At 67.3% G+C, this 57,170-nt stretch carries 48 protein-coding genes (1 of these 48 running past the window's edge); 15 read left to right on the top strand and 33 right to left on the bottom strand.

Annotated elements, in window-relative coordinates:
• Positions 1–647, bottom strand: partial view of a TetR/AcrR family transcriptional regulator gene (locus tag HNV26_RS07560; protein ID WP_140861358.1) — the 5' portion only. 7 nt of this gene lie to the left of the window's left edge; the window shows 647 of its 654 coding nt (coding positions 1–647); the start codon lies at positions 645–647; its stop codon lies beyond the left edge, outside the window.
• A gap of 99 nt (positions 648–746) precedes the next feature.
• Here HNV26_RS07560 and HNV26_RS07555 point away from each other — a divergent pair, with 99 nt between their 5' ends.
• The gene (locus HNV26_RS07555) at positions 747–2,120 is read left to right on the top strand and encodes a carotenoid oxygenase family protein (RefSeq protein ID WP_171439784.1); all 1,374 of its coding nucleotides are present in this window, start codon (positions 747–749) and stop codon (positions 2,118–2,120) included.
• Positions 2,121–2,308: 188 nt separating this feature from the next.
• On the opposite strand, the gene HNV26_RS07550 is transcribed toward HNV26_RS07555, so the two are convergent.
• The 5 genes from HNV26_RS07550 to HNV26_RS07530 form a co-directional block, all read right to left on the bottom strand.
• Positions 2,309–3,070, bottom strand: coding sequence for a hypothetical protein (locus tag HNV26_RS07550; RefSeq protein WP_216611886.1), 762 nt, complete (start codon positions 3,068–3,070; stop codon positions 2,309–2,311).
• A gap of 220 nt (positions 3,071–3,290) precedes the next feature.
• Positions 3,291–4,832 (bottom strand): gliding motility protein, encoded by a 1,542-nt coding sequence (locus HNV26_RS07545; protein WP_171439782.1) that lies wholly within the window; start codon positions 4,830–4,832, stop codon positions 3,291–3,293.
• 113 nt (positions 4,833–4,945) lie between these two features.
• Positions 4,946–5,911, bottom strand: coding sequence for an NAD-dependent epimerase/dehydratase family protein (locus tag HNV26_RS07540; protein WP_366816805.1), 966 nt, complete (start codon positions 5,909–5,911; stop codon positions 4,946–4,948).
• Positions 5,908–8,514 carry an SDR family oxidoreductase gene (locus HNV26_RS07535; protein WP_171439781.1) on the bottom strand — a complete coding sequence of 869 codons (2,607 nt, stop codon included), beginning with the start codon at positions 8,512–8,514 and terminating at the stop codon, positions 5,908–5,910. The genes HNV26_RS07540 and HNV26_RS07535 overlap by 4 nt, the downstream gene beginning before the upstream one ends.
• Positions 8,514–10,409, bottom strand: coding sequence for an FAD-binding oxidoreductase (locus tag HNV26_RS07530; protein WP_171439780.1), 1,896 nt, complete (start codon positions 10,407–10,409; stop codon positions 8,514–8,516). The genes HNV26_RS07535 and HNV26_RS07530 overlap by 1 nt, the downstream gene beginning before the upstream one ends.
• A gap of 142 nt (positions 10,410–10,551) precedes the next feature.
• On the opposite strand from HNV26_RS07530, the gene HNV26_RS07525 reads away from it, so the two are divergent.
• On the top strand, positions 10,552–11,076 hold the full coding sequence (locus HNV26_RS07525; RefSeq protein ID WP_171439779.1) for a TetR/AcrR family transcriptional regulator: 525 nt from the start codon (positions 10,552–10,554) through the stop codon (positions 11,074–11,076).
• A 200-nt stretch (positions 11,077–11,276) separates the two neighbouring features.
• Complete coding sequence (locus HNV26_RS07520; RefSeq protein ID WP_171439778.1) at positions 11,277–12,299, top strand: deoxyhypusine synthase family protein; 1,023 nt, start codon at positions 11,277–11,279, stop codon at positions 12,297–12,299.
• Between the two features lie 54 nt (positions 12,300–12,353).
• Here HNV26_RS07520 and HNV26_RS07515 read toward each other — a convergent pair whose 3' ends face one another.
• Together HNV26_RS07515 and HNV26_RS07510 are read right to left on the bottom strand one after the other, a co-directional pair.
• Complete coding sequence (locus HNV26_RS07515; RefSeq protein ID WP_171439777.1) at positions 12,354–13,520, bottom strand: sensor histidine kinase; 1,167 nt, start codon at positions 13,518–13,520, stop codon at positions 12,354–12,356.
• 28 nt (positions 13,521–13,548) lie between these two features.
• On the bottom strand, positions 13,549–14,223 hold the full coding sequence (locus tag HNV26_RS07510; protein ID WP_171439776.1) for a response regulator transcription factor: 675 nt from the start codon (positions 14,221–14,223) through the stop codon (positions 13,549–13,551).
• A 112-nt stretch (positions 14,224–14,335) separates the two neighbouring features.
• On the opposite strand from HNV26_RS07510, the gene HNV26_RS07505 reads away from it, so the two are divergent.
• Both HNV26_RS07505 and HNV26_RS07500 read left to right on the top strand, forming a co-directional pair.
• A complete protein-coding gene (locus tag HNV26_RS07505) occupies positions 14,336–15,133 on the top strand; it encodes an alpha/beta hydrolase (protein ID WP_171439775.1) in 798 nt (265 codons plus the stop codon).
• Between the two features lie 103 nt (positions 15,134–15,236).
• Complete coding sequence (locus HNV26_RS07500) at positions 15,237–15,506, top strand: type 2 periplasmic-binding domain-containing protein (protein ID WP_253816327.1); 270 nt, start codon at positions 15,237–15,239, stop codon at positions 15,504–15,506.
• 59 nt (positions 15,507–15,565) lie between these two features.
• Here the strand turns inward: HNV26_RS07500 and HNV26_RS07495 are convergent, their stop codons facing one another.
• The 3 genes from HNV26_RS07495 to HNV26_RS07485 all read right to left on the bottom strand — a co-directional run bounded on the left by HNV26_RS07495 (position 15,566) and on the right by HNV26_RS07485 (position 17,151).
• Complete coding sequence (locus HNV26_RS07495; RefSeq protein WP_171439774.1) at positions 15,566–16,153, bottom strand: DUF1801 domain-containing protein; 588 nt, start codon at positions 16,151–16,153, stop codon at positions 15,566–15,568.
• Positions 16,154–16,255: 102 nt separating this feature from the next.
• Complete coding sequence (locus HNV26_RS07490; protein WP_171439773.1) at positions 16,256–16,672, bottom strand: DUF1801 domain-containing protein; 417 nt, start codon at positions 16,670–16,672, stop codon at positions 16,256–16,258.
• Entirely contained in the window at positions 16,669–17,151 is a 483-nt protein-coding gene (locus HNV26_RS07485; protein ID WP_253816326.1) for a hypothetical protein, read from the bottom strand. The genes HNV26_RS07490 and HNV26_RS07485 overlap by 4 nt, the downstream gene beginning before the upstream one ends.
• A 319-nt stretch (positions 17,152–17,470) precedes the next feature.
• On the opposite strand from HNV26_RS07485, the gene mxcH reads away from it, so the two are divergent.
• The 4 genes from mxcH (at position 17,471) to HNV26_RS38225 (ending at position 21,958) form a co-directional block, all read left to right on the top strand.
• On the top strand, positions 17,471–20,080 hold the full coding sequence (mxcH, locus tag HNV26_RS07480) for a TonB-dependent siderophore myxochelin receptor MxcH (RefSeq protein WP_171439772.1): 2,610 nt from the start codon (positions 17,471–17,473) through the stop codon (positions 20,078–20,080).
• Positions 20,081–20,138: 58 nt separating this feature from the next.
• Positions 20,139–21,407, top strand: coding sequence for a hypothetical protein (locus HNV26_RS07475; protein ID WP_171439771.1), 1,269 nt, complete (start codon positions 20,139–20,141; stop codon positions 21,405–21,407).
• A 78-nt stretch (positions 21,408–21,485) separates the two neighbouring features.
• Positions 21,486–21,710 (top strand): hypothetical protein, encoded by a 225-nt coding sequence (locus HNV26_RS38230; protein WP_253816325.1) that lies wholly within the window; start codon positions 21,486–21,488, stop codon positions 21,708–21,710.
• Positions 21,711–21,799: 89 nt separating this feature from the next.
• Positions 21,800–21,958 (top strand): hypothetical protein, encoded by a 159-nt coding sequence (locus tag HNV26_RS38225; protein ID WP_253816324.1) that lies wholly within the window; start codon positions 21,800–21,802, stop codon positions 21,956–21,958.
• A 322-nt stretch (positions 21,959–22,280) separates the two neighbouring features.
• Here the strand turns inward: HNV26_RS38225 and HNV26_RS07465 are convergent, their stop codons facing one another.
• From HNV26_RS07465 to HNV26_RS07435, 7 genes are all read right to left on the bottom strand, one after another.
• A complete protein-coding gene (locus HNV26_RS07465) occupies positions 22,281–22,715 on the bottom strand; it encodes a RidA family protein (protein ID WP_171439770.1) in 435 nt (144 codons plus the stop codon).
• 100 nt (positions 22,716–22,815) lie between these two features.
• Positions 22,816–23,850 (bottom strand): hypothetical protein, encoded by a 1,035-nt coding sequence (locus HNV26_RS07460; protein ID WP_253816323.1) that lies wholly within the window; start codon positions 23,848–23,850, stop codon positions 22,816–22,818.
• Positions 23,851–24,288: 438 nt separating this feature from the next.
• On the bottom strand, positions 24,289–26,748 hold the full coding sequence (locus tag HNV26_RS07455; protein ID WP_171439768.1) for an ABC transporter permease: 2,460 nt from the start codon (positions 26,746–26,748) through the stop codon (positions 24,289–24,291).
• A gap of 293 nt (positions 26,749–27,041) precedes the next feature.
• Complete coding sequence (locus tag HNV26_RS07450) at positions 27,042–29,489, bottom strand: Ig-like domain-containing protein (RefSeq protein WP_253816322.1); 2,448 nt, start codon at positions 29,487–29,489, stop codon at positions 27,042–27,044.
• A 185-nt stretch (positions 29,490–29,674) separates the two neighbouring features.
• Positions 29,675–30,682, bottom strand: a complete 1,008-nt coding sequence (locus tag HNV26_RS07445) for a ferritin-like domain-containing protein (protein WP_171439767.1) — start codon at positions 30,680–30,682, stop codon at positions 29,675–29,677.
• 281 nt (positions 30,683–30,963) lie between these two features.
• On the bottom strand, positions 30,964–31,782 hold the full coding sequence (locus HNV26_RS07440) for an AadA family aminoglycoside 3''-O-nucleotidyltransferase (RefSeq protein ID WP_171439766.1): 819 nt from the start codon (positions 31,780–31,782) through the stop codon (positions 30,964–30,966).
• Between the two features lie 142 nt (positions 31,783–31,924).
• Entirely contained in the window at positions 31,925–33,055 is a 1,131-nt protein-coding gene (locus tag HNV26_RS07435; RefSeq protein ID WP_171439765.1) for an alpha/beta fold hydrolase, read from the bottom strand.
• 299 nt (positions 33,056–33,354) lie between these two features.
• On the opposite strand from HNV26_RS07435, the gene HNV26_RS07430 reads away from it, so the two are divergent.
• Positions 33,355–34,779 carry a hypothetical protein gene (locus HNV26_RS07430; RefSeq protein ID WP_253816321.1) on the top strand — a complete coding sequence of 475 codons (1,425 nt, stop codon included), beginning with the start codon at positions 33,355–33,357 and terminating at the stop codon, positions 34,777–34,779.
• Between the two features lie 48 nt (positions 34,780–34,827).
• Here HNV26_RS07430 and HNV26_RS07425 read toward each other — a convergent pair whose 3' ends face one another.
• The 3 genes from HNV26_RS07425 to HNV26_RS07415 are packed head-to-tail and all read right to left on the bottom strand — an operon-like array spanning position 34,828 to position 37,702.
• Positions 34,828–36,141: a Dyp-type peroxidase gene (locus tag HNV26_RS07425; RefSeq protein WP_171439763.1), complete on the bottom strand. Its 1,314-nt coding sequence runs from the start codon at positions 36,139–36,141 to the stop codon at positions 34,828–34,830.
• Between the two features lies 1 nt (position 36,142).
• Complete coding sequence (locus tag HNV26_RS07420) at positions 36,143–37,159, bottom strand: hypothetical protein (RefSeq protein ID WP_171439762.1); 1,017 nt, start codon at positions 37,157–37,159, stop codon at positions 36,143–36,145.
• A 9-nt stretch (positions 37,160–37,168) separates the two neighbouring features.
• A complete protein-coding gene (locus HNV26_RS07415; RefSeq protein ID WP_171439761.1) occupies positions 37,169–37,702 on the bottom strand; it encodes a hypothetical protein in 534 nt (177 codons plus the stop codon).
• A 221-nt stretch (positions 37,703–37,923) separates the two neighbouring features.
• Between HNV26_RS07415 and HNV26_RS07410 the strand changes: the two genes are divergently transcribed.
• Positions 37,924–38,580 carry a metallophosphatase domain-containing protein gene (locus tag HNV26_RS07410; RefSeq protein ID WP_171439760.1) on the top strand — a complete coding sequence of 219 codons (657 nt, stop codon included), beginning with the start codon at positions 37,924–37,926 and terminating at the stop codon, positions 38,578–38,580.
• Between the two features lie 128 nt (positions 38,581–38,708).
• Here the strand turns inward: HNV26_RS07410 and HNV26_RS07405 are convergent, their stop codons facing one another.
• From HNV26_RS07405 to HNV26_RS07360, 9 genes are all read right to left on the bottom strand, one after another.
• The gene (locus HNV26_RS07405) at positions 38,709–40,379 is read right to left on the bottom strand and encodes a transposase (RefSeq protein WP_253816320.1); all 1,671 of its coding nucleotides are present in this window, start codon (positions 40,377–40,379) and stop codon (positions 38,709–38,711) included.
• A 71-nt stretch (positions 40,380–40,450) separates the two neighbouring features.
• Positions 40,451–41,746, bottom strand: a complete 1,296-nt coding sequence (locus HNV26_RS07400; RefSeq protein ID WP_216611885.1) for a Kelch repeat-containing protein — start codon at positions 41,744–41,746, stop codon at positions 40,451–40,453.
• Positions 41,743–42,375, bottom strand: coding sequence for a hypothetical protein (locus HNV26_RS07395; RefSeq protein ID WP_253816319.1), 633 nt, complete (start codon positions 42,373–42,375; stop codon positions 41,743–41,745). Before HNV26_RS07395 ends, HNV26_RS07400 begins: the two co-directional genes overlap by 4 nt.
• Before the next feature lie 506 nt (positions 42,376–42,881).
• On the bottom strand, positions 42,882–43,775 hold the full coding sequence (locus HNV26_RS07390) for an RNA polymerase subunit sigma-70 (RefSeq protein ID WP_171439757.1): 894 nt from the start codon (positions 43,773–43,775) through the stop codon (positions 42,882–42,884).
• Positions 43,772–46,918, bottom strand: a complete 3,147-nt coding sequence (locus tag HNV26_RS07385) for a tetratricopeptide repeat protein (RefSeq protein WP_171439756.1) — start codon at positions 46,916–46,918, stop codon at positions 43,772–43,774. Before HNV26_RS07385 ends, HNV26_RS07390 begins: the two co-directional genes overlap by 4 nt.
• 344 nt (positions 46,919–47,262) lie before the next feature.
• A complete protein-coding gene (locus HNV26_RS07380) occupies positions 47,263–48,357 on the bottom strand; it encodes a trigger factor (protein WP_171439755.1) in 1,095 nt (364 codons plus the stop codon).
• A 9-nt stretch (positions 48,358–48,366) separates the two neighbouring features.
• A complete protein-coding gene (locus tag HNV26_RS07375; protein WP_366816803.1) occupies positions 48,367–49,215 on the bottom strand; it encodes a cell wall anchor protein in 849 nt (282 codons plus the stop codon).
• A 632-nt stretch (positions 49,216–49,847) separates the two neighbouring features.
• The gene (locus tag HNV26_RS07365; RefSeq protein ID WP_171439754.1) at positions 49,848–50,201 is read right to left on the bottom strand and encodes a VOC family protein; all 354 of its coding nucleotides are present in this window, start codon (positions 50,199–50,201) and stop codon (positions 49,848–49,850) included.
• A 58-nt stretch (positions 50,202–50,259) separates the two neighbouring features.
• On the bottom strand, positions 50,260–51,129 hold the full coding sequence (locus HNV26_RS07360) for a helix-turn-helix domain-containing protein (protein WP_171439753.1): 870 nt from the start codon (positions 51,127–51,129) through the stop codon (positions 50,260–50,262).
• 380 nt (positions 51,130–51,509) lie between these two features.
• On the opposite strand from HNV26_RS07360, the gene HNV26_RS07355 reads away from it, so the two are divergent.
• On the top strand, positions 51,510–51,866 hold the full coding sequence (locus HNV26_RS07355) for a hypothetical protein (RefSeq protein WP_216611884.1): 357 nt from the start codon (positions 51,510–51,512) through the stop codon (positions 51,864–51,866).
• Positions 51,867–52,037: 171 nt separating this feature from the next.
• Here the strand turns inward: HNV26_RS07355 and HNV26_RS07350 are convergent, their stop codons facing one another.
• Entirely contained in the window at positions 52,038–52,919 is an 882-nt protein-coding gene (locus tag HNV26_RS07350) for a LysR substrate-binding domain-containing protein (protein ID WP_171439752.1), read from the bottom strand.
• 154 nt (positions 52,920–53,073) lie between these two features.
• Here HNV26_RS07350 and HNV26_RS07345 point away from each other — a divergent pair, with 154 nt between their 5' ends.
• The 3 genes from HNV26_RS07345 to HNV26_RS07335 all read left to right on the top strand — a co-directional run bounded on the left by HNV26_RS07345 (position 53,074) and on the right by HNV26_RS07335 (position 55,046).
• Positions 53,074–53,727 carry an ankyrin repeat domain-containing protein gene (locus tag HNV26_RS07345; protein WP_253816318.1) on the top strand — a complete coding sequence of 218 codons (654 nt, stop codon included), beginning with the start codon at positions 53,074–53,076 and terminating at the stop codon, positions 53,725–53,727.
• A complete protein-coding gene (locus HNV26_RS07340) occupies positions 53,727–54,191 on the top strand; it encodes a nucleoside deaminase (protein ID WP_171439750.1) in 465 nt (154 codons plus the stop codon). The genes HNV26_RS07345 and HNV26_RS07340 overlap by 1 nt, the downstream gene beginning before the upstream one ends.
• 351 nt (positions 54,192–54,542) lie before the next feature.
• Entirely contained in the window at positions 54,543–55,046 is a 504-nt protein-coding gene (locus HNV26_RS07335; RefSeq protein ID WP_216611883.1) for a TlpA family protein disulfide reductase, read from the top strand.
• A gap of 41 nt (positions 55,047–55,087) precedes the next feature.
• Here the strand turns inward: HNV26_RS07335 and HNV26_RS07330 are convergent, their stop codons facing one another.
• Together HNV26_RS07330 and HNV26_RS07325 are read right to left on the bottom strand one after the other, a co-directional pair.
• Positions 55,088–56,503, bottom strand: a complete 1,416-nt coding sequence (locus tag HNV26_RS07330; RefSeq protein WP_171439749.1) for a hypothetical protein — start codon at positions 56,501–56,503, stop codon at positions 55,088–55,090.
• A gap of 93 nt (positions 56,504–56,596) precedes the next feature.
• Positions 56,597–57,170, bottom strand: a 574-nt coding sequence (locus tag HNV26_RS07325; protein ID WP_216611882.1) for a hypothetical protein, incomplete at its 5' end; no start/stop codon positions are given.

The following is a 57,170-nucleotide window of genomic DNA, read 5'->3' as shown; positions in this document are numbered from 1 at the left end:
GTCCGCGAAGTCTTGCCCTTGCGTGTCGTGGCCGGGACGTCCTCACCGGTGATCGCGCGGGCAAGCCGCTCCGCGTCGGATGTGGCGATTCCGAGCGAGTCGAACACGCCGCTGACGAACATGTTCGCCAACCCCTGCGCGAGCGCGCGACCTCGTAGTTGCTCCATCAATGGATGTGAGGTGGGGAGCGCGCTCCCGGACCGGACGAGTTTCGACAGCTCCGGCCAGAACGTGTCCATCGAGCCCTTGAGCGGCTCGGGGACTTCCTCGTCCGGATGAGGGCCCGCGTAGTCGATGTATGCCGGGTCCGTCGCGATGCGGTACAGGGCCGGGTTCTCCGCGGCCCACCGGACGTAGGCGACCCCTGAGCGCCGGAAGGCCTCGTGCGGGTCCGTTGTCCCCTCCGTCGCGGTGATGAGGGTCGCGTTGAGTCGTCGGTTTCCCTCCGTCGCGAGCGCACGCAGCAGGGCCAGTCGGTCCGCGAAGTGCTTGTAGGGCGCGGCGGAGGACACCCCCACGCGGCGTCCGACCTCCGCGACGGTGAGCGCGTCGACGCCTTCCTCGCGGATGAGCTCGATGCTGGCTTCCAGCAAGGCGTGCTTGAGGTCCCCGTGATGGTACGGGCGTGCTCGCGTCTTCGTGGCCATGCGCGGAGCCAGGGTAGATGGACTGGCCTTTGTTGCAAAGTAAGTAAGAGTCACTTACTTTGTGCCTCGGCACAGCTTTCATCGCTCCAGGAGCAGCGGATGCGCAGCGCGAATTCCGTGAGTCCATTGTTGCGGTCCCTCTCCCGTCCCCATGGCTTCGAGCCGCTGCGGGTCGAAGGCCGGCTCCCCGAGTCCCTCCGGGGGACGTTGTTCCGCGCCGGACCGGGCCTCTTCGAGCGATTTGGCACGCGAATCGCGCATGCGTTCGAGGCGGATGGCGCCGTGACGGCGGTGCGCTTCGACGGCGGTGGCGCGCAGGGCGCGAGTCGCATCGTCGAGAGCGCCGGCTACCGTGCGGAGGAGCGCGCGGGGCGGTTTCTCTACACGTCATCCGCGTCGTGGCTCGATCGGATGCGGTCGGCCAGAAGGGACGCGGCGAAGACCACGGGCAACACCTCGACGTTCCTGTGGAAGGACCGGCTCTTCGCGCTGATGGAGAACGGCCTGCTCCAGGAGATGGACCCCGCGACGCTGGAGACGCTCGACGCCACGGGACTGGGCGTGGTGACAGGGGCCTTCTCCGCACACCCTCATCGTGTCGCTTCGCTGCGGACGACGTTCAACTTCGGGGTCCGGTATGGCCGGAAGATGAACATCGACCTGTACGCGCTGCCGGACGACGGGGAGCCGTCGAAGCTCGGCACCGTGGAGGCGCCCTGGCAGAGCATGGTGCATGACTTCATGGCGACGGAGCGGCACCTCATCCTGTTCGTGGGGCCCGTGCAGTTGAATCTCCTGCGCGCGATGGTCGGCCTGGGAGATGTCACCCAGCTCTTTCGGTGGAGGCCTGAGCTGGGAGCGCGGCTCATCGTCGTCCCGCTCGATGCCATCCATTCACCCCGGACGTTCGAGCTCGCCCCCTTCTGGCTCTGGCATTTCTCGAACGCCTTCGAGGACGCGGACGGTCCCTGTGTCGACTTCTGCCGCTACCCCGAGTTCTCGCTCGGGGAGATTGGAGAAATGGAATCGACCGGCCCCCTGCCGTTGCTGACGCGAGTGAAGCTCGACCTGAAGTCCGGCACGGCGCGTGAGACGAAGCTCTTCGACATTCCCTGCGACTTTCCTCAGGTGCATCCGCGACTGCATGGCGCGCGGCACGGTACGGTGTTCGCGCAAACCGAGCGGAACGTCGCGGACCGGAACGTCCTGGGGGTGACGCGCATCGACCTCGACGGGGGCAGAAGCTCCGAGTGGGGACTCCCGGCCGGGCATGTGCCGAGTGAGCCCGTGCTCGTGCCGCGCGAGGCGTCGCGGGACGCCACCTTCGTGCTCGACCTCGTGTTCGACTCGACGACCGACCACTCCTACGTCGCGGTGCTCGACGGCGAGCATCTCGAAGACGGTCCGCTGGCGACCGTTCACTTCGACCAGGCCATCCCCGTGACGTTTCACGGCAGTTTCGCCGCGATGTGATGTCCTTCGCTGCCTGGTGGCGCGAGGTCAGAACCTGCTTCAGCCCGAGGGAGCGCAGTGCCCGGCCGCTCTTCTGGACGAAGCGCTCATGGATGGCCTCCCGCTGGACAGCTTCGCGCGAGAGGCCCATCCATGGCCATCAATGAGCAACGGCGACTGCCTGCCGCATCAATTTGCGGCGCGGCGGACTACTCGGAGTACTCGTAGCTGTCGACGAGCTGCCAGTTGCGGTTGTAGACGTAGCGCCGGGTGAACCAGCCGCTGTGGCAGCTGCCCGTGTTGCTGGCCGTGTAGCCATAGACGAAGCCGTTGTGGATGCGGGCCTCGAGGGTCGGGGAGCCGGGGTTCTCACAGGGCTGGGTGACGCGGACGGACTGGTAGGCGGCCTCGGCGTAGACCTGCTCCTGGCCCTCGAAGTCGTAGCGGGAGTGGACGCGCTCCGCGGTGAACGTGGCGAGTTGGCTGGCCTGCTGGGCGTTGGTCTGCGTGAGGAAGGACTGCAGGTGGGCCAGGGTGGTGGCCTCGGAGGTGAGCGTGCCGGTGAGGCGGTGCACGGCGCCATTCGTGTCGGAGAGCGCCGCGCGGATGGCGGCGATGCCGGTCGAGCCCTGGTAGACGGTGGTGTCGCCCCAGGTGAAGCTGAGGGCGCCGCCAGCGCTGTATGCGTTGAGCGCGCAAGCGCCGTTGGCACCGGCCGTCTCGACGATGATGATCTTGCGGAGGCGGTGCTCGGGGTTCACGAGCGCGATGCACTCGTCGCCAGCGACACCGTCGTAGTTGCCGGCCGGGAGCACCGCCTCGACGATGTTGTGGACGCGGAACAAGGGGTCCGTGGCCTGCTGCTCGACGGACTGAACCGCATCCGTATCCGTGTCCGTCTCGGGACCGAGACAGCCAGCGGTGAGGGAAGAAGCGACGAGGAGGGACGCGAAGCTGAGGGAAGTGCGCATGGCTGCGCAAGATAGCACGCCAGATTTGCCCGTTTTAAACGGTAATAAGTGTTCCGATACGGAATGGACAGATGTCCTGTTGGCGCCCGCGCGCGGACGCTACATGCCTCTGGGCGTGTGAAAAAATTCAATGACTGCGTCCGGCTGTCCCCTGGGATTGATACAGATTTGTTACGAAAAAATAGCTGGATGGCTTGATGCAGGCATTCGGTGAATCACCCTAGAAGTCTCGAATCGAGTCCATCACCGACACCAGGGCCTCTCGATGGAGCGGCTCGGCGGGAGTCCCTTCCGTGGACCGGAGCTTTTCATCCACCGCGTCGAAGATGCCCACCAGCGCGAGATAAATCTGCTCACGCTCCTCGGTGAAGATGAAGGTGTTGCGGGCATCCAGCTTGTTGAAGCCCTCGGTGTAGGCCGTGACGATGGGGGTGAGCGCGGACACGAGGGCGGCGGGGGAGCGGTCCCCTTCGGACACGGCCTTGAGCGCGGCCGACCGTGCCTGGCGGTACAGCGCCGCGGCCTTCTTCGCCTGGGCCGGGGTGATGTTGTCGGCCCCGTCCCTGACGCGAAAGGGGTTGTCCAGGTTCTCCGCCAGCCAGTCGGCCTTGCGCGGCTGTCGCACCGACAGGTCCAATCCCTCGCGCGCAGCGGCCTTGTAGGCTTTCTTCACCTGGGCGGCGACATCAGCGGGAATGCTCGTCAACCAGAGCATGCCCAGGTGGGGGAGCTGTTCCGGACCGGGAAACTCGTCGGGTGACATCCCGAACAGGTCGCTCAATGTCAGCATGGCCAGGGCCGGGAGCTTCGCCAGCTCCGCGGTGTTTCTCAGGTAGCCCGGGGCGCCCCAGATGCGCAGCTCCGTCAGGTTCGGAAAGCGCCGCACGATGCGCGACGCATCCACGTCGCGCGCGGCCCTCAGATGAAGGCTGTCCAGTGTGTCCAGACCGGACCAGGGCATGTCCGGAGCGTCCAGGGACAAGGTCAGCCAGCGCCCATCCGCCTCGCCGTGAATCTTCAGCGCCGGGTCGGGCTGGCCGACCAGCGACAGATCCTCCAGTCCGTCGTTCAGATAGAGCTCGTGGACGCCCGTCACGTCGAGCGTGAGCCGGGACAGTTGGGCTCCCCGCAGGTCCACCCGGCGCTCACCATGCTTGAGCACCGCTGATTCATAGACAAAGGGGCGGCGCCGGATGAAGTCGAACAGGCCAGGGATGGGGGCGTCCGCATTGACAGACGTCAGCATCGGCAGCACCTCGAACACCGTCAAGTCAGGCGCGGCGGCGAGGCGAGCCGTGTCCAGCCGCTGCGTCGAGCGGCGTACCTCCATGTCGCCGACGGTGAACAGCACCTGCTCGTCGCGTGCCGCGACCATCTGCTTGAAGGCGTCGCGCTGCGCCTGGGGGATGGCCTCCCAGCGGCGCTGACTGTAGAGGGCGCTGCCGGATGGCCAACCGCTGTAGCTGTTGACGTCCTCGACGACGAGGGGTGGCCGGTGGCCCACCCGGGTGAAGCCGCGAGGAACCTCGGCGGACGCCCAGACGTGGACGCAGTGGTCCTTCCAGAAGAAGAAGTTGAAGTGGGCGGGAGCCATGGCCGCCACCGCGGCGGCGTCGGGCAGGGAGGGGCCTACCCAATCCAACGCCAGCACACAGGCCAACTCGTGCTTCCCCTCCACCTTCAGGGCGGTCACCTGGACCGCCGTGTAGGCGTCAAGCCGAGGGGTATGGACGACGAAGATGTCTCCTGGCGTGGGCTTCATGGTCGACCGGGTCCGTAAGGGGGGTGGTTCGGACCCAGTCTAGGCCATGTGCCGCATCGCTCCCTCGTTGTTTGAGGGGGAGGGGCGGCGACGGAGCACCGCCCCTCCAGACTTCAGCCCGCCAGGGGCGTCTGCCGCGCCTGCGCCTCGCGCAGCCACGCCACCGTGTCGCTCAGGGTCTGCCGGTGGCTCCGCGGCCGGTAGTCGAGCTCCTCGTGGCTCCACAGCGTCCTGAACCCCCAGTGGCACGTCGACATCTCGAGCACCACGGGGTCCGGCAGCTTCTTGAGGGGCACGTGGGAGCCGAGCTTCGCGAGCCCGTCGACGACGAGCGTCGGCACGCCGGGGCGGTTCACCCGGATGCCGGCGACCTCGCCCACGCGCTCGAAGAAGGTGCGCAGGGGCAGGGTGGTGCCGGGCAGGTGGTACGTGTCCCGCCAGTCGGCCTTCTTCGCCAGCACCGCGAGCGCATGCGCCACGTCCCGCACGTCGGTGAAGGCGATGCCACCCGTGGGGATGAAGGGGAGGCGCCCGTTCAGCACGCGGGCCACGTTGGTCGTCGAGCGGCCCAGGGTGTCCCCGGGGCCGAGGAGCACCGGAGGCCGCACCACCGTCATCTCCACGCCGAACTGCTTCGCCAGCTTCCGCGACTGTTGTTCGGCGTGAATCTTCGACAGGTAGTAGGGCCACCGGCCCACGAGCGCCTCGGCGTAGAGGGAGTGCTCGTCCGCCTCGATGGTCGGATGGGAGAAGCAGCCCACCGTGCCTGACGTCGACACCAGCACCAGCCGGGCGCCGAGCGCCTTCGCGGCGCGCACCATGGCCAGCGAACTGTCGATGTTGAAGCGCACCATCTCGTCGGCGTGTTGCCGGCTGTGGTGGACCATTCCCGCGGAGTGAATCAGCACCTTCACGCCCTGGGCCTGGGACAGCCACGCGTCAGGGTCGAGCGGCGTGCCCGACACCTGGGCCACCGGGCCCGGCAGTGGCGAGCGAACCAGCGCCACGGCGTCGTCGCCCAGCGTCTCCAGCAGGTTGCGTCCGAGGAACCCGCTGGCTCCCGTCACGAGTGTCTTCACGGCTGCACCCCGCGCCAGGCGCAGGCCTCATGGAACTGCGAGAGCTCCGCCGCGTTCGGTCCCCACTCGAAGTTGTCACCCGCGGGCTTCACGATGTCGCGCGAGACCAGCGCCTGCACCACACCATCGAGGTGCGGCCGGTGCGTCACCGCTACGGCCTTCAGCTCGTCGGGCGCGCGCACCTTCGTCGCCTCCTGATAGTCGCGCACGACAGGTTCGAAGAGCGCCTTCACCACGGCGTCGACGCGCGCGTCGCTCAGCTCGGCCAGCGGCGTGGCGCACCAACGGTAGCGCGACAGGTGGTCTTCCAGCGCGGGGTTGCCGGGCTGCCGGGCCAGCACATCGCCAGCGAACCAGTGCTGCCACTGGTTCCGGAGCGAGTGTGCCAGCGCGGGGGACAGGGGGCTGGGGACGGGCAGGTCGCTGTCGAGCACGCGGCCGCCGCGGCGCTCGATGGCCTCGCGCAGCCACACTTCATCCACGCCCGGAATCGGGTTCTCGGCGAGGAACGTGCGCAGATGGAAGCTGCTCACCGTGGTGTGGCGTTGCAGCTCCGCCATGAGCGCATGGCTCAGCGCGCGGACGTCGGTGTCCGGGGTGAGCGCCAGCGGCGCGCCACACGACAGATGCACACGGCCGAGCTGCACCTGGCCACGCGTCAGCTTCGTGAGCCACGACAGCACGCCGGTGAGCGTCATCTTCGGGCGCGGCTTGCCGGACAGCTCCTCCGACAGGGACGCCTCCTCCGGAAGCCGGTCGTAGGAGATGGCGACGGGCAGCACGACGAACTGGCGCTTCGTATTCTGCAGCGCGCGCAACATCCCGCGCTTGGGCGGCAGCATCAGCCGCGCGCGGCTGCGCTGACCCTCGACGAAGAACATGAGCGAAGCGTTCTTCTCGGTGAGCCGGCGCAGCTCCTCGCCCAGCTCCGGCACCTCGCGGCCCACGCCGCGCTTGATGAAGAAGGCCTGCGAGTCCTTGAGAATCGGACCCACCACGGGGATGCGGCCGAACTCCTCCGCGGCGGCGATGTGTGGCATCGAGATGCCCAGCTCCGGGTGCTGGAAGCACAGGTAGCTGGTCAGCAGGAAGTCGAAGTAGCTGCGGTGGGTGGGCGCCAGCACCACCAGCGTGCCGGGGGGCACCTGCGCCATCGCGCGCTCGAACGAGGGCCGGTCGAACGTCACGTCGCTGGTGCAGTGGCGGAACGTCTTGCGCAGCGCATAGCCAAACACCTTGTGCGTGGTGTTACCCACGCCGCGCTCCTGGACCCACGTCCGGTCGCCGCGCGCGTCGTCGTGCTTCGGCCCGGCGAAGGACACCTGGCTCTCATCGCGCGACAGCAGGTGGCGGTACATGCCCTCGTTCACCACGCGCACGTATTCGAAGGGGTCGAAGCCGGGGACCTCCAGCGGCTCGCTGCGCACGAAGTCGAAGGTGTGGTGCGTGAAGTACGCGAAGCCCTCGTTGAGGTACTGCACCTTCTCGTCGGCGCGCACCAGCCGGCGGTGGGCCTTGGCCTGGCCGAAGAGCGCGAGCGCCGCCTTCTGCAATTGCACCGGCAGCTCCCGGCGCATCAAGTCGGCCGCGTCGAAGCCGTGGTCCTTGCGGCCGACGAACATGTCGGGCGCCTTCACCACGCCGGGGCGGCGCTTGAACCACTCGATGGTCGACGCCGCGGCCATGTCGATGCGCAGCGCGCGCTGCACACCCATGGTGGCGTGGACGATGGGAACGGCCTGACCGGGCTTCGGCATGGGGCCGAACACCGAACGGACGACTTCACTGGCGACCACGTCCACCGGCACCACGTCCAGGCGCACCGACGGGTCGGCGTTGAAGGCGCGCACCACGCCTAGGCCGCTGTACAGCAGGCAGCCCGCGAGTGCCGCCGGACTGTCGAGCCAGGCGGGGAAGGGCGTGCGGTGGGCCGCCGAGACGATGCTGGGGCGCACGATGACGACGGGCACGTGGCCGCGGCGCTCGCAGATGAGGTGCTCGGCGACGCTCTTGGTGAGCGTGTACGTGTTGGGGTGGCCGGTGAGCTCCATCCACTCGCGGCCGTCGCCCTGCGCCACCTGGAAGGCCTCGTAGAGCTCCTCGGCGGGCTTCGGCAGGTGCGCCAGCTTCTCTTCGATGGGGCCGGGCCTCCATACGCTGACGTAGGCCGTCGACACGTCGACCATGCCCACCAGCTTGGGGCATGTGCGCGCGAGCTCCAGCACCGACAGCGCGCTCCGGATGTTGGCCGAGGTCGCCTGCGCCAGCGGCAGGTCGAACTCCACGCTGGCGGCGCAGTGCACGACGTGCGTGACGTGCTGGCGCACGGCCTCGGCGTCGGCGGGAGACAGGCCGCAAGCGGGCTGCTCGAGGTCGCCGCTCACCACCGCGACGCGCTCCGTCCAGCCGGGCTGGAGGCGCGAGAAGCACTCGGCCTGCGCCACCTTCGCGAAGCGCTCCGCCGCCGAATGCAGGCGGCCCTGGCGGTCCTTCGAGTCGCGCACCAGCACCGTGACGCGCTCGACGCCCTGCGCGAGCAGCGCCTCCAGCACCACCTTGCCAACGAAACCCGTGACGCCGGTGAGAAATACGTGGCGGGACATCAGTGCGCCTCCTCATCCGGGGTCAGGGCCACCGGGCCGTTGATTCCGCAGTTCGACGCGCCGAAGACGTTGTCGGGGTCGATGGCGGCCTTGACCTTGCGGTTGAGGGCCAGCGCGGCCTCCGAGTACACCTCGGGCAGGAAGTCGCGGCGAATCTTCCCGACGCCGTGGTGATGCGACAGCGAGCCGCCCGCGGCCAGGATCTCCTCACGCGCCGCATGCTCGAGCGCCGCGTAGGCGCCCACCGGGTCGCTGACGCCGCGCGCGTAGAAGCCCAGGTAGAAATAGATGACCACGCCCGTCTGGTAGACTTGCGTGAAGCGGCCGGTGAAGAAGACCTTGCCCGGAAGGCCCAGCGCGGCGTGCTCCTTCTCCACGCGGCGCTGCACGCGCTCGTAGAGGTCCATGGCACGGCTCCAAGGCACGCTCGTCTCGAAGCTCTCGGCGATGGCCCAGTGCTCGAAGGTGAGGTCCCGGATGTACGCGATGCCGAAGGTCAGCTGGTAGCCGCGCTCACCGTTGGCGCCACCGCCCTTCATGCCGCCGTGCTCCGAGGCGATGCGGTACACCGTCTTCTCCTGGAAGGCGACCTCTTCGCGCGAGCCCTCGAAGACGAGGGTGGCCACGGCGAGCTTGTACGGGTCGAAGCCCTTGAGCTTCGTCACCACGGCCTTCTCGAGCTCGCTCTTCATCTTCGCGGCCAGCCCGTGCTTGGCCGGCTTGAGCGCCTGGCCGAAGTGGAACTGGGTGTTGTCCATCACCCGCACGCTGGCCGGCACCGCGCCCGACTGCTGGAGCGCGTAGAGGAACGAGAGGCCCGTTTCGAGGTCGGGGAAGATGACCGAGCCGTAGCGCTGCACTTCGGGGAGGGGGAACAGCTTCACCACCGCCGTGGTGACGATGCCGAAGTTGCCCTCGCTGCCGAACATGTACTGGCGCGGGTTGACGCCCACGCTCTCCCGGGGGGCCTGGCGCGGGCGCTCCACGATGCCCTGGGGCGTGACGACCTGCATGTCGAGCACCAGGTCCTCGATGTTGCCGTAGCGGTTCTTCTTCATGCCGCTGGCGTTCGTGGCAATCCACCCGCCGAGCGTGGAGAACTCGAGGCTGTCCGGCTCATGGCCCATGGTGAAGCCGAACTTCGCGAGCTCCTCCATCAGGTGACGGCCCGTGGCGCCCGCCTCGATGCAGGCCATGCGGTTGACGGGGTCCACCCACAGAATCCGGTTCATCTGCCGCATGTCGACGGCGATGACCAGGCGCTCCTCGGAGAGCGGGATGCGCAGCGCCTCCGTCACGTTGGTGCCGCCGCCGAAGGGGATGACACAGGCGCCGTGCTGGGTGGCGACCTCCACCAGTCGCACCACCTCATCGTGGCTGCGCGGGAAGACGACGAGGTCGGGCACCCGGTCCAGCTTCCCGTAGCGGATGGCCCAGATTTCACCGCCGGTGTGGCCGTGGCCACGGCGCAGGCGCTGCTTGGGGTCGTCGGTGAGCTGCTCTTCCTTCAGGAACTCGCGCAGCGCCGCTACAAGCTTGTCGTTCTTCTTCGCCGCGGGAATCTCGGGCGGGTAGTGCGGCTCGTTGCGATTGTCGTACCCCAGCGGTGAGGCCAGCTTGCCGGCGAACCACGGCATCAAGTCTGGCAGCGCGACATTGCTGATGTTGTAGCGGGTGCCCGTGAGGACGGTGCTCCCGTCGGGCTTCACCACGAAACGCGTGTCGGCGAAGCCCCAGCCTTCGAGTGATTCCTCGTCCTTCGACGCGGCGGGCGTCGGCGGCGTGAAGCGCGTGTCTCCGGAGGAAGGCGTGGGTGACGGGCTGCCGAAGCGCTCGCTCACCTCGTTCAGCGCCACATTCCCAAGACGGCGCAGCAAACCTGATTGTTTAGCCATGGTCACTCGCAGTCGTACACAGGGCCCTCTCCTCCGTCAACGCGCGCGGGTTACGCAGGTGCGCACTGCGTTACGCGATTTCGAAACCGTGGGTCTCGTAAGTGGGTTGTTTCCGAGACTCCGAGTCTCGTAAAAACGAGTCATGCGGACGGGACGACCCAGGGACGAAAGAGTGCGCCTGGCCATTCTCACGGCGGCGCAGGAGCTGGTGCTGGAGAAGGGCTATGCGGCGGTGACGACCGCTGACGTGGCCGCGCGCGCGGGGGCTGGGAAGCAGACCATCTACCGTTGGTGGCCGGGCAAGGGGGCGCTGGTGCTCGACGCGTTCTCCGAGTGGGTGAGTCAGGCGCCCCGCATGAGCCGGCACAAGCCTTCCTTGTCCTCGACGCTGGTGGAGTTCTGCCGGGGGGCCGGGGAGGCGGCGCCCGTGCTGCGAGCGCTGATGGCGGAGGCGCAATTCGACGAGGACCTCCACCGGAGGCTCATCGCCCAGTTGGTGCGCCCGCGGGGGGACGAGCTCCGGGCATGCCTCGCCGACCGCCGGCCCGCCGACCGGGAGCTCGTGGTCAACGTGCTCTCCGGCCTGGTGTGGCAGCGCCTCATGCTCAATGAGCCACTGGACGCACGTTTCGTGCGCTTCGCGCTGCGGGTGGTTCAACGCATCTGAGGTGGGCGGCTCTGTGGGTGGGCAACCGGGGAGGCGTGGAACGCGGTGGCGGCTCGCGGTCCTCCTGTGCTAGCTAGCCCGGAGCCACTTGACGCTCCGATGGCGGCCGCGACATCTCGTTGCGACCGTAGGGTGTCCTCGAGTGGCTCCGTCAGGCGTGTGCCTCTCGAGCATTCACCACGTTGTTGCTGGAGGCTCACATGTCCTCGTCCGAACTTCCCGTTCTCAAGTTCGTCCTCACGAACTACAAGAATTTCAACGCGCGCGCGACGCGTGATGCGCTCCTGTCCTACTGGGAGCATGTGTCGAACGGTGGCCGGATGTTCTGGAGCGTCGCGGGCGCGATGTCGTCGGCGCAGCTCGGAATCACGCTCGCGCCGGCCATCCGGGCGGGGCTGATTCACGGTCTGTCGGTGACGGGCGCCAACATCGAGGAGTCGCTCTTCCGGCTCGTCGCGCATTCGGGGTACAAGGACTTTCCCGAGTACCGCTACTTCACCAAGCAGGACGATACGCGAATCCTCGAGCAGCGGATGCGTCGGGTCACCGATACGAGCATCCCCGAGGACGAGGCGTTCCGCGCGGTGGAGAAGATTGCCGTCCCGATGTGGAAGGGCGCGACCGAGAAGGGCGAGCGTCGCTTCTGGCACGAGTACTTCTACGCGTTCATCCAGGCGCTCGACCCCTCCGCATATGAGGGTGACCCGGAGGCCTGCTGGCTGCTCGAGGCGGCGCGGCACCGTCTGCCCATCGTCGTCCCTGGCTATGAGGACTCGACGTTCGGCAACATCTTCGCGTCCTACGTGAAGGCGGGCGAGTGCAACGCGAGCATCGTCAAGTCTGGCATTGAGTACATGGCCGACTTCTACGACCGCTACGAGGAGATGTCCGAGGGCCGGGGTGTCGGCTTCTTCCAGATTGGCGGCGGCATCGCCGGTGACTTCCCCATCTGCGTCGTTCCTTCAATCAAGTACGACCTGCAGAAGCCGGTGAAGCCCTGGGCCTACTTCTGCCAGATCAGCGACTCGACGACGTCCTACGGTTCGTACTCGGGCGCGACGCCCAACGAGAAGATCACCTGGGACAAGCTGACCGAGACGACGCCGATGTTCGTCATCGAGTCGGACGCCACCATTGTCGCGCCGCTGATTCTCAGCGCCCTGCTCGAGTGCAAGAGCAATCCGGAAGCCGCGAACGCGCTCATCGCCAAGCATCAGAAGTAGCGGTCGCGGTAGGCGGGATCGGTGGCAAGAGTCACCGGTCCCCCGCGAGGATGGTCAGCCGGGCTCCTCGGAGGGCCAGGTGAGCCGCACCCTCGTCCCGTGTGGCTCCACGGCGCTGATGGCCACGTCGCAGTGGAACCGGCGCGCCAGCCGCTCCACGAGCGACAGGCCGATACCGAAGCCCGTGTGCCCTGGCTCGACCCGGCCGAAGCCCACGCCTGTGTCGGAGATGCTCCAGCCCTCTGGCGCGATGTGGATGCCGATGCGCCCCTGGGGCGTATAGGCGAGCGCGTTCTTGATGAGGTTGCCCAACATCACTCGCGCCACGGACCCCGGAAGTGGCGCGAGGACCTCCTCTTTCGCCTCGATGACGAGCGCCACGTCGCCGTGAGGGCGGTGTTTGCCGTACAGCGCGACCATTTCGCGGGAGATGCTCACCAGTCCGCACGATTCGTCGGAGCGGCCTGACCGGGCCAGCCAGAGGATGCCCTCCGTCAGAAGGCCCATGTGGTGAATGGCCTGCCGCAGACGGCCGAAGGTCTCCGTGTCGGCGGGTGGATCCAACTCCAGTATCTCCACCGCGCCCTGCGCCACGGCGAGGGGGGTACGAAGTTCATGGCTCGCGTCCCGGTTGAAGGCGCGCTCCCGCTCCAGCAGTTCCTGGATTCGGGCATCCCGGACACGCAGGGCTTCGGCCAGGGCCCGCACCTCGGTGACCCCGGCGTCCTCTTCCTTCGCCGGAGTGTCCGACTGGACGCGTGCGACGAGCTGTTCCAGCGGGCGGCTGAGCCTCCTCGCGACGACAAGGGAGAGCCCGGCGGCGCCCAGGAGGGCCAGCAGGGCGCTTGCCAGCAGCAGTCCGGAGGTCTGGCGCAGGTGGCGGGTGGTGCTCGTCAGCGCCGTCGTGTCCAAGACCACGTAGCGCGTCGTACCAGCCGACGTGTTCGGTCGCACCGCGACATGGAAGTGCCCACGGTCCTGGGCAAAGACCTCATATTCGCCGCGAGGTGTGTCCAGGGGGAGCGTGTCTCCGAGCCAGGACGGAAGGCGCTCGTGGCCGACATAGGCCGTCATTCCCAGTGGGATGGCCCCCGTGTCATCCCTGCGTCCGTCCGCCGCAGTGGCGACGAACCGAGCGAAGATGGCGTCTTCGAGGTCGTAGCTGAAGAGCGTGAAGAACGTCCCCATCAGGACGAGCGCGAGCGCCGCGGACATGCCCATGGCGCCCAGGAGGAGACCTCGGACCGACCTAGTCCTCGCGCGCATCCAGGCGGTATCCCTTGTTGCGGAGGGTGGTGATGCAGTCGCTCATCCCCAGCTCTGCGAGTGCTCCGCGCAGGGCATAGACGTGGGTGCGCAAAGCACTGGATTCCGGCGCATCGTCTCCCCAGAGGTGGTGGGCCAGCGTGGCCGTCGAGACAGGCTCGGGCGCGGCCTCCATCAGCAGCCTCAGGAGGAGTGTCTCCGTCTTGTTGAGGTGGACGGCGCGCACGCCTCGCCGGGCCTGGCCCGTGTCTGGCTCCAGCGTCAGTGGCCCCACCGTCAGCCGTCGTCCGCTCGGAGGCACGGGGCGCCGCGCGAGGGCTTCGAGCCGCAGCCGCAGCTCCCTCAAGGAGAACGGCTTGACGAGGTAGTCATCCGCGCCCGCGCGGAAGCCTTTTTCCTTGTCATCGAGTGTGTCCCGAGCGGTCAACATGAGGATGGGCACCAGCCGGGGCGCGAGCTGCCGGTAGCGTCGACACAGCTCGATGCCACTCATTCCCGGCAGCATCAGGTCCAGGACGATGACGTCGTATTCCTGGCCCAGCGAGAGCGTGAGCCCCTGGGGCCCGGTGGCGGCGAAGTCGAGCTGGAAGTCCTTTCCCAGAAACCTCTCGATGTTGGCCTGGAGGTCCAGGTTGTCTTCGACGACGAGCACTCGCATGGGTGGGCAGGTTATCAGCCGCCACGTCAACCGGAGGTCAACCGGGTGTTGACGCGTGGCTGACGCGGAGGGGGGCAGGGTGAGCGGGCTTCTGACCTCTGGGAGAACCTCGATGACCCGCTTGCTATCGCTGTGCCTGTTGCTTCTCTCCGCTTCCGTGGCCCGTGCCGCCGCTCCGGAAACGTCGTTGGACGTTCGCGGCGCGGATGGAGAACGCATCCCCACGCGGGTGCTGGAGCCGGAGGGCGCTGCCGCGAATCCACCCATCGCCGTCCTTCTGCACGGCCTGACACGCCGCAAGGAGGACTGGCTGTCGAACGAGGGGCCAACCCACGGCGGTGTGTTGAAGGACGAACTGCTGCGGTCCGGCTACCGCGTCTATCTCCTCGATGCACGCCGGCACGGAGCGCGGGCGACGCCCGAGGCCAGGCCGGGAGCGCTCGCAAAGCGGGCCCATCAAGGGGACCCTTCAGGGTACGTGGCGATGATTGCCGACACCGTCCGTGATGCCCACGCGCTGCTGACCACCGTGCTGGCGAAAGGCCAGCCGCCTCGGGTGCTCGTCGCCGGGTACAGCATGGGCGCCCAGGTGGGAATCCTGCTGGCGGCGCGTGAGCCCCGCATCACCCACCTGGTCACGATGGTTCCACCTCACATCGACCCGTCGATGGAGGAGGTTGCCCCCTCGCGCCACATGGCGAGCGTCCACCAGGACTGGCTGCTGCTGACGGCGAACAAGGATGACTTCGCGCCTGTCGCGGACAGCCGCGCCCTGTTCGATGCCGCTCCGTTGCGTCGCAAGACGCACAAGACCTTTGACAGCGGACATGTCCTCCCACGGGAGTACCTGGAGGAGGTGCGCCGCTGGCTCCACGCGGACCGCCGGGCGCCTGGCCGCAAGGGCCCATGAGGCGCCCTTACCGTGGACCGCCCGGGGGCGGAGGAAGAACAGGCCCACATCATCCCGGTAGCAGCGACTGGCGGCACCCCGAGGCGAGTGCGGCTGGCCGGGCATGATGCGCAATTCGAAGCGCTTGCCCGCGCGGATGAGCGCGTCCGCCATCCGCGTTGGCGTGGTGGAAGCGGGCCTGGGGCTGACCCTCGCTCCCGCGTCCTCCCAGGCGCTGTGTCCCAAAGGGGGGGGCCGCCCCCTGAGCGGCGCCGCCGGACACGCGGAACTGGTGGTGGCCTTTCCTGGCACGCGGCCCGCGCCCGCGGCGCAGCACTTCCGCGTCCTCGCGCATGAGGCCGTCTCTCGCTCTGGCAGGAGTGCTTCTGACTGAGCGGCACTCGCGCATGGAGGGCGCCGCACGAGGCGCACGTCATGCGCGGAGGGCACGCCTCACATGCGTTCGCCAGGCAATTGGCTGGCCTGCTTCACCCAGGAGGCGAACTGGGCCTCGTCGAGCGGCTCGTCCTCGCGGATATCGAGGTAGCGCGTGTCCTGGCTCTTGGACGCACCGGGTGGGATGGGGCGCAGCGAGGTGCCGCGGAAGAAGGCTACCTTGATGTACTTCGTGAAGCAGTGGATGCCGAGGAACCATCCCTGGCCCTCGACGCCGTACATCGGCGAGTTCCATTTGACCGCCTTGCTCACACCCGGGATGGTGCGCTCGATGAGCGCGTCGAGGCGGTGCCCGACGTCGCGTTTCCAGCCCGGCATGGCCTGGATGTAGGCCCGGATGGGGGCGTCGCCGTAGCCCTTTGTAATCTGCGGATTGCCGCCAGAGAGGAGGACCGGCGTGGCGGCCGCAGCGGGGCTTTTGCGTCTGGCCGCGGTGGCCTTGGGCGCTGCCGCCGCTTTCTTCGCCGTGGCCTTCTTGGGCTTGGGGGCTGCTGACTTGGCGGCTGCCTTGCTCGGTGTGGCCGCCTTCGTCGTGCTCGGCTTGGCGGTGGTCTTCTTCGCGACCTTGGGCGATTTGACGGCCATGGTGTTCACTCCAGATGGGCGGTGATTGGGACCGCCGGGGGCGGGGCGTCTCAACGTCTTCTCAAGGACGAGTTGAGCGACCCGCGCCGCGGAGGTCAACCTTCACTGCGAGCGCTTCGTGGGCTTCTTTCCACTCGACGTATTGAGCGCGGCGGCCGCGCGGATGAGCGCCTTGAAGGCCTTCGCGTCCAGCGCCTCACCTTCGTGAATGTCGATGGCGCGCCTGACGTTCCCGTCGAGGCTCGAGTTGAAGAGGCCGGAGGGGTCTTCCAACGAAGCTCCCTTGAAGAAGGTCAGCTTCACGGCCTTCTTGTACGCCTCACCCGTGCAGATGCCCCCGTCGTGAGACCAGACCGGCGTTCCCCGCCACTTCCACTCCTCCACGACCTCCGGGACGGCCTCCTTGATGAGGGCACGCACCCGCGCGAGCGTATCGCCTCGCCAGTCACCCAGCTCGGCAATTCTCTCGTTGATGAGTTTCGATGCCGACTCGCCATCTGTCTTGGTTTGACTCTTCATCTAGTTGCCTTCCCGTGGAGAGGCCGGGTTGCCCACGTTTCCTGCGTCCGATAGCACCCTGGTGGGGTGTAGGAAACAAGGGGGCATCCGGTGTCAGCCTCCAGTGCGAGGTGCAGGTAGCACCCGCCCGTGGTGCGCCGCCTGCCCCGCCGTTGCAGCGCCGCGAGCAGCGGGCCGTTGCTCTCCAACTCCCACATGGTGGCCGGCTGCGGGGGGCGCTCGTAGCGTGCGCGAACCCAGGGAAGCACAGCCTCCGCGAAGGCGTCAGCGTGCACGAGCGGGTGGACGAGCAGGTCCACATCGCCGTTGCCGTAGGCCCACGCAAAGCCAGCGGGCTGCCCGGGTGTGCGTTCCCATGGGGTGATGTCCTCCCGCGGTCGTACCTGCGTATTGCGCAGCAGGCGCCAGGTCAGGTCTCCCACCGTGCACTCCACGTGGGGACCGCGCTCCGCCCAGGCCTGCGCCACGAGGCGAGCCATGGCATTGAGGTCGGCCACATCGCGATAGGGGCGGAGGCAGAACATCTCTGCTCAATAACCCTGGCAGGGCGTGATGCGCACTCGGGGATGGGTTGATTCATCGGGTCCCTCACGACGGGCCGGACCAACCCGGCCTCCCTCATCTGCGGAGGGGGCATGGACGCGCTGGGCCGTACCGAGGCCGCTCCGCAGCCGGTGAAGAGCATCGCCAACCAATTGACCCCCACCGCCGCCACTGATAGGACGTCCCGATGTTGATAATGCGTATCAATATCGACATCGTCCTCGCGCCTTCGAGCCCTGCCTGTACACCGTGAACATGCCCACACTTCGTCGCTGGCGGGGTGCCCCCGCGCCATCCTCTCTGGTCCCCACGCTCGCACTCCTCTCCGTGCTGTCGACGGGCGTCGCGCGAGCCCAGGATGCGAGCGAGTCCCCGGCGCCGGCCACATCCGCTTCCCCCTCTAGTGAGACGCCGCACACGCAGGCGCCGGAGGGGGAGGGCGGGCCTGCGCCATCCGGTGGGGTCGTCCCTCCGGTGCTGCTGGCCCAGCCAGAGGCTGTCTATCCGCCCGAGGCGCTCGCCGCGGGGCTTGAAGGCGCGGTGAAGCTCCTCCTGACGCTTGATGCGGAGGGCCGGGTCACGCGCGCGGAGGTGGTCGAGGGACTTGGGCACGGACTCGATGAGGCGGCCGTGAGCGCGCTCGAAAACGCGCGCTTCTCCCCGGCGATGCAGGGCGGCAGCCCCGTCCCCTGTCAGTTCGAGTTCATCCACCACTTCGTCCTCGCCCGTCCTCCCGAGGCCGCGCCGCCAGGCGCCGAGGCGGTCGCCCAAGTCGCGTCTGACACGCCCGCGGAAGAGGCGACCGCGAAGCCTTCCGAGGAGCCCGAGCCTCCCGCTCCCCCTGGCTTCACCTCGGTCGTCCGCGCCAGGTCGACCGAAGCCCGCGCCCTGGTGCGCGGCTCGGAGGCGGTGGACGTCGTCGAATTGGAGAAGGCCCATGAGCGCGCCGAGGACCTCGCGGAGGTGCTGACGCGTGCCTCTGCCGTGCAGGTCCAGCGGACGGGCGGAATGGGGAGCCGGACCCAGCTCTCGCTCGGGGGCCTCTCCGGCGACCAGGTGCGAGTCCTCCTCGACGGCGTCCCCATCGAGTACTCGCCCTATGTCTACGGACTGGGAAGTGTTCCGGTGTCGCTCATCCGGCAACTCGAGGTCTTCAACGGCGTCGTCCCGGTGCGCCTCGCGACGGACGCGCTGGGCGGTGCCATCCACCTGCGCTCCGACCTCGCGAAGCCCGAAACCGGCGCGTCCCTGTCGCTCCAGGGCGGGTCCTTCGGCAGCTACCGGGGGACTGGCAGGCTGACGTGGAGCGCCCACGAGCACGTCTTCGTGCGGGCCGCGGGATTCCACGACCGCGCGCAGAACGACTACGTCATCACCGTCCCCGTGGATGACCCGGCGACGGGGCGCGTCTCGCCGCGCGCACTCCGCCGCAACCATGACGCCTATCGGGGCACGGGAGGCGATATCGAGCTGGGGTTCGAGTCACTGCCGGGCATCGACCGGCTCGTGCTCAAGGGCTACCTCGGCCGCTACGACAAGGAGGTCCCGCACGACCAGTTCATGATCCAGCCCTATGGCGCGGTCACCTCCGCGCAGGAGAGTTGGGGCCTCGGGCTTCGCTACGAGGTGTCGCCCCATGAGCGGCTGAAGGTGCTCGCCATCGCCGGGTACAACCAGCGTGTGGGCGAGCTACGCGACGCCTCCGACTGTCTTTACGACTGGTACGGCGCCTGCCGTGCGACGCGGGCGAGGGCCGGGGAGACTGGCTCGACGCCACTGGAGAACACCCAGACACGCCAGACGCTGTTCGGGCGCGTGCGGCTCCTCGGGACGCTGCTCGACCCGGAGGACCTCGAGGTCTCGCTCGGCGTCGACGACAGCGACCGAAGCGGCGAGAACGCCTACCTCACCCGTCTGCAGCAGGAGGACCCCCTCCGGGTGCCGCTCGCGCTCACGTCCGCCTTCGGCGGTCTCTCCCATCGTCAGCTTCTCTGGGGCGGCAGGTTGGAGAACACCGTGTTCGTGAAGGGCTATCTGCAGCGCTTCGCCTCGGGCTTGAGGCAGGAGGCCGCGGAGCGCCGGTGGGCCGGAGGTTTCGGTGACACCTTGCGCTTCAGTCTGACGCGGGGGCTGCTCCTCAAGGCGTCCTACGAGCGGACCACGCGGATGCCGCGGGTGGACGAGCTCTTCGGTGATGGGGGACTGCTCGTGGAGAACTCGGCGCTCGTCCCCGAGTCGAGTCACAACGCCAACCTGGGCGTGGAGCTCCTCCCCATCGTCACGCCCGTTGGCCGCTTCGGTGCCAACGCGGTCGCGGGCGTCCGAGACGTCGAGAACCTCATCCAGCTCTTCCCCGGTGACGCCACGCAGGCCTACGAGAACGTGGACCACGCTCGCTCCTTCTCGGCGCACGCGGGCGTGGACTGGGACTCACCCGGCGACTGGGTGGGGCTCACCGGCACCGTCACCTGGCTCGACGTCCGCAACCTCGCGCGGGAAGGCCAGTTCGCCCGCTTTCACGGGGACCGCATGCCCAACATTCCCTGGTTCCAGGCCACGGCGACCGCGCGGTTCCAGAAGCGTCAGCTCTTGAGCGCCGAGGACGCTCTTGGCCTGGAGTGGACGACCCGTTTCGTCGAGTCGTTCTATCGCTCCTGGGAGAGCGCCGGGCGGGGCGGCGACAAGGCGCGGGTGCCCACCCAGGTGCTGCACTTCGCCGCGCTCACCTACCGCTCCCGGTTCGAGGGGCGCGCGTTCTCCTTCTCCTTCAACCTCCAGAATCTCACCGACGCTCCCGCCTTCGACATCGTCGGTGTCCAGAAGCCGGGCCGCGCGTTCTCCGCGCGCGCCACGGTTGAGCTCTGAGTGCCCCATGAGGCGCTTCGAGTCTCCTCGCAGGAACCCTTGGCCAAAAGGAAGCCCGATGAAGCTGAAAGCCTCACTCCTCGCCCTCGCCGTGTCCGCCACCGCCTGCTCGGATTCGGACGGCCCCCACGGGGGCCCTGACGCTGGAACCGACGAGCCCCTCTACGCCGCCATCACCCAGGTCGCCATCGCTGGTGGAAACACCCAGAGCTACCTGGTGACGTTGGACGACATCGAGAAAGCGCAGACTGTCGGGATTGGCGACGCAATCGAGCTTCCCGCGGACGCGTACATCGCCGCCGGCCTTCCGGGCACCGGCAAGTTCATCGTCAGCAGTTCGAGGCTGCCGACGGTGACCCCCTACACCCTCAACGCGGATGGCTCGCTCAAGGCTGGAGATCCGCTTTCGTTCACGAGCCAGGGGGTCGCCGCGACCGGTGGCTATCAGTCCCAGCACTACTTTGTCAGCGAGACCAAGGCCTATTACTTCGACCACGTGAACTACAAGCTGGTCATCTGGAATCCCCAGGACCTCGCCATCATCACGTCGAAGGACCTGACGTCCCAGCTCAAGGACGGCGACTTCACGTTCCGCTATTCGCAGAGCCTGGCCATCACCGTTGGCGACGACGTCATCATCGCCGGTGGCTGGCACGCCGCGGACGTGAAGACGGTTCCGGCGAAGACGGCGCTGGTCATCGTGGACACGAAGACCGACGAGGTGACCGTTAAGGTCGACAATCGCTGCGGCTGGGCGCGCGACGGCGTCAAGCACACGGATGGGAAGATTTATTACGCCACCGAGTCGCTGGGCAGCGGAGCGCACTTCGTGTCTCCCGGGACCACCGGCGCGCCCTGCATGGTCCGCTTCGATCCCGCGACTGGCGAGTTCGATGCGTGGTCCACCACGCTTGATTCCTTCATCAACCCGGGGACGGAGGGTGACATCGCCGCCATGCTCCTGCCTGGAGCTCCCGGCAAGGGCTACCTGCGGGTGATGAACAAGGCCGCCGCGCAGTCCGCCTGGGACGCCGCGGTGGCCGCCGAGCGGACGTTCAACGGGCAGAGCGCCGCCGTGGGCGCCTGGTGGAGCCTGTGGGAGGTCACCCTCGGCGATGCGCCGACCGCGACGCCCGTCGTCCGGGACGACCTCGTGCCCACCAACGGTCGCACCATCCCGCAGAATCCGGGTGAGCTCCTGGTGCTGCCGGAGTTCATCAATGACAATGCACAGACGCGCTTCCGCCTCATGAGCCCCGAGACGGGCCTCGGGGACGCGAAGACGGTCGTCGAGGGCCAGGTGCGCGGCCTCCTCCGGATTCGCTAGCCACCCGCCTGCTGTTCGGAGCCCCCGCCGTGCATGGGCGGGGGCTCCAATTCATCCGTCATCACCGGGTCTCCCACCATGAGTCTCTTCATCCTCCTCGCGCTGGCGCGCTCCCTTGGGCTGCGCTTGCTGAACCCGCTGCTCGCCGCACGCTTCCACGGGCTCCTCGCGGCGGGGCTGTTGACCGCCAGTTGCGCCTCGGGGTCGGTGTCCCGCGCAGGGCCGGTGGCTCGGGTGGACGGGGCTCCGGTGACGCTCCAGGACACCTTCCAGTTCGACCTCGACTCGACCCACACCGGATGAAGAATGAGCTTGAGCCCGCGCTTGCTTCGAGATTGCCGATTGACAGCTCGCGCACCGCGCTGATGGGCCACTCCTAGGGCGGCCTCCTGGTGCTGCATGCGTTCTTCACGAGGCCCACGTCCTTCGACACCTTCATCGCGGGGAGCCCGTCCATCTGGTGGAACGACCGCTACGTGCTCACCGAGAAGACCGCCTTCCTGGAGCGGTTCGCGCGGACCCCGGTGAAGGCGCGGTGCTGCTCACGGTAGGAGGGCTGGAGCAGAAGCCGCGCAAGAGTGAGGGGACGCGGGGCAGGTTCGCCGTGGAGCTCGAGGCGATGGGCGGCGGCGACGTCGCGGTCTAATACCTGGAGTTTCCCGGCGATGACCACTACAGCGCATGGCTCCCCATGCTGAGCCGTGGGCTGCTCTTCTTCTCCGCCCCCTCGCTGCTCCCGGACGCCGACTGAGCCCGCGCGGGGGCACCCTTCGCCGTGCCCACTCGCAGGTGCGCCTCGCCGCATGACCGGCTGCAGAAGCCCTCACTCAACGCGATGCGGAGGGCGGGTTCATCCCATGCGGCTACGCGCTGTCAGGCACGTAGGACAGCGACCGCTTCGACTTCGAAGAGCATCCCGTCCAGCGCCAGCCGAGGGACGGGAATCAGCGTACAGGTCGGCTTCATGCCGCCGTTCCAGGCCGCGTCCAACTCGGGGCCGATGATCCGGAGCTTCTCCTCCGTGTGGTCCACCACGAGCATCGTGAGCTTGGCGACATCGCCGACGCCGGCTCCCACGGACTCCAGGGCTGTGCGGATGTTCTGGAACGCCTGTCGCACCTGGAGACGGAAGTCGGGCTGGAGGGCCCCGCTCTCATTCTCCCCACCTTGCCCCGCCAGGTAGATGAGCCGGGTGCCCGGCGCCACCTGCGCCACGTGCGAGAAGCCGTAGGGCGCCGGGTCGAACAGTCCCTTGGGATTCGTCAGGACCAGCGGCGACGTCTTCGAGGGGTCTGCGGTCTGTCCCATGATTCACCTGTATGGATTCTGGAGGCTACGTATCCAGGTTCGGCCCCGAATATGCGAGCGAGCAACCGCCGTTCTTGGCGCCTGGCGCATGTGTGGCCAGCTACTTCGCGCGGCGCGAGTTCCGGCCGCTCAAGAGCGAGAGCGTCGAGAGAAGGCCCAGCACCGTCAGTCCGCCCCCGGCCTGGGTGCAGCCCTTCTTGGTGTCGACCGATTCGGGGAGCGGATCCTCGTTCACGATACCTCCGTCTATCTCGGTCCCCCCGTCCATCTCGGTCCCCCCATCCGAGCATCCGCGCATCTGGCTCATTCCCACGTTCGCGGCCCGTGCCGGGCAGCTCAACTCGAAGTCCACGCTCACGGGGGGAAGCGTGATGTTCGCGTGCTCCAGCGTCGCCTTGAGCGTGGCCCGGTGTTGTCCGGGCGGGAGGCTGTTGATGGGCGGCCGGTGGTAGGAATCAGCGCAGCTCACGTAGTCGCAGAATGTATGGAGGAAGAGCAGCTGCCGGTTGTACTCGTAGCGGCGCGTCTCGAGGTTCTCCTCACCAGTGGAGGTCAGCCCGCTGTGCTTCGCATACGACCAGGGCTCTCCGTCCACCTCCACCGTCCAATGCACCCACGGAAGGAACGGCACCAGCTCCGGTGACGGCGTAAAGCGCAGTGTGGTGAAGTTCCCTTCCACCTGCCTGTCGCCGCAGCTCGAATCTCCGTACACGTTGTAGATACCCTGGCTCGGCGCATCGGCCGTCAGGGAGCCGATGGTCGTGGGTAGAGCGAGGGCGGGGCCGGCGGTGAAGGTCACGGACTCGGTCTGGGTGGGCTGGAACTGACAGACACCCTTTGCCTCGATGCGGTACGTGGTGCCTGGCACCAGTGGTGCGTCCGGGACCAGGACCTGCGTCTGATGCGCGCCCGGCGTGACGGTCGCGGGCACCGGCGTTCCATCCGGCAACAGCAGCCGGACGGTGGAGGAATCCACGCTCTCCAGCAGCGGCGGCACTGTCACCAGTCCGGGGACGTTCGCGGGCACCACACCGCCGTCCTCGGGGAGGGGAAAGCGCACCCCCACCATGCAGTTGGGCGCGGCACAGGCGTGCGCCGGCGTGGGAATGAGCGCTCCCATTCCCATGAGGAACATCCCTACCGCACTCCAATTCCACGTGTGTTCGCGCATGCCTCATTAGACACCGGAACCTGGGGATTGGGATATCACCCAGATGCGTTAGCAAACGCGTCATTCCATGCATCGTCTTGCAGATGGGGCCCGAGGAATGGTGGGGCCTCAATGTCGAACATGCGCGCGATAGGGAGTATCTGGAAGCCGCTCCGGACTACCGGACCCGGTTGCGCGGCGGGGGCCAGACGCTGCTATGGCCCCGCATCGATTTCCCCAAGCCCTGCCGCCGCTGTCCGCCCCCGAGGTCCGGGCCGTGGAGGACACCCCAGGCAGGGAGGGGTGGTGGGAGGCGGCACCCTGTCTCCCTCATGGAGTGGGGCTTGGGTCAGCCTCCGCTGCCACCGCACTCACTGGCCGCCATGACGCGGTTCCTGTTCGCGTGGAACAAGCACAGGCGCTTCAGGCCCCCGAGCGAAGCACGGTCATCGGGTCCACGCGCGAAGCACGACGGGCTGGCAACCAGCTCGCGAGCAGCGCCACGCCGAGCAGGAGGAGCGCCACCACGAGGAAGACGAGCGGGTCCGTGGTGCTCACTCCGTACACGAGCCCCGCGAGCACCTGGCTGAGCCCCAGGGCCCCCAGCACGCCGAGCACGATTCCCAGCCCCGCGAGCCGCGCCGCCTGCCGGAGCACCAGCCCCAGCACGTCTTCCGCCGTCGCGCCCAGCGCGAAGCGGATACCGAATTCCCGCGTGCGCTGCGCCACCGCGTAGGACACGACGGCCGCGAGGCCCGCCACCGAGAGCAGCAGCGCCATCGCACCGAAGGCGCCCAGCAGCAGGAGGCTGAAGCGTCTGGGGGCGAGTGAGCCCGCGAGCAATCCCTCCACCGTGGACAGGCGCGAGGGCAGCTCGGGGGCAAGCTCTCGCAGCACCGGCAGCGCCGCGGCGACCAGGGCCGCGGAGCCCATTGGCCCGTGCACGGCGAGGTGGAAGCGGGAGGAGGCCCGCAGACGTTGCCGGGAGCCGCCATAGAACATGGGCCTGGGCGCGTCATCCAGCCCTTGCTCCCGCACGTCCCCCACCACGCCGACAATGGTGAAGGGACGCAGGTTTCCGTCCATGTTGCCGAACTGAATGAGCTTGCCCAGCGGGTCCTCATGGGGCCAGCGGGCCTTCGCGAGCGACTCGCTGATGACGGCCACGTGCGGCGCGTCGAAGGTGTCGCGCGCATCGAACAGACGCCCACGCACGAGCGGGATGCCGAGCGCGGCGAAGTAGCCCTCGCTCGCCACGCGGAACTCGGCGCTACCGGTGCGTTCGGGCTCGCGCGCCAGCCGCCCGAAGTCCTCGAAGTCCCCCACCTCGTCGGGGCGGTTGAGCACGATGAAGGTGCCATCCCCCGCCGGGCTTCCCTCGAGCGGGAAGTTGCTCACGGCGCCCACCGCGCGCACGCCGGGCAGCGCCGCCAGTCGCGAGAGGAGGTGCTCCTGCAACTGCACGTTGTGCCGCCCCTGCGCCTCGTCCTTGGCCGGAGGGAGCACGAGGCTGAGCACCGCGACATCCTGGGTGCGATACCCCGGGTCCAGCGAGAGCAGCCCCATCAGGCTCCGCCCGAGCAGCGCCGCGCCCACCAGGAGGACCAACGCGAGCGCGAGCTGCCCCACGACGAGGGCTCGACGCGTGCGCTCGGCGCTCCCGCCTCCGCTGTGCGTGCGACCGGCGCCCGCCAGCGCGGCCCCCGGAGGCTGCCGCGCCGCGCGCAGCGCCGTCAGCAGCCCCAGCCCCAGTGCGAGCAGCAGCGAGAGCCCGAGGGAGAAGAGGAGCACCGTGGCGTTCACCCCCACCTCGTCGACTCGTGGCAGGTGGCCCGGCTCGGCCGCGAGCAGCGCGCGCACGCCCCAGGCGGCAAGCACGGCCCCCAGTGCGCCTCCCGCCAGTGACAGCAGGAGCGACTCCATGAGGAACCGCCGTGTCAACGCTCCGGGCCCCGCGCCCAGGGCCACGTGAATGGCGAGCTCCCGGGCGCGGGTGGCCGCGCGGGCGAGCAGCAGGTTCGTGACGTTGGCGCCCGCCACCAGCAGCAGGAAGGCCGCGGCGCCCGCAAGCAGGTAGAGCGTGGACCGCACGCGGCCCACCAGGCTCTCTTGCAAGGGCTCCACGGCGATGTCATGCATCCGCGTGTCCTGGCCGTACTGGGCTTCGAGCTCGCGGGCGATGTGTGTGAGCTCCATTCGCGCGGCCTGGAGGTCGACGCCGTCCGCCAGCCTTCCCACCACCCGCCAGTTGTGTGCGGTGCGGCTGGGCAGGGGGGGCATCAGCTCTCGCGGAATCCACAGCTGCGTGCCCACCGGGTAGTCGAAGGACTCGGGCATCACGCCCACCACGGAGTAGGCGCGCCCCTCGAAGGTGAGGGTGTCCGGCAGGGGCAGTGGCCGTGCGCCCAGGTAGCGCTTCCAGAAGGCGTGGCTCACCATCACCACGGGAGCACCTCCCGCCTGCTGCTCCTCCTCCGCGAAGAGGCGCCCCTGGACTGGCCGCACCGCGAAGGCGGGGAAGAAGTCGCGTGAGGCGAGCGCCAGCGTGGCGAAGGCCGGCTCGTCGGCGCCCGTCACGGCGACGCTCGCCGCTCCCGACACCTGGGCCAGCGCCGAGACGGTGCGAGCGCGCGTCCGCACATCCTCGAAGTTGGGGTCCGAGAACCGCATCGGATGGCCGTCCGCCGCGCGCTGGGAGAGCTCCACGAGGCGCTCGGGGCGCGGATAGGGCAGGGGACGCAGCAGAACGCCTTCCACCACGCTGAAGAGCGCGGTGCTCGCTCCGATGCCCACCGCCAGCATCAGGACACACCCCAGCGTGAAGCCGGGGCTGCGGCCCAGCGAGCGCAGGCTTTGACGCAGTCCACCCAGAACGGAATCCATCGCGACGTCTCCTGGAGCCGGTCGGCGGCTTCCGGAGCGGCTACGTTCGGGCCGGCGGACGATTGCGTGTCCCCTGCTCAGCCACCAGGCCCCTGCGTGTGACGAACAGGGGCGTGCAGCTCGGGTCGGCGTCTCTGGCCTGAACGGGCCTGTGAAGGCGAGCGCGGGCGAGCTCTGCCCCATCGCCCAGGCGAACGCCGCGCGCCCGTCGAGCACGGGACGCGCGGCGCGCCGTACGGGTGGACGTTCCGGCCCGGGCGAGCGTCATTCTCCCGCCCAGGGCCACGCCGCGCTCAGGGCGCCACGTATACGCGCGCCATCACCTCGGTCGTGTTGCCCGCGGCGTCCGTTGCCCGGACGTGGACGAGCGACCAGTCGCGGTGCACCAGGTTCACCGTGTGCCGCAGCACGTTGCTGCCCGCGGGAACGTCCTCCATCACGATCCCCTGGGTCACCACCGTGGCGGGGCTGGCGTCCTGCTGCTGGATGACCATCGTGACGACCGGGTCGGGGTTGGTCTCCTGCTCGGTAGGCGACAGGATGACGAGCACCGGCGGCGTGAAGTCCGCGGACACCGTCTGCTCACGCCACGTCACGTGCCCCAGCGCGTCCACGACGGTCAGTCGGACCACGTGCGTCCCCTCCGTGAGGTGAAGCTGGGTGGAGACGTAGCCGCCGCCCGCGTCGGGCATGACGGGGATGGGCGCGCCGCCATCCACGGTGAAGTACGCGGAGGCGATGCCCGTGCTGCTGCCGCCCGCGGTGGCCCAGCCGCACGCCTTGATGGCGGTCCAGTTCGTGTAGCGGGGCAGGCCGCACATCGTGAGCTCCGACGCCCAGCCGAGCACCACCTGGGCGCTGTCGGTGGCGGTCGCGGTGCCGTCATTGACGGTCAGTGACACGGTGACGGTGCCGGCCCCGTCACACTCGATGCTCGAGACCGGGGCTGAAGGTGACCCGAAGGTGCAGTGCACGCCCGGGGGCGCCACATGGCTCCAGGCATAGGTGAGCGGGTCACCATCCGGGTCCGAGGCCGAGCCCCGCAGCGTCAACTGCTGGGAGGCCATGCCCTCCAGGTCGGGCCCGGCGTCCACGATGGGCGGGGCGTTGGGCTTCGTCCAGGTCACCTGCACCTGGTCGGTCACCGAGCCGATGCTCGCGGTCACCACATCCTCGCCGGGGGCGGTGCCCTCGAAGCAGAACTCGGCCTGCCCGTCGGCGGTGGTGTTCACGGAGGCCAAGGCGGAGTTCACTCCGGACGCAGCGAAGTCCACTCGCACGCCCGCGAGCGGCCGGTCCGCGGCGTCCCGAACCGTGGCCGTCACGCAGTGGAGGTCCCCGACGACGGCGACACCCTCTCTGGGCGACAGCGTGAGCTTGCTCACCTCCGCCACGGGCGCCAGGGCCATTCCTCCTGGGTAGCCATAGGAGTCGTAGGCATCGAACCCATAGAGCATGACGCCGAAGGGCTGCGGCGCGGACAGGCGGTGCGCCCCCAGCGCGACGGGGAGCTGGGCCCCCGAGAAGCCGCTGGCCCCGATGGCCTGGAACTGGCTCGCCGGGATGAGCGCCCCGTCCAGCCTCACCTCGGCCACGACGTCGTTGGGGACCACGATGTTGGCGAAGTTGCTGCGGAACCCCGAGCTCGGCGTGGTGACGGTGTACTGGGCGGCGAACTGCTCGAAGGGCGGCACCAACATCATGAACGGGTCGGACGGGATGCCATCGAAGCTCGAGCCATTGGAGTACTGCGTCACGAGGATGGGCTCGTTGGCGGTGATGCTCGCCGAGCCCTGGATGTTCGTCTGGAACACCTGGCCGCGCTGGAGCTGCGCCACCACCGCGCCGTTGAGGCTCACCTGCGTGCCGTCCCTGGCGGCCGCGAAGCGGAAGGTGTCCCCGCCGAGGCGTGTGGCCAGCGGCACGGTCACGAAGCGCCGCCCCCACGTCGAGGTCGGGGGGAGCTGCTCCACCAGGTAGTCACAGGCGATCGTGGTGCCATCCGGGATGTTGGCGCACTGATGCCCGCCGAAGACCGCCACCGGGCGCGTGGCGTGAACGAGCGTCCCGGAGACGTCCGAGGGCGCGGCCCCCGTGCTGCGAAGCTGGTACGTCTGCCCCTTGTTCAGCGCCACCTGGAAGGGCACTCCCGCTGCGTGGTTGCCCACCACACTCGAGGGGGTGATGGTCACCTCTGTCGCGTCCTCTGTGGCCACGACGGAGAACTGCGAGCCGTTGAGGACGTTGACGTTCGGATAGGCCTGCACCACGTAGTCCGTGCCCAGGCTCTCGGTGGGCAGGCCCAGGAACGCATCCGTCGTTTGCACGAGCCGGTTGAGCCCATACACGGAGATGTCCGCGCCCGCGGTGACATGGATGCCCTTGGGCTCCACGCCATCCACGGCCACCTGTGCCACCGAGGAGGGCAGCGCCACCGCCGTCACCTGCCCCGGCGTCACCGAGAAGTCGAAGGACAGCCCCTGCCCCGGAACGCGAACCTGCCCCGTCGTCGCCGTGTCACTGGCGATGAACAACGTGAGCACCGCAGTGGGCTGGTAGTTCCCCGGGAAGGCCAGCCAGAACTCGCGGCCCCGACTGGTCGCCTTGCTCAGTCCGTGCGCGCGGGCATCGTCCTTGCTCGCGAGCCCTTCTAGAGCCTGGTCCCGAGAGGACTCCTCCACACACCCCGTCATCAAACTGCTGACCGCAGCCGCCAGGGCCAGACCGGCCTTCATCCGCATGAACACGCAACCCCCTCTGTTTTTCTTGATGAAACGACTGCTCATTTCTATCCAGGTGTGTCGAAAGACAAAACCTGGGCCAGGCACAGCGAGCCTATTCCTGCCGCGTCAAGACACGCGACGCGGCGAAACAGGGAGCTGGCCCTTTCCAACGTGCAGCTCATCCCTGACTTTGTCAGGGATGATTAGAACTGTGGCACTCCGCCCGCGGACCACACGGACACGATCTGATTGGGAAGAGCCCACATGCTACCGAGGTCGAGTTCGTCGTCCCCGGCATAGCCCTTCTCCAAGGCGGTCAAGAGGCTCGTGAATCCGGCGGTGAGCTGCTGCTGCGCGGCCGCGAGCCCACTGCCCCCTGTGGCGGGATAGGTCTCCAGCGGGCCGCCGAATTTCAGCATTGCCTGCACCATCCGGAATCGCGCGAAATGGCTGAACTGATCCTCCAGGTCGTTGGCATCCTCGGGGCGGAGCTCTGCGTCGATGATGGGTCCCACGTTGCCCTCGCCCTGCCCGACGATGGCCTGGAGCACCTCATTCGCCTGTTTCAGCGCGGTGCGGCTGTCACCGCCGATGGTGCTGCTGAACCTGGTGTAGTCGTCTCTTATATATTGCGGATTGGCGAATTCGCTCTTCTGCCGGTGGTCCGCGTCGGGTTGGTAGAGGTCGTTCCAGCGCTGATGGATGCCCTGCTCGATGGCCTTGTAGAACTGACCGATGGAATCGTAGACATCTTGCGGCCCGTTCGGCGCGCCATCGGACTTTGGCTCGGGAGTCTCGATGGCAGCCAGGAGGGACATTTGCTCAGGGTTCACCGGCCCGAGCTTCACGGGCTTGTTGACCGCGATCCAGGACGGGAACCGGTCGTACCGCGGCGCCCATTCGCCCGTGAACTTCGGCGAGTATCCCTTGGGGGCGAACAGCGCATTGAAGAGGTTGCTGGCCAGCTCGAGGTGCAGCATCTCCTGCACGACGACCGAGTAGATGTTGTTGAAGGCGAGCTGCTCACGGCTTCGATTGGGGTTCTTCTTTCCGCGAACGGTCACCGGCTTGGGCGGGTGGTCAGCGTTCGTGCCGGGAACCTGCAAGGAATAGGCGGCCGTCAGATAGAGGGGGATGGTCCACAGCTCCAGGTAGACGGCTTTCTGGAGATGATCGAAGAGGGCTGCGTCGGTCCAGGTCTTGTTTTGCACAGGGCGCTCTGAGGTTGATACGAGGTGCCGTGGATGGATGCGCCGGCGACGAGAGCAATGTTCGCGCCAGGGGCCGCGGAGGAACGGCTCCAGTCATTTCAACTCTTTGCGGTGAAGCCAGTCTCCGAGTGCCAGGGGAGTCCCATGTCACTGACACGTCAGTGATGGAGGCTGACGTGTCCGCCAGCTTTGCGCTGGGCGTGGAGCTCGTACTCGCCCGCCGAGCTCACTCGCCTTGACGCGCTCAGGACGCAATGACCGAATTTGGGGTAGGCACAGGTTCAGCGAGCTGCCGGATTGTCGAGCTGCAATTCCAAATACATTCGTTCGATGGCCGTCTTGGCACAGTGTACGAACGCGTCGACTTCCGGGCCTCTCCTGGACAAGTCGTCCTGCGTCTCTCCAAGGTAAGACGCCCGCGCACTGCGCGCGACACCTTGATGTTCATCCGGCAGGCGTTCAATGACCCACTGGGCCGCAACGTCCTTGGGGGCGATTCCCCCCGTCGACAGGCTGAACCAGATGCGAGCCAGCGCAAGCACCACGGTCCTTTCGTCCCCTCGCCAGTCCGCAGGTTCGTTCCATTGGAGAACGGTGTCGTAGAACGCTCTCGCCAGATCGGTTCGGGGCACGGGGTCGAAGACGTCGGTTGCTGGCGCGCCCAACAGGCAGATGCTGTGCCTCCTTGCCTTCGCCAGCAAGATTGCCAGGTCGGGGTCCACGATGGCGGGCTGGACGCGGCCTGCTTCCAGTTCTCCGCGCAACCATTCCCCGAATTGAAGTTCGCGCGACGGCGGGTAGCGCCAAGGGACGACCGCATCCCGGACGACAACGGTCACTTCGAGCGGGCGGAGCGATTCATGCGTCATCGGCCATGCCGAGACCGACAACAACTCCTTGCTCAGCGCGTGTCGAACGGCTTCGGTCAGTGGGGCGCTGACGGTGACCAGCAAATCGATGTCGCTGTGTGGTTTCAGCCCTCCATCAACCGCCGAGCCGAAGAGGTGGATGGCCTGCAGCGAACTGGCGAGGTGACGGCCAATCACTGAGCAGGCGCTTGAAACCTGGTGCGTGATTTCAGTCGGTACGGATGCGTTCATGTTGGCCACCATCGGTCGGGCCCTTGGCTCGACAGTCGTCGTTCGGAAGATGCCCCATGCTCTCCCTGGTTGAAAGAGCAGGAGACGATGCTCCCCTGTCGTCAACACTCAATGCAGCGTCACTTCCTCGCTGCGGCCTGCTCTATGGGGGGCTGGCGGGCGCGACATCGCCGGCGCGCTCGGCGATCGGACGGGCATAGCGGACGAGTGAGAGCAGCACCTTGCCCGGCTCCTCGGCCATCATTTCGTGCGCAGACTGCTCGAACCAGACGAGCCGCTTCGACGGCGCCTTGACGCCCGCGAACCATTCGGCGGCAACCGTCGCGGAGACATTGCGGTCGTGGCGTCCGAGGAACAGGATCAGCGGCGTCTTCAGCCGCTTCACATGCGACAGGTCCGCCGTCAGTACCGCGGCAAGGAGCCTCTCGACCGAGAAATCCTGCGCCTTCCAGACCTGGCGTACCTCCTCGTCGGTGTATTCGGGCGACAGATTCACGGCTGCGCCCTCGAAGCTCGCATCGGGACGCCGATAGGCGGCACCTCCGAAGAAATTGAGCCAGCGGCGCTGGAGCAGGATGTCCTTCAACGCCACCGGCTTCTTGCCAACGGCGTAGGGCGCGATCGATTCGAGGTCGCGGATCGCCTCTGCGTTCTTCGCCGCGCGCGCCTGTTCCATCGCCCAGGCCCAGCCGCGCCGCTCGCTCTCCCGCGCATCGATGCCCTGGGCCGCGCCGATATAGGCGTGGAGCCATTCGGGGTGCCTCTCCGCGAGGGTGAGCCCGAGGAGGCTCCCCCAGCTATGGCCGAGGACGAAGATCTTCTCCTTGCCGAAGGTCTTGCGCACCCATTTGACGAGCTCCTCGGCATCGGCGTGCACCTGGTCGACCGTGAGCGTCGGGGCGACCATGGCCGGATCGTTCGCGACATACGTCTTGCCCGAGCCGCGCTGGTCCCACTGGATGACGGTGAAGAACTCGTCCCAGCCGTGCGAGACATACCAGCTCGTCGGCATCGTCACCCAGCCAGGGCCGCCGTGGAGCACGAGCAGCACCGGATTGCGCAGGTCGCGGCTGCGGATCGAGACCCATTGGTCGATGCCCCCGATGCGGAGCTTCTCGGTGCGCTCCATCCCCTCGGGCGCTACGATCTTGCGGAGCTCCGCGATGATCTCGACAGCCTCGGCCCGGTTGCGTGGGCCCGGCGCCTCCTCCGCCTGTGCCTGAATACTCCCCAGAAGCAGCGCCGCCAGCGGTAGCCACCATTCTCTGCGCATCGCTCCCCCTCGATTCTGATCGGGATTTCCGTCGATATCACAAGCCCGATCACCGAGCCACTGCCCGGCCGCTCATGGATGCTCTGGCTCCGCCACCGGTGAGCACCAATGCAAAGTTGGCGAAAGTTCTTGCACCTGCATCTGGCGGAGGCCGCGGGAATAGACAGAAATTTCATTGTGACGGAGGACTGCGCGTCCATCGCTTTGCCCTGGAGTACGGCCAGGGGCAACATGGGCAGGAACTGCTCTCAAGGAGGCCCGAAACCAGCCTCAAGGACCTGTGGCTCATGGAGGTAGCGATGCGACGGCTTGCACTGGTGCTGGGGCTCTTGGGGGGCGTGGGGTGCGCCACCGGCATGCGAGGTATCTCCACCCAGTACAATCCGGAGACGGGGCAGTACGAGACGCCCACGCACGAGGTCGTCTATCAGGTGCCCGCCGAGGACGCGATGATGACGGCCCGGTACATCCTGGAGAAGAGCCGCTATGACGTGATGGAGAAGGAGGGGGGACTGGAGATGTTCTCCTCCTTCATTCCGGACGTCATTCCGCCCGAGCGCTACTACATCCAAGGGACGCGGCTCGGGCCCCGGCAGGCGCTCGTGCGAGTCTTTCGCATCAGGTACACGCAGGAAGGGGGAGGCTACACCGCGGAGGCATCCGGTCGGTCCGGCGGGCATCTCTCCGTGCCGGGAGCCTTTGCCAATATCCCTGGGCTGGAGGGCTACCGGCCGGCGCACGGCTACCGCGACCTGGGGATTGAGCAGAAGCTGCTGGAGCGGCTGGAGATGGCTCCCGCGCTGGAGCTGGTGGGCGGCAACTCCCCTGTGCCCATCCGCTCGGTGGTGATGGAGAACTGGGGCGAGAAGGGGGGGACCACCGCCACGTCCGCCGCTCCCGAGTGTGGTGCTCCCGTGGCGGGCGCCTCGTCCCTGTTCTCCGCCGGAGGCGTCCTGCTCGTGGCGGACCCCCTGGGCACGCAGGAGGTGCCGTCCGCGGCACTGCGGATGTTGTGCGAGGCCTCGGCCCAGGAACTGCCGGTGACGCTGGCGCTGTCGATTCCCGTCTCCGAGCAGCCGCTCCTCGATCGCTACCTGGTCAGCGACGGCGATTCAGCGGCCGTTCAGGAGCTCCTCTCGGGGAGCGCTTTCTGGCGCCGGGCATACCAGGACGGGCGCAGCAGCCGCGCCATGCTGTGGCTCGTCGAGCAGGTCCGCCGCATGCGCGTCTCCGGAAAGGACGTGGACGTGGCCGCCATCGACTCTGACAAGGCCCACGGCAATGAGCGCGAGGCGCAGATGGCCCAGCACCTGCTGAACGCCCAGTCGAAGCGCCCCCAGGCTTGGACGCTGGTGCTCACGGGCAGCGTCCACGCGCGCACCACGGAGGTGAGCTGGGATGGCGACTTCGAGCCCATGGGCGCTCGCGTGGTGCGCGCCCTGCCCTCGGTGCGTGCCCTGGATGTGGGCTTTCAGCGAGGCACCCAGTTCGTATGCCGCTACAGCGTCTGGGACGAGGAGGTGGAGTGCAACGTCTTCGGCATCAGCCCGACGCTCGAGGCACGGCAGTCCTCCAAGCAGGCCGTTGGCCTGCAGCTCTTCACCGCCCAGCAGCCCCACGGCTTCCACGGCCGGCTCTACCTGGGCGCGCTGAGCGCATCGCCTCCCGCGCTCCAGGCGCCGCGCCAGGACACCACCGTCGACCCCGTGTCCTCCTCGGAGTGACTCGCCTTGGCGCGCCCATGACCACGACGTCCATGCGCTCCGAGCCGTTCATGTCCGGAGGTCCGCTAGCCACCGCAGAGCCCGGAGCCCGGGCATGAAGCAGTACTCGCCTCCACGGGTGACCACGAACCGAGGGAGGCCTTGCATGCGCCTGGGGATGGGACGCTTTGGGACTGAGAACACGCCCGTCCCATCGTTCGCGCCGACGAGGGGGTCCTTCGCATCGCCCAGCCCGAGAAAGTCACCGCCGTTGATCCACTCCGATTGCACGAACTCGAACTGCCGTCCGAGGTGCGCGCCGATGAAGGCAAACATCAACCCTCGCTCGGCGCCGTCGTCCTCGAGCATGCCCTCGGGCAATTCGGGCCCGTAGGCGGTTCCGCGCCGGATCATCCGATGGAGTCTGACCACGCCGGCGACGGACGCGTCGCGGGGATTCGCTCGCCGGACGTGTGACGCGGGAGGCGTCTTGTACCCGGTCGGGTCATCTGAATAGAGGAAGGCGTTGTTCCGTGAGGCATCTGCGCCAAGGTCGGGAGCGTCGTGGTGTGGGCACAGCGCCAGCGGCGCGCCGCTCCGCCACCTCCCCATCATCTTCGCCGCCAGAAACTCCTCGTCCTCCCGGCTGCTCGCCATGGCCTTCAGGTACTGCCTGAACGCGGCCACCCGCTGATGAAGCTTGCGGAAGGCGACGTACGTCCCATTGCGCCCCAGGACGTCAGGCCAGGGCATCGGGGACACGCCGCCCGTTTCGTCGGGATAGCCGAGGACGAATTCGCCTGCCTTGAGCGGTTCCTCGTGGGGATTGCTTCCTGGAATGCCGCTGCCCTCGACGGCCGGATGGCTGATGCCGTCCTTGAAGCCGAACGGCTCCTTGCCGGTGCTCAGTGCATGGCAGTCCTGACGCCAGATTGCTTCGATGCCGCCAAGCTCCCGCAGCGCCTTGCGCGCGCGCTCCAGTGCCGTTTCGAGTTGAGCCTGAACCGGCGAAAGCGCCGTCAGCACGACATGGACATCGCTCGTTCCCAGCGGTGGCTCCCAGTGTTCGGGGCTGCTCTCGCCGTCGTCTCCCAGTGCCTTCGCCCGGGCGGCCATCCCCTGGCGGAACTCCCACGCGAAGCTGTCCAGCGAGTCTTGTGGCACGCCCAGCGCCTCGAGCCCGTGATACGTGAGCGCGACGCTGAGCCAGCAATCGGCGGTCGGGCTGCTCGGATGGGCGGCTGTGGCCACCACCGAGCAGAGCCGCCTCATCAACTCCCGCCCCGCGCTCCGGTCATCGATACGGAGGAGGATATAGGTCGCGACGTACGGAGAAGGGCGGGGCCGCAGCACTCCGCTCTGGATGTCGTCCAATTCGAGCATCTCAGTGAGCCGTGGCGAGGTTCTTCCAGAAACGCACGAGGCTCTCATCCGCCCCGAACAAAGTGCTGAAGATGGTGGAGTCGGCGACCAGCACGTCGCCGGCCCTGCCGTCGCCCGGCGGCATCCACACCAGCGCATTGAACTCGGTGTTTCCCTCGTTCGTGAAGGGATGGGGCCTGGTCAGGTCGATCGGCTGTTTCGCCAGGACACGAATGGAATGGGAGTCCTCCGTCGTGACCGCGTAGTGCGGCAGGTGCATGTGGAAGTTGAAGTTCTGGACCCCGGAGAGCCAGCCGCGCGTATCCAGGTCGTCCATCACCGTCAAAGGGACGCTTCGGTTCGTTCCTTCGACGACGGCAGGGCGCAGACCCCAGCGATTCTCGACGGGGATTCCCAGCCCCTTCATCAATGAGCGCGTATAGCCGCCGAAGCGTTGCTGACGAGGCACCAGCGGGTCGCCATGATGGGTGTGTTCCATGGCGCGCTCCGCCAGGTCTGGCGAGTGTCCGACGTCGTGGTGTGGGCCTATCACCAGGCAGGTGCCTTCGCGCTCGAGGAATGCGCGGGCCGCTTCTATCTCCTCCGGGGCGGCCACCTGTCCGGTGACGTTGTGGTCCAGGCCGAAGACGAGCAGCGTGTCCGCATCGGAGAGGACCCTCTCGTCGAGTGGCAGGGTGAAGCCCGCCTGATCGACCCGCTGAAACATGGGGACCCCGTGCCCGGTGACCTCCTCGATGACCTGTTGGAACTTCACCCATGCCCAGAAGAAGAGCTCAAGTGAGCCCGAGACTCCTTGCTGGAACCTCAGCGGGTCTGCCCACTGTGGGGACTCGTAGGCGGGCCAGAGGGCTCGGCGAACCTCGGTCATCGTCGAGAACCGGTTGTCCATTTCGGCAGGGCTTCGATTGGCTTCTCCGGGGTAGCTCCAGGACGTGTAGACGCTGACTCGCCGGTGCCCCCGCATGTATCGCCTCGGCGTGTGGTTCTGGTTGTACGTCCGCCCCGACGTTTCGCTCATGACATGCCTCTACTGCATCTGATCGAGCATCTCGGCGAGCGCGGCCTTGATCTTCAGCGCCTTCTTGATTTCATCGCCCGTGAAGAACGGGTACTCGCCGTACTCGAGAAAGCTGTTGCACTGGTGGTCTCGGATGAATTTGATGAACGCAGGCGTGTTGGTCTTCCAGTCCATGGGAAACCCCTCGAGGTTCTCGAAGGCGGTGTTGATGCCGGACTGTGTGAAGAGTACGACCGCGTCCTCGGTGTATTTGTCGAAATCGGTGTCGAAGATGCCCTGATACATGAACCGGGTGTCGTCATCGAAGAGCACCCAGCGGAGGTAGTGGAGCTTGAGCGGCGCGAGGAGGTCGGGATTGGCCTTGAGTGCTTCGGCGATCCTCTGGCCGTAGCCGCGCATGGCATCGGCGCGCCCCGGCTTGACGTTGGCAACAATCGTGAAGCCATAACAAGCAGGGGTCTTCGGAAAAATCGGACCGTACTTCCCCCGCTCGAGGTGATCAGTCGACCTGGGAATGGCCATGGCCTGGGGCTTGATCTCCATCGCGAGGCTCCTTCTGTGCGTCCACTTCAACGCTTGTGGTGGGGCACAGAAGCCGCAAGGCCGTAGCGGCCAGCAGAACGAGCACACGCTGTCCCGTCGCCTCGGCCCTCGCTGGAGGCTGCGGCGGAAAACACGAGAACAGTCCTTCCGCCCCCTCGACAGAGTCCCTTTTCGTCTCAGGTCTGGGTGAACATGAGGCGGCGACGAGGCATGATGCGAGGATGCGCATCGTCGCCGTCTCGGACACGCACCTCTTCCACGACGAGCTCGTGATGCCCCCGGGCGACATCTTCGTCCACGCCGGCGACATGTGCCGCGCGGGGGACCTGGACGAACTCGCCCGGGCTGCGTCGTGGATTCGTGGTTTGCCCTACCGTCACAAGGTCATCGTCGCGGGTAACCACGACTGGGCCTTCTCCGACTCGCCCGGAGAGGCCCGGGCGCTTCTGGGCGAGGACGTCGTCTACCTGCAGGACGGCGAGGCCACCGTGGCGGGCCTGCGCTTCTGGGGGAGCCCCTGGCAGCCGGCCTACAACGACTGGGCCTTCAACCTGCCCCGGGGCACCGCCCTCGCTAGCAAGTGGGCGGCCATCCCCGAGGGCCTGGATGTGCTCATCACCCATGGGCCTCCGGCGGGCTTCGGGGACCGCTCCTCGGTGGGGGGACGCGGCGGCTGTATGGACCTGCGCGAGCGCGTGCTCGCCGTGCGTCCCCGGCTTCACCTGTTTGGCCACATCCACGACGACGGCGGGCTGTGGCGCGAAGGGGACACGTGCTTCGCCAATGTCACCACGTGGGAGTGCGAGCGCGCGCCCACCGTCCTCCAGCTCGACGCCCGAGGCGTGACGGAGGTGAGCATCCCTCCCGCCCGGCGCTGACTCGCGTTCCTTGTCAACCAGCCCTGGGGGCAGTGGTTTCGAGTAACTTCCCGTTGGAGGGGAACGAGGCGCCTGAGGGCCGACACACGACCGAGCACGTGGCGCGCGGCTCAAACCGCACTGCCGCGCTAATTGGCACTCAACAGGCGGAGCCGTTCGAGGATGGCGTCATAGCCCAGCTCGAACTCCTGCTCTGTATCGGTGTTCCAACCCTTGCCGCCCGAGATGTCCCTTCCATTGGCATCCTTGTGCTTGTCGAAGTTCTGGAGCCCCGCCGAGGCTTTATCCTTCACTGCGGCGGAGATCTCGCGGAGCTGCTCCGTCCAGGACGTGTCCTTGCTGGAGAGCACGTCCGTGATGAAGTTCTTCAGCGCGACTTTCCCGACCTCGCCCGCAGGACCCAAGGGCGCCAACGCCACACCCGCGATAGTCTCCGCCAGGTCTTTCTTGAACTGCCCCGCGTCCTCGGTGCGTTTGATCTCCAGTCCATACGCTCCCACCATGGCTCCCGTGAGACTCCCCAGCGTGCGCGCGTAATGGTCATTGACGGGGGGCTTTCCACTCGCGGTTGCTGGGTTGAGCGCCCCTGCGCGGAGTTGCTTGGGCAAGTCCTCTTTGACGAACTTCGCGAACCCCGGGTCCTTGCCCGAGCCGTTGATGACCGAATCGCGCAAGAACTTCGGCAACGCCTGGAGCGTGTCGTCGTAGGCGCTGTTGGGCCCACCCGAATTGTTCGTCAGTTCATTGATGATACCCGAGGGGGCCGAGCGGAAAATCTTCTTGAGTCCTTCCAGTTGGGCCGCACGGGCGGGGTCGGTCTTGTCCCCCAACGAGTTGGCTCCCACGCGGAAGATGTTCGCACGGTGGTCCGAATACGCCGGCCCCTTGAACAGGTCTGGCACCTGCCCAAGTATCTTGGCCGCACCGTCCGACCTGGTGGGCTCTCGGCCCGAGAAGCTGTTGTTGTGCGGTGGCTGTTGTAGTCCCTTCTCGAGGATTGAGACGAACTTGTCTCTCCCCAGCTCTGCACTGTAATTCTGGATGAGCTTGGGGTCTGAATTGAGTACGTCCGCGAAGTTCTGCGCCTGGATGGTGTTCTTGTCCGCGGTCTTGGCGGATTCATTCAAGAACGTGCGACGAACGGACTCCGGGGTCTCCGGCTGCTTGAGTACGGAGACCATGGCGTCTGGCACCTGGCTCTTGGCCGCTTCGCGTGCCAGCTCGTTCACCACGCTGGGCGACGCGGAGCCCGTGCTCCTGGCGAGCGCTTTCAACGCCGCCGTCTGCTCCGCATCTGTTTTGTAGAGCCCCTTCTGGTCATGGGCGATCTGCGCGGATGCGCTGGAAATCAACTCCTTGCTGTCCTTGTCTCCTAACGTTGCGTAGAGTTGTTTGAGATACTCCGGGTCGTTCTGGTGCTGCTGGATGATCTCGGTGAACTCGCGGGTCCGCTCGTTCCGCCCCGCGCCACCGATGTATCGGTCCTTGTCCTGAAGGCGCTGCGCCGCTTCCTTCCCAGTGGGAGCCTTCTTCGGCTCGGTGGCGTCTGTCTCCTCCGTCGGAGGTGTCGCCGGCTTTTTCTCCGGAGGCTTGGCGGGCGGAGTCGAAGGAGGGTCCTGCGGTCGAGGGCTCGGCGTGGGCGCCCCCAGCTGCGAGAAGTCCTTGGGAGCCTTGCCAAAGCTAGACGCGTCTGTGTGCCCGGAGGGAGTAGGCCGCTGCGCCTGAGTCCGGGGGCTCTGCGGTTTGCTCTCCGCGGGCCTGGTTGTGGTTTGCGGCTTGGGGGCTGTGATTTTGGCCATGGGATGACTCCGAGGCAGCGGGTTCTTTGAAGCTCACTACGCAGCGACCGAATACGAGCCAGGCACAGGCGTCAGGGGACATACCGCTCGGCGGTGTTCAGTACGGCACTGCCGTCGGTACCCCCGATGATGAGCACACTCCCTGATTCCAGCCATGTGGCAGTGTGATTGACGCGCGCCGATGACATGGGGGCGATGAACTCCCAGGAACCATCGCGCCGGAATATCTCCGCGGAGGCACGTGGCATTGCGTAGGGGCTGGAATACCCGCCCGCAATCAGCACCTCGCCTGAGGGCAATGCGGTCGCCGTGTGAAAGGAACGGGCTTCCATCATTTCTGTCTCGTGCGTCCACGAAGTGCTGCTCCAATGAAAGAGTTCTGCTGCCTTGAGGACCCTCCCAGGTGAACCCTCGAGGGAGCCGGTAACCAAAATTCTTCCAGAAGGCAGCAGCGTGGAGGCGTGTCCGTGGCGCCCATATTCCATCTGCGCCAGGAGGGGTCGCCATCCGGCCTCGGGTTGATTCGAGTCGTAGACCTCGGCCGTCGTCTCCGCTCCAGCAGCATTGAAGCCACCAATGGCCACCACCACGCCCACTTCCAGGAGGGTGAGTGTCAGGACGTTGCGTTTGACATTCAAGCTCCCAGCATCTGTCCAGGAGTCGGTGTCCGGGTGATAGAGCGCGGAGGTGTTCAGCCCGTCGAGATGCGAGTTCCCGCCACCCGCCACCAGCACCTCTCTCGAGGGAAGCAGGACGGCGGCATGGCTGGCGCGTGCTCCAAGTGGGATGGGACTGGCAGGAGTCCACTCATTCGCATCCGCATCGTAGATTTCGGCGCTGTTCAGCGCGCCACCTCCAGGGCCCCGGCCACCGACCACCAGTACTTTTCCGTTCGGTAGAAGGGTGGCGGTGTGGTCCATGCGCGCCGTCCCGAGGTCTGGCCCAGGACTCCAACTGTTTGATGAGACGGTGTAGAGCTCGGTGGTGTTCGTGGGGGTGTTGCCTGCGCTGCTCCCACCAACGACGAGCACTCGACCATTTTCCAGTTTCGTGGCCGTATGCCCTGTGCGCCGCGTCTGCATCGGTGCCACCGACTTCCACCCCGGCGATTCGCGCCCGCCATCCGGAGGTCCGCCGTCAGTGCCTGCGTCGGAACCGCCGTCCCCTCCGCCGTGCGGCCCACCTCCATCGTTACCTCCATCCAGGCTGCCGTTGCCATCAGGGCCCGCATCCGATGCGTCATCCAGGCATGCGCCAGGTTTGCTGTTGCAGAATTGGTCCACCGCCTCGTCGACGTCGAGGCAAGCAGCGAGATGGACGCTGAGCACCAGCAATCCAAGGGCTGTCGAGCGACGCAGGGGCTTCATGGCCACCTTCCAGACACGAACGCGGACGACCCATTCGTCCCGAATTGTAGGGAGCCTTGCTCCTCTGGCGACCCCAGCAGGTACATTCCCGTGGCGGCGCCCAGCCCCACCAGACCTCCCACCAGCAACCCCACGGAGACTGTCTGCAGCCCGCGCGCGCTGCTGGCCAGGTTCCTGGCCTCGGCCTGTGAGCCGATGTGCTGCGCCTTGTGCGCCAGCTTCGACTTCTTTCCCTCCGCCAATCCCCAGAAGACGCCCGCTGTGACGACGAGGGCTCCTCCCGCCACCGCGGGGATGAGCGCTCGGTCTCTCAATGCGGAGTGCGAGCCGGCTACTGCGGGAAGCGGCCCTCGTGGCGCCTGAACCCGCTGTGCCTCTGTGGGGGCCTCCATCTTCAGGGGCTCACGAGCGACTCCTCGCGCGGCCAGCTCGCTCAGGACATCCTGGCGCACCGATTCGAAGTGCTGCTTCAGCTTGGGTGAGACAAGCAGCGGCAACTTTGCAGCGGGGTTCAAGAAGAGGGCCGCCTTGAAGGTAGCTTCGGCGTCGCTCAACCGCCCACTCAACTCCACCATGATGACGCCCTCGTAGAGCGACATCACGACCTGATCCTCAGGCCTCTTCGACATCGCCTTGCCGTGGACAACCTGCTCCAGCGCTCGTTCGTACTCGAGGTCCCCTATCAATTGGTGGATGACTACCGCACAGCGGTGCACGTCTGGGGAGACGTCGCCTCGGGCGCTCAAGGGGAGAAGGGAGAGCCCGAGGCACAAAAGCCAGACGCAGGTGTCATGTCGCGACAGGCCGCTCGACAAGACGACTCTTGCATCGTCGTAGATGGAAGGATGCATGGCGTCCTCTCGCGCATGGCGTCCGACTTCGTTTAGTGCTTCGACGTCACCGGGGACGTGATTGGAGGCCGGGCATGAGGCATGCCCGACGTGCGTACGCCCTGCGCGAGTCGATGCGTGTCTGCCCCTGTAATCGAAGAGAAAGAGGGAGGTGGCCCACCGACGTCCCAAAAAATCTCCGGAGACGACGCTGATGGCGGCGTTGCCCTGGCAAGTCGGCAGGGCGCCGGTGCGTCAGCAGTGCCAGCAGTCGGGCGCCCGACGGCAGAGGGGCGCCAAGGGCTTCAGTCCAGCAAGCCCAGGAGGCTGATATCCAGTCGGCTGCTGACCAGTCCCAGGAGGCTCTCCAGGGCGAGTTGGTCCTGCTTCATCCTCGGTGCGAGCTCCATGCGAACGCGCTCGAGCAGCTGCTCGCGGGCATCGGCGACCTTGCGCGCGACGCCGGAGCGCGAGCCGCCGTACATGAGCGTCAGCCGGTCCATCGTGAACCCATGGAAATGGTGCAAGCGCAGCAGGGTCCGCTCCTGCTCGGAGAGCACCGCCACCGCTTTTCGGAGCGACTCGACGAGGAGCTGGCGCGCATCTTCGCGCAGCAGCGCGTACTCGGGGTCGCTCGGGGCCAGCATCCGCGCGAGCTCCTCGGGAGGCTCCGCGACGAGCTGATGGCGCTCGTCCTGGCCCATCAACTCCGAGGCGATGCGCGCGGCGATGATGCTCACCCAGGTCCGCAGGGGCCCTCGCCCCCCATAGCTCGCAATCCTCGGTGGCGTGTTGCTGCTGCCCACGAGCAGCCGCTCGCGCAGCATCTGCAGCACTTCCTCCACCAGGGGCGGCGACACCTTCCCGAGCCGGGCAGGGACATGCCGGAGGATGTGTTGTTCGAAGCCCTTGAGGGCCGCCGGGTCCCCGGAGGTGCAGGCGCACGCGAGATACAGGTCGGGACCTTGGAGGATGCGCATCACCTCCGCGGCCCTTCCCACAGGCAGGTGCCGGGCCAGGTGCCGCACGAAGGTCTCCGCCGGGAGTGACAACGCGGGCCACTGGGTCCGTGCTGCTTCGACGTGTCTGTCCAGCAGCGCCTCGAATCCCTCCTCGGCCTCCAGCTCCGCCCGTTGCTCCGGAGACACATATGCCCGCAGCAGCGCCGCCAGGGAGCCTGTTCGCTGTTCGTCGCTCATCGGTTCACCTCACGCCGTTGCCAGGCCAGCACCGTCTGGAGCTCGGACTGGCCCCGGACCCCCACGGACTCCAGCCGGGTCCGGGCCTCCTCTGCCAGCGCGAGCGCTCGTGCCCGCTCCGGGGAAGCGCGCGTTTCCATGAGCGCCCGGGCCAGAAGGAAGGCGGTCTTCCCGGCGACCTGCGCGTCTTTGACTTCGCCCCATTGGGTTTGGATGCGCCGGGCGCGCTCGAGCAGGGGGACCGCCTCCGCCGAGGTGCCCAGCGCCAGATGCACCTCCCCAGCGCAGGCAAGGGCGCTGGCGCCGTCCGGGGACTCCGCGCCACCCGCCTTCTCGGTGACCTTCCTCGCCCGCTCGCAGTACGCGAGCGCCTCCTTCGAAGCCCGGGTCGCCAGGGCGAGCTCGGCGAGGGGAAGCAGCACGGTGACCGTCTTCCCGCCCTCCGGGCCATGTTCCTTCTCGAGCCGCTGGAGCGCGTCCAGCAGGTCGCGTCGTGCCTCGGCATGGCGGCCCGCCTTCAAGTACACCTGTCCCCGGATGGTCAGCGGCAGGGCGGCGCGTGGCGTGTCCGGGCCCAGTGAACGCTGGACGCGCTCCAGCGCCTCGGTGGCGAGGCCCAGCGCCTCGTCTCCCTGGCCCGCGTCACTGGAGATGTCTGCCAGCGCTGAGAGCGCGAAGATGACGGTGACGTGGTGGGGGCCCCGGGCTCGCTCGAAGATGGCGCGCGCCCGCTCAGCCATGGAGCGTGCCTCCTCCAGTCGACCCGCGACGCGCGAGACCACGGCGAGGTTCAGCAGAACCGTCCCCATGGGGGTGGTCTCTGGGTCGGAGGATGCCTCCTGAAGGGCCAGGGCCTTGCGCCAGGCGCTGACAGCCTCGGCGTACCGGCCCACCTCCAGCGAAGCAGTGGCGACCCGGTTGTAGGAAGTCACGAGGGCCGGATTGTCAGCGCCAAGGATGCGCTCGCGCAGTGCCAGGGCCTCGCGGTGGAGCTTCAGCGCGTCTTCGTGGCGGCCTTGGCCGAAGCGGATGCGTCCCAACTGGTGGATGAGGTTGGGCGTGCGGAGGCTGTCCGGGGGATTCCTCCTCCGCGAGAACTCCAGGCCCTGGTGCGCCTCCTGCTCCGCTTCTGCGAGCTGGCCGTACGCCTCTCGCAGTGACGACAGGCGCGTGTGCAGTTCCGTCGTGATGTCCGGGAAGCGCTCCCGCCCCAGCCGCTCGACGGCGGCCCGGGCGTGCCGGATGAGCTTCTCCGCTTCGTCGGGGCGGGACTGCTCCTCGCCCACCGCCCAGATGAGCTCCAGCCACGCCCGTGCCACCGTCTCGTCGTCGCGCGCGGCCTCGGCAGCCCACAGGGCCTGGTAGAAGAAGGCCTCCGCTTCCTTCGGTTTGTTGAGGCCCCCGAGGACGGTGCCGTGGGCCAGGAATACCTCCGCCTCCAGCGGCTTGTAGCCGAGCCCCTTCTGCTCTTCGAGCAGGGCTGACGTCACCGCGAGGCCGTCGGTGAACCGGTGTGACACGAGGTGGGCCCGGACCTGAGCCAGCTTGTTCCGCGCCGCATGAACGCGGGAGCGGAGGTTGTCGGGCGGCTGGGGGCGGCTGGTGAGTCCGGGGGTATCGCGGCATCCGACGAGCCCCTCCAGGGAGGCCGCCAGTTGGCGCGCGTTCTGAACCGTCTGAGCGTCCGCCTTTTCCAGCACCTCCGTGACGGCGGCGATCTGCCAGAGCCGCGCATCGAGGCACGCGGCGGTCTGCCTGGCCTGGTCCGCGGTGTCGCCCGTTGCGGCCAGGCAGGCCTCCGTGCGGAGCGCCTGCCATTGCGCGGTGTGGGCGTCCATCACCGTCGAGAACTGCTTCCAGGCCTGGGGGGCGTAGGTCATGCCGGTGGCGAGGAAGGCTGTGCGGACCCGTTCGCGCCGCGCGGGGCTCCATGCCACCGCGAGCTTCTCCGCTTCCCGCGCACAGCCGTCATCGCGCCGCTGCGCCGTCATCCCGTAGGCCGCGAGGATGCCCATGGCTCCGGCCACGGTCGTCGTGACGAGAAGCGGCACAAGCCTCCGGTGCGGCGGCGGAGCGAGGGCCGCCAGCAGTGACTGCATGGTGGGGAAGCGATCCTCGGGCTTCGGGCTGAGCCCCCGGAAGATGGCGCGTCGAACCCGGGCCGGGACCTTCACCTCGCGCTTCGGAGGGCTCATCCTCCCTTGCTGCGCGGCCAGGACCAGCTCCTGCATCGTCTCCCCTTGGAAAGGGCGCGCCCCAAAGAGGGCCTCGTGGAGCGCCACGCAGAAGCTGAACTCGTCGGAGCGGGCATCCGCGCGCTGACCTCGCACCAGCTCCGGGGCGATGTAGGCGGGCGTGCCCAACACCTGGCCCGTCCGGGTGAGGCGACCCGTGGGAGTGACAGGGGCCTCCATGGGCTCCTGGTGCGACGCGCCCTCTTCCTGGTGGAGGAGCCGGGCGATGCCGAAGTCCGTCACGAAGACCCGCCCGTCCTTTCCAATGAGGGCGTTGGCGGGTTTGAAGTCGCGGTGCACCAGTCCCGCGGCGTGCGCGGCGGCCAGTCCCTTGCCGGCTTCAAGGAAGACCCGGAGCACCTCCTTCCAGGGACGAGGCTCCTTCATCCACTCCGCCAGGGTGGTGCCCTCCACCAGCTCCATGGTCAGGAAGACACCGTCTCCGTAGGCGCCCACGTCATAGAGGGTGACGACATTGGGGTGTGAGAGCCGGGCCAGCGCCTGGGCTTCGCGCAGCAGCCGCTGCTGCAGCTCCTCTCGCTGGCTTCCCTTGGGGCGCAACATCTTGAGGGCCACACGGCGACCGAGCTCTAGGTCATCCGCCGCGTACACGATGCCCATGGCGCCAGCGCCGAGACACTCTCGCACCACATACCGGGAGAGCCTGGCGCCAAGCAGCAATGGCTGGGAATTCGCCTCCCCAGGGGCTGTCGGAGCGCTGGATGGCGCTTGAGTGCCCACTCCGGCTGCCAGTGTCCACCGACAGTCGGCACAGGTCTCGACGTGTGCCAGGACTTGGGCCCGGTGCGCCTCGGAAAGCAGCCCGGCAATCAAGTCCGTCAGCGTCGTTTCCTGGGGGCACGACTGCATGGGTGAAGACTCCGCAACGCGATTCGGCTTCCCGAACATAGCAGAGCTCGGGAGCGCGATTGTGCGTGCAGGCAGGTCTCCAGGAAATTCAGGGACGCAGGCCGCCCCATTCCCTCTTTGCCCTCGATTGCACGGGCAGGACTGCGTGGACTCGCGACGGCGCGGAGATGGACCTCACTCAATTCTTGATTTGCAAGAGAGGCTCTCGACGCTCCGTGAGTCCAGCGTGGTCGAATTCCTGCCTTGTCGCTGCGTGGTTCAGGGTGTTCGGCAAAGGACAATCAAATTTTCCTTTGCAGGTTGTCGCTCGGCATGGATTGAGCTGCCCCCTTTCTTCGGGCCGAGCGCCTTCTCCCTATGAACGCAGGCCCATGGCCTTGCCATTACTCCCGCGAAACGTCAGCCTTGGACAGGACGTGACTGACGACCGCCATGTGCATCGTCAGCGTGTCGAACCTCCGGCCGAGGTTCTTGTCGGACTGGAGCAGGCGCCCCAGCTCACCATGGCTCAGTTGGGTTTTCTCCGCGAGGCTGCTGAACAGCTCCTCCGCGGACTCCCGAGCGGGCTGGATGTGGTCTCTTTCGGCGATGGCCCGAAGCCCAAGCGCCAGCCGCAGCCGGTACTCGACTTCGCTCCGGGTGGAGGCGTCGAGCAGCCAGCCATCAAATCCTTCACGGATCCGCTCGTTCGGTAGCCTCAGGCTCACCAGGATTGGATATTCGGCCTCGGCCCACCGCTGGCGGATTTCTTCGTCGATGAGGCTCCGTGGCACATCGACGTGCGTGCGCCGAGCCACCTCCTTCATCACGTGGTCCTGGAAGTCCCACAGGTACCGCGCGTCCCGCTCGGCGATGAGTTCCCCGGCGATGTACTCCATGACCTCGTCGAGCGAGCCTCCGCGTCCCAGCGCGGCGAAGAGTTCTGGAGATGACTCCTCCAGTAGCGTCACCTGGTAGGCCGCCTTCATCTTCACGTCGAAGCGAGCAGGGACGCCACGGAGGGGCTCCACTGCGTAGTCATCGGGCAGGACGAGGTCCACCGCTACGGGCTCGCCAACCCGGGCCCGCGCCAGGGCTTCGAAGAAGCCGGGGAGCAGCGGGTCGGGCGTGGCCTCCGTCCTCCAGCCCGCGCGGGCGGAGAACGGGATGAGCCGTCCGTTGGCGAAGCCGACGACGTCCAGGAGCACGTCGTCTCCGGAGTCAACGGCTTCGCCCGGTTCGCGCTCCCTGCGCGGCGCCACCGCGCGGCACAGCGCGGCGAAGCGATCGAGGATGGCCTCGGGCGAAATTCCCCCGAGCTCCGGCATCTTCACCCGGAGCTCCTCGAGCGAAGGCGCCTCGCGGAGGAGCGGAAGGCGAGGGCTCGTCGCATTGCGGAAGGCCATCGCTCCGGGGGCCTGGTTCAACAGCCCCATGCCCTGCAACTCCCCGAGCGAGAGCGGTTGGCCTGGATTGGACGTGTCAGGAGGCGTGTGCATGGAGGGCTCCTAGAAGAAGCTTCCGACGAGGTCGGAGACCGTGGAGAAGGCCGCGCCGACCTGACTCACCACCGGGATGTTCGTGGCTGCGAGCACGGAGCCTGCGGCGGTTGTCCACGCCGTTATCTTCTTGCCGGGGCTGGCGTCCTTGGAGTTGGACGTCGCGATGGCCGTGGCGATGTCGAAGCCGGCGATGGCGACGTTCGCGCCGGGAACGAATCGTCCCGCGAACTTGGCCAGCTTTCCGCCTGCGGCCTTGGCACCCTTGTCGATGGCCGCGTCGAACGCGTTGTCCGCGGTCTTTTGGGCGCCTGTCTTGATGCCCTTGTTGAGCCGCTTCTGTGCCTGGTTGTTGCTGTCGCCGTGCGCCTTGGCGGCGATGTCCGTCGTGGAGGACCGACTGGCCTTCTTGAGCGCGTCGAACTTCTCGGCGGTGCCCACATCCCCGGCGTCCGCATGGTTGAACGCCTTCATGGAGAGGTTGTGAGCAATCTTGAGCCGCCCCTTGAGGCCCAGGTCCGGGGCGGCGGCCTTGAGGGACAAGTTGGCAGCCCGGGTCGCGCTCCCGTACTTCTGGAGGTCTCGTGCGGTCTCGAGCCCCGCCTTCAGGGTCTCGGTTGAGGTCTTGCCCGCATCGGCAAGCGCATCCAGGGCTTCGCTGCGCTCCTCGGGATTGCTGCTCGACAGTCCCCCGGCGGCGACGGCCTTGTAGGCATCACTCACCTTTCCATTGATGAGGGTGGTGGCGCCGACGCCACCCTTGAGGGCCGTGTTGGCCTTGCCCAGCCTTCCTAGACCATTGTCCAGGTCCTTGGGGTTCTTGCCGCCCTCGATGGACTTGACGAAGTTGTCCTTCACGCCCTCCTTCAATGTCTTCGCGAGGCCGTGTCCCGCGCTTCGGTTGTCCTTCCACGTCTGGACCCGGTCCTTGCCATCCTGGAGCTGCTGGCGGGCTGTTACCTTCGTGTCCAACGCTTTGGGATACGTCTCCCAGTTCCCGAGACCGTTCGACTCCTGCTCCTCTTTCTTTGGGGCCGCGGGAGCTGGCTGTGTCTGGGGCTTGTCGTTCTTGGGCTCATGCCCGGGGACGTAGGGCCCCATCTGCAACGGCGGGGGCGTCGTCCCGGGGCTCGTAGGCTTGAAGGAGTCCTTGGGCGGCTGTGTCGCCGCTGGGGCGGGCCTCTGTGCGGCCGGCGCGCGCTTCGACTTGGGCGGCTGTGTCGCCGCCGGAGCGGGCGGAGGCTTGACGGGAGGCGGCTTCGGCGGGTCTCGGCGGACCGGGGGCGGCGGCATGGGGAGGTTCCTCTCTTCGCTTCTCGATGGGCGTGGAATGCGTCGCGCCATCCGCCGCCAGCCGGCGAATGGCTGCCCATGTGCTCGAGGAGAAAGAGGGGAGGCGCCTGCCGGCGTCCCAAAAATCTCGGCTCAGGAGGCTCTCCAGCCGCCGTGCTCGTAGCCAGCACCGCGTCCGGCTCGAGGCCCCGCATGGCTCAACGGTGATGGGTGAGCAGGTTCACCAGCCTTCCGAAGGGGTCGCGCACGAAGAATCTGCGCACGCCCCACGGCTCGTCAGCCGGTCCATACTCTATCGGGATTCCCGCCTTCTTCACCCGAGTGAGGGCCGCGTCGAGGTCGTCGACCTCGATGGATATGTCTGGCACGGGTGCGCCTGAGCCCCCTTGCGACATGAAGCTGATCTGCACAGTCATCGTTTCGCTTGAGCCGTAGGTTTCAATCCACCCCATGTCCATCAGGACGTCGAGTCCGAGGATGTCCCGGTAGAATCTCTTGGCTGCGGCTGGCGTCGTCGCGCCCACATTGGTGACGATGCGTAGGACCTTCACGACCGCCCCTCCTGCTTGTCGTACGGTCGGTCCTCAAGGGGGAGCGGCTGGACTTCGGTCAGGGGTTCGTTTGGGAGCATTGGCGCAATGTGCCCCGGGGCGGCCCGCCTCGTATTGAAGGAAATTGCCGCTCGTCGAGAGGGACGTGGTTGCGGGCCTCATCCGACCGAGGGCGATACGCGACGGGAGTGGCTCCCGAGAATGCCCTGAACTCGCGGACCAGATGTGCCTGGTCCGAAAACCCGTGCTCACAGGCCAGGGTGGCCCAGGTCATCTCCCCCCCGGCCGATTCGAGCGCGCGCTGGAATCTGGCGATGCGCGCGAAGAGCTTGGGCTTGACGCCGACATGTCCTTGAAACCGCTCAATGAGCCGGCGCGGCGAAAGGCCGAGTCGAACGCCCACCGCGCGGACGCTCGCGCCGCCCATCAACAGCGAGCACGCGACCGCCACTGCTTCGTCGCGAGGCTTGGACGCGCGTGCCCGTGCGAGCAGCGCCGCCTCGAGCACGTCGAGCCGGGTCGCGGGAGTGGGGGCTTGTAGCAGGCGCTCACGAAGGAGGGGGCCGTCGCGCCCCCAGATGTCGTCGAGGTCGACGAGCTTCCCGGTAAGCTCCGAGGCCGGCATGCCCAGGAACGGCGATGCACTCGCGGGGGCGAAGCTCACCCCGCAGATGGAGCGCTGGCAGGCCGTGTCGACGACTCTCGGTGCGGTGTGGGCGCCCTGAATCGCTACGCCACGAGTCTTGTGTGCGAGGCGGCCGTCGAGCCTGTAGTCCCGGAACGCGTCCTCATGAAGATTGACCAGGAGCTGCATACGGCCAGACGGCAGCATGCGCTCGAAGCCGTGCGCGAGCTGCCCGTCGTATGTCCAGAGGGATTCCACGAGAGGAGCCAGAGTGGGGCTCCGAGGCTGGCGCGCGAGAATCATGGCAGCGCGACGGTAACAGAGCCGGGACGCGCCTGCTGCGACTCAGGCTCGCCGAACGAGCCTGTCCGACTCTTCAGGGGGCTATTCCAGCACGTTCTTGGCAACACGCCCGACTGGAGAGGGCACCCACGCCCCAGTGGAAGCGCATGCGCGGAGACGCCTTCGCCGAGAATACTGGGATATGACGCGCGTTTGACGCAGCAGTCGGAGAAAACTCCAACGCAAGGTGTCAGGGGCAGGCGTCTATTGAATTGTCAGAAAAAGGTCGCTTGGAGGCCGGCGAGACTTTGGTTGCATTGGCAGGAATTGAATCCTGTCGTATCCTTGTTTAGTCGGATTCTCCGGCATTGTGTGTGCGCCCCCTGATTTGGAGTATACCCATGCGTTTGATTGCATCCATGCTCGCTGCGACGGCCCTTCTCGTTGGCTGTGGAGGCGAGGAGCAAGCTCCGGAGACCCTGCAGGAGGTGCCAGTGGCGACCGCGCCGCAGAAGGATGGCGAGGGCTCGGTGACCGCGATGGCGGGCCCGTACTACTACGCGCAGACGTGGGACAACGGGAAGCGGCTCACGGTCTGTGCCAACGACCTGACGGTGCATCGCCCCAACGGTTCGACCTGTACGCTGACTCGCGGGAAGACCTTCACCGTGTATAGCGGTGGCAGCGAGTGGGTGCCCGGCCATGCCTGGGGTGACTGTGGCGTGGATGGCCAGGTGCAGAACGGCTGGTTCTGCTGAGACCTGTCGTCCCGGGGCCCGCGTGTGGCGCTTCGTCTTGCGCGGGCCTCGGTCCCTATCAGAATCCACGCGTACGACGGCGGCCTTCACCCCGTCCCGAGGAATCGCGCGCAGGCGCTCGGCCGATGTCGCCAGCCACGCCCAGCGGCGTGCTTCCCGTTCACCATGTCTTCAAGCACGAACCGCAGCTTCTGCACGCTGGGTGCAAAGGTAGGACAGTTCATCGCGCAGAGTCCGGCCGACGGCGCCGAGATTCGAACGGGCGTAGAGGGCAAGCTCGAGCCCGTCTACGGCAGGAAAGCCATCCTTCTCGCCCAGCACGCGATGGCCGGACTGCACGCTGCTCGCAGGTAAAAGACTGACGCCGAGCCCAGCGCTCACCGCCGCGCAGAGGCTCGCGAGGCTCGCACTCGAGTAGCCAATCCGCCACGCACGCCCGCGGCTCTCCAACGCGTGGATCATGTCCTGCCGATAGAGCGCCCCAACGGGGAACGCCACGAGCGGAAGCGCATCCGTGTCTCCCTCGTATCGCGCCGCCACCGGCTGCTCCGCGCTGTCGATCCAGCACAGGGACTCCGTCCAGCGCGCATGGGCGTCGCTGTCGGCGCCCCATTGCTTGACCAGCAGCAGATCGAGCTCGCCGTTGCGGTAGAGGCGCAAGAGGTGGTGGCTCAATCCACACTCGACCTCCAGACGCAGGCGCGGTCGCTTGGCTGCGAAGCGCGTAAGCAGCGGCATCAGCGCTTCGCCCCCGAGATCCTCGGGCACGCCCAATCGCAACACACCGTCGCCGCCGTCGGGGTTCAACGCAACGGACGCCTCCTCAGCCAAGCGAAGGATTCGCTGCGCATAGCCAAGCAGGCGCTCCCCCTCTTCTGTGGGCACTACGTGACGCTGGCTGCGGTTCAGCAGCCGGCAACCCAGGCTCTGCTCAAGGCGAATGAGCTGCTGGCTGACGGTCGATTGGGTCAGGTGCAGGCGCTCGCCGGCCCGGGTGAAATTTCCCGTTTCAACGACCGCGACGAAGCTTCGCAGCAAGAAGAGATCGAGCATGCCGGTGTCTCCACGAAGAGCTCTCGGTCGAACTATTCAGAACCCCACTATGAATCATTCCAGTATTTCGTTTTCTTATGAAAGGGCAGGGGATTAGAGCATCTCGCCAGGAGGTGAAGTCGTGTCCCGGGCGAACATTCGGAGGGTGATGCTCATGACGCTGTTCACGATGGCCTGCGCAGCTTCTGCGGGAGCGGGAAACGGCGGCTCTCCCAAGCCGCCTGAGGCGCTCTTGCGGGCTGCGGAAAAGGGTGATGCGGCGACGGTCTCCGAGCTGCTGCGCGAGGGGGCGGCCGTTGACGCCCGGGACTCCGCGGGCAACACGTCGCTCTTGCTGGCGACCGCCGGGAACCACGTGGCTGCTGTCCGCGTCCTCATCGAGGCAGGAGCGAACGTGAACCTCCAGAACCACCAGCTCGACAGCGCCTATCTCCTGGCCGGAGCGCGGGGGTACTTGGAGATCCTGCGCCTGACCTTGAAGAACGGCGCCGACTTGAAGAGCACCAACCGCTACGGTGGCACCGCGCTCATTCCGGCCTGCGAACGCGGGCACGTGGAGGTGGTGAAGACGTTGCTGCAAGCCGGCGTCGAGCCGAACCACGTCAATCGCCTGGGCTGGACTGGACTGCTCGAGGCGATCCTGCTCAGCGACGGCGGGCCACGTCACCAGGCGATCGTACGTCTCCTGATTGACGGCGGTGCCGACGTCAACCTGGCGGACGGAGACGGCGTCACGCCGCTCCAGCACGCCCGCGAGCGCAATCAAGACGCGATCGCCAAGATGCTCGTAGCCGCCGGAGGTCGCTGATGGATCCGTCGTCCGCCGAAGAGTTCATGCGCGAGGCCATCGCCCTGGCCCGCGCCAACGTCGCGTCTGGTGGCCGTCCGTTCGGGGCCTTGCTCGTGCGCGACGGCCGGGTGATTGCGCGCGCGGTCAACGAGGTCAATCAGACGAAGGATCCCACCGCCCACGCCGAGCTTCTGGCCATTCGCAAAGCGAGCCAGAGCCTCGGCAGTGCCAGCCTGGGCGGCTGCATCATCTACGCCAGCGGTCATCCCTGTCCGATGTGTCTGGCCGCCATGCACCTGTGCGGTATCCAGGGCGCCTATTTCGCCTACTCCAACGAGGAGGGCGAAGCCTTCGGCCTCTCCACTGCGTCGCTCTACGCACAGCTGGCCCGAGGGCCCCAGGCCCAGTCCCTCGCCTTGCGGCCACTGCGCCCGGCGGGCGAGCACGGACTGTACGACGAGTGGAGACGCCATCAGGGATGACTGATGGGTGCTCTGCTCCCCACTGTTCGGACCAGTTGAAGCGGGAGAGCGTCCTCGCGGCCAGCAGGTCGGTCGGCCGCGAGGAAGAGCAGTTTGACCGATGAGCAGATGGTCCGCACCCCGCGGGTGGCGGAGACCCCGGTCCGAGCGTGATGGTGGCGGCGCTCCAGGCTCCGCGCCGGTGGTTTCGCCCGCGTTGTCGCAATGCCGGATGCAGACTCAAGGCCACCATGGACGCAGCGACCGAATATCGGGTAGGCAGCGGTGCTCCGGGAGGACACCGTGGGCGCCGCCGGAGTTCCCGCGCGGAAAGTAGATGCGCGGGCGTACTTCCGTGTGCATAAAGAGCCCATGCGCCGTCCCGTCTGCGCCCCGCTCCTGCTCGCGCTCGCCTTGCTGCTGGGAGCGTGTGACCGCAATGACCGCTATGACCGCCCCGGCACGCCGGTGCCGGAGAGCCTGCGGGCCGAGACGCTGGAGGGCGAGCGCATCGACCGGGCTGCGCTGCTGGGCCGCCCCTGGGTCATCAACGTGTGGGCCCCAGGCTGACACGCCTGCGCTCGGGAGTTGCCCGAGCTCGAAGCCCTGAGGAGTGAGTACGAGGCGCGCGGCGTCGGTTTCCTCGCGCTCTCGCTCAACCCCAGCGAGGCGCGCAATCGTCAGACTGCGGCCGCGCTGGGGGTGCACATGACCGTGGCCACGGCGAAGGGCGAGGTGCTGGGTCCGCTGCGCATCTCCACCGTGCCCGCCACCGTCTTCATCAACCGCGAGGGCGTGGTGGTGGCGGCCGTCAACGGCGAGCGCTCGCGTGCGTTCTACGCGAGGCGCCTGGAGGCGCTGCTCGCTGCGCCGTAGCTGCTGGAGCGGGCCCGCTACCGTTCCTCAGCGCGCGGCGTTCAGCGGCACGGGCTGGCGATGTCCGTCACGGTGACCAGGTTGATGGTGGTGGAGGCGCTCCTGTCCGCCCAAGCCCAGACGATACGGTGGTTGCGGCCCGTTCCCTTCGGGTTCGCGAAAGCCACGTGGCGATAGTTCAGTGACTCGGTGAAGGTCACGTTGGGGTTGGAGGAGATTGTGCTGGCGCTGAACCTCCACGCACAGATGTTCTCCACGGTGAATGCGGCGCGGGCGAGCGAGGTGAGTGTCTTCACCCTGCCGCCGTAGCCACCCTCGTACATCATGGCCCACCAGCGGCCGAATTCATCGGGGGGGTCGTTCTGGGAGTTCCAGAAGTCCCGATGGTGGTAGACCCACCGGCCAGTTCCAGAGCCGTTGCTGCTCTGATTCAACAAGGCCCAGCCCTCGATGCTTCGGCCCACCGGGCCATGGGTCGCCGACCAGTGGTTGGGGACGCAGCTGCCGTCCTGCACGGATTTGACGAGCACGGGCAGGGAGATCTGCGCGCCGACCCCTGGCCCGTTGGTCGTCCCCGGGCTGGTGCTGAGGAGGGGCACGTTCCGGTTGTTCGTGCACCGGGTCTCGAAGTGGTATTGCCAGAACCCCTTGGCGTTATCGACATTCACCATGAAGGTGGAGGGGTTGAAGGTGGCCTCCTGGATGCGGATGACGACGTAGTCGGCGCTCGGCTTGCCGTTCTCGCGATAGACATAGAACGAGCTCACGAAGTCGAACTCCGCCGTCTGGGATTTTCCGGAGGCAGCGCTCCAATCGTCGGAGTTGGTGAGGTGACGGGTATACGACTGGTTCAGGGTCCTGATGCCGTACATGACCCCCGCGGGAGGAATCAGCCCAGGTCCCCCCAGGGCGCGGCCGGCCCGGCGTCCATGGGATTCGAGCAGGGCAGCCCAGTCATGCCGGGCGCCATTGTCCTGGGGCGTTGACGATGGGGTCCTGGCCTGGAGAGGGACAGGGGATGGCTTGCCGTTCGTGGCCTCGCCAGCCTCGCCTCCAGAACCCGAGTGCTGCTGCGCAGCGGGGTCGTCAATGGGCATGGCGAGCGCGGTGACGACATAGCTGGAGGGGGTGGACGCGCCCAGGTCGCGGGACACCATGAGGGCGCCGCTCTCCCCATCCACCCGGCAGCCCGCGAGCTTCGAAAGGTGTTGGTGGGCATGGGCGTCCGGGTGGCTCAGCACGAGCGTCTTGCCCTCGTCCAGGGCCGTGCGCAGCAAGGGCTCGTACTGCCCGGGTTTCGTCGTGAGGCAGTCGATCCAGCACACCTCCGCGGCTTCCAGCCCGTCTTTTCCATTACTGACGGAGAGCTCGCCCACGTCCTTCAGTGAGTTGAAGTCCTGCCCTGTCGTAGCTCCCGCAAAGAGGATTCGCGGCTTCGAGCGTGTCGTCGATTCCATTCGAGTCTGACCTCCACGTCGTTGGACTGCGTTCAGTCCCGGCGGACCGGGTGCCGGGGGCATCACGACTTCCTGGGGACGCGAGCGCGTCGCTCACTTCATTCCGGGCAGCAGGTACTGCTCCGCGTGCAGGTAGCTGAGCGTGTACCCGAGCGCGGTGCCGAAGGTGCCGCCCAGTGAGAGGGCGACGAGCTTTCGCATCCCTTCGATTTCGAGCTGCATCGTCGGGCCGCTCGCGACGTTGTAGACCGTCTTGCGGAGCCCGTCCGCCAGGCCATCCAGGTCATCCAGCGAGCGCGCGATGCGGCTGAGCGTGGCCTTTCCTCCAGTGGCGACCACGCTGCCTATCGCTCCCCCCGCGCCGCCGAACACCGCGGCGAAGGTGAGGTCCGCGCCCAGCGGTGCGCCCGCGACGGCGTTTCCAATCATCTGACTGGCCAAGCCGGACACCGCGCCGCCGATGAGGTCCACGCCCGCACGCAGGCCGATGTTCATCATGCTGCGGGTCGCCAGGTTGAGGCCCGTGGCCGCCAGTTCCCCCGCCGCGGAGAAGCCACCGGCGATGGCGCCGGCGGCGGCGCCAATGCCCACCTGGGTGCCCCAGCCCGCCCAGCTGAACTCCTTGCCGGTGGCGCTCGTGCTGATGTTGTAAGCGAGCCCCCCGAGC

This window comes from Myxococcus xanthus (assembly GCF_013116825.1).
GTDB classification, from domain to species: Bacteria; Myxococcota; Myxococcia; order Myxococcales; family Myxococcaceae; genus Myxococcus; species Myxococcus xanthus_B.
This window is presented reverse-complemented; position numbering and strand designations above follow the sequence as displayed.

Coding starts and splice junctions, on each gene's coding strand:
- HNV26_RS07555 (WP_171439784.1), top strand. CDS start 747: ATGCGCAGCGCGAATTCCGTGAGTCCATTGTTGCGGTCCCTCTCCCGT.
- HNV26_RS07550 (WP_216611886.1), bottom strand. CDS start 3,070: ATGCGCACTTCCCTCAGCTTCGCGTCCCTCCTCGTCGCTTCTTCCCTC.
- HNV26_RS07545 (WP_171439782.1), bottom strand. CDS start 4,832: ATGAAGCCCACGCCAGGAGACATCTTCGTCGTCCATACCCCTCGGCTT.
- HNV26_RS07535 (WP_171439781.1), bottom strand. CDS start 8,514: ATGTCCCGCCACGTATTTCTCACCGGCGTCACGGGTTTCGTTGGCAAG.
- HNV26_RS07530 (WP_171439780.1), bottom strand. CDS start 10,409: ATGGCTAAACAATCAGGTTTGCTGCGCCGTCTTGGGAATGTGGCGCTG.
- HNV26_RS07525 (WP_171439779.1), top strand. CDS start 10,552: ATGCGGACGGGACGACCCAGGGACGAAAGAGTGCGCCTGGCCATTCTC.
- HNV26_RS07520 (WP_171439778.1), top strand. CDS start 11,277: ATGTCCTCGTCCGAACTTCCCGTTCTCAAGTTCGTCCTCACGAACTAC.
- HNV26_RS07515 (WP_171439777.1), bottom strand. CDS start 13,520: ATGGGCATGTCCGCGGCGCTCGCGCTCGTCCTGATGGGGACGTTCTTC.
- HNV26_RS07510 (WP_171439776.1), bottom strand. CDS start 14,223: ATGCGAGTGCTCGTCGTCGAAGACAACCTGGACCTCCAGGCCAACATC.
- HNV26_RS07505 (WP_171439775.1), top strand. CDS start 14,336: ATGACCCGCTTGCTATCGCTGTGCCTGTTGCTTCTCTCCGCTTCCGTG.
- HNV26_RS07500 (WP_253816327.1), top strand. CDS start 15,237: ATGATGCGCAATTCGAAGCGCTTGCCCGCGCGGATGAGCGCGTCCGCC.
- HNV26_RS07495 (WP_171439774.1), bottom strand. CDS start 16,153: ATGGCCGTCAAATCGCCCAAGGTCGCGAAGAAGACCACCGCCAAGCCG.
- HNV26_RS07490 (WP_171439773.1), bottom strand. CDS start 16,672: ATGAAGAGTCAAACCAAGACAGATGGCGAGTCGGCATCGAAACTCATC.
- HNV26_RS07485 (WP_253816326.1), bottom strand. CDS start 17,151: ATGGCTCGCCTCGTGGCGCAGGCCTGGGCGGAGCGCGGTCCCCACGTG.
- mxcH (WP_171439772.1), top strand. CDS start 17,471: ATGCCCACACTTCGTCGCTGGCGGGGTGCCCCCGCGCCATCCTCTCTG.
- HNV26_RS07475 (WP_171439771.1), top strand. CDS start 20,139: ATGAAGCTGAAAGCCTCACTCCTCGCCCTCGCCGTGTCCGCCACCGCC.
- HNV26_RS38230 (WP_253816325.1), top strand. CDS start 21,486: ATGAGTCTCTTCATCCTCCTCGCGCTGGCGCGCTCCCTTGGGCTGCGC.
- HNV26_RS07465 (WP_171439770.1), bottom strand. CDS start 22,715: ATGGGACAGACCGCAGACCCCTCGAAGACGTCGCCGCTGGTCCTGACG.
- HNV26_RS07460 (WP_253816323.1), bottom strand. CDS start 23,850: ATGTTCCTCATGGGAATGGGAGCGCTCATTCCCACGCCGGCGCACGCC.
- HNV26_RS07455 (WP_171439768.1), bottom strand. CDS start 26,748: ATGGATTCCGTTCTGGGTGGACTGCGTCAAAGCCTGCGCTCGCTGGGC.
- HNV26_RS07450 (WP_253816322.1), bottom strand. CDS start 29,489: ATGCGGATGAAGGCCGGTCTGGCCCTGGCGGCTGCGGTCAGCAGTTTG.
- HNV26_RS07440 (WP_171439766.1), bottom strand. CDS start 31,782: ATGAACGCATCCGTACCGACTGAAATCACGCACCAGGTTTCAAGCGCC.
- HNV26_RS07435 (WP_171439765.1), bottom strand. CDS start 33,055: ATGCGCAGAGAATGGTGGCTACCGCTGGCGGCGCTGCTTCTGGGGAGT.
- HNV26_RS07430 (WP_253816321.1), top strand. CDS start 33,355: ATGCGACGGCTTGCACTGGTGCTGGGGCTCTTGGGGGGCGTGGGGTGC.
- HNV26_RS07425 (WP_171439763.1), bottom strand. CDS start 36,141: ATGCTCGAATTGGACGACATCCAGAGCGGAGTGCTGCGGCCCCGCCCT.
- HNV26_RS07420 (WP_171439762.1), bottom strand. CDS start 37,159: ATGAGCGAAACGTCGGGGCGGACGTACAACCAGAACCACACGCCGAGG.
- HNV26_RS07415 (WP_171439761.1), bottom strand. CDS start 37,702: ATGGAGATCAAGCCCCAGGCCATGGCCATTCCCAGGTCGACTGATCAC.
- HNV26_RS07410 (WP_171439760.1), top strand. CDS start 37,924: ATGCGCATCGTCGCCGTCTCGGACACGCACCTCTTCCACGACGAGCTC.
- HNV26_RS07405 (WP_253816320.1), bottom strand. CDS start 40,379: ATGGCCAAAATCACAGCCCCCAAGCCGCAAACCACAACCAGGCCCGCG.
- HNV26_RS07400 (WP_216611885.1), bottom strand. CDS start 41,746: ATGAAGCCCCTGCGTCGCTCGACAGCCCTTGGATTGCTGGTGCTCAGC.
- HNV26_RS07395 (WP_253816319.1), bottom strand. CDS start 42,375: ATGTCGAAGAGGCCTGAGGATCAGGTCGTGATGTCGCTCTACGAGGGC.
- HNV26_RS07390 (WP_171439757.1), bottom strand. CDS start 43,775: ATGAGCGACGAACAGCGAACAGGCTCCCTGGCGGCGCTGCTGCGGGCA.
- HNV26_RS07385 (WP_171439756.1), bottom strand. CDS start 46,918: ATGTTCGGGAAGCCGAATCGCGTTGCGGAGTCTTCACCCATGCAGTCG.
- HNV26_RS07380 (WP_171439755.1), bottom strand. CDS start 48,357: ATGCACACGCCTCCTGACACGTCCAATCCAGGCCAACCGCTCTCGCTC.
- HNV26_RS07360 (WP_171439753.1), bottom strand. CDS start 51,129: ATGATTCTCGCGCGCCAGCCTCGGAGCCCCACTCTGGCTCCTCTCGTG.
- HNV26_RS07355 (WP_216611884.1), top strand. CDS start 51,510: ATGCGTTTGATTGCATCCATGCTCGCTGCGACGGCCCTTCTCGTTGGC.
- HNV26_RS07350 (WP_171439752.1), bottom strand. CDS start 52,919: ATGCTCGATCTCTTCTTGCTGCGAAGCTTCGTCGCGGTCGTTGAAACG.
- HNV26_RS07345 (WP_253816318.1), top strand. CDS start 53,074: ATGACGCTGTTCACGATGGCCTGCGCAGCTTCTGCGGGAGCGGGAAAC.
- HNV26_RS07340 (WP_171439750.1), top strand. CDS start 53,727: ATGGATCCGTCGTCCGCCGAAGAGTTCATGCGCGAGGCCATCGCCCTG.
- HNV26_RS07330 (WP_171439749.1), bottom strand. CDS start 56,503: ATGGAATCGACGACACGCTCGAAGCCGCGAATCCTCTTTGCGGGAGCT.